Raw genomic sequence first — 45,230 nt, 5'->3', positions numbered from 1 at the left:
TTCAATGCACTCGGCACTGCCGAGATTGAACGCGTGGCCTGAACCCAACGGGGAAAGGGGCGCGTCTAGCCGCAGCCGGACTTCTGCAACAATGCCGGGCTGCACGCTCCGATCGGCCTTGCAGGGCAGGGGGGCCTCAGTGGGCAGGGGGGCAGGCGGTCTGGGCGCGGCGGCTCGTGCGCGCCTGCAGGCCGCGCGCGATGAGGATGCCGAGGCCCAGGGCTGCGACAAATGCCAGCGGCTCGGGGCGCAATGTGCCAAGTGCAGGCAGGGCAGCGCCGGGGCAAAAGCCCGCAATGCCCCAGCCGATGCCGAAGAGCGCCGATCCGGCAACCAGCTTCACGTCGATCCGCTTGGTATCGGGCAGCTGGAAGGTCGGCTCGAACCGGGGCTTGTTGCGGGCCAGAGCCAGGCGGTAGCCCGGAATTGCCACGGCCAGCGCGCCGCCCATGACGAAGGCAAGGCTCGGATCCCAGGTTCCGGCGAGGTCAAAGAAATTCAAAACTTTTGCCGGGTTGATCATGCCGGACACTGCAATGCCGGTGCCGAAGATCACCCCGACAATCAGGGCGGAAAGCAGGCGCATATCAGGCTCCGATCAGATGGCGGGTCATATAGACCGTGGCAAAGGCGGTGATCATGAAGCTGAGCGTTGCGGTGATCGAGCGGCGCGACAGCCGCGCATTGCCGCAGACCCCGTGCCCTGAGGTGCAGCCGCCGCCATAGCTGACGCCGATGCCGACCAGCAGACCCCCTGTGATGATCGCGGCCAGCGGGACCGGAACCTCCAGCGCCGGCCATGTGCCGCTGACGGCAAGGATCAGGCCCGGTGCCAGAACCATCCCTGAAAGCAAGGCGACCCGCAAAGACCAGTCACGGCGATCGCCGGTGCGCATCAGGCCCGACAGGATGCCTGTCGCGCCCAAGATACGTCCATGAAGCGCCATCAGCAGAACGGCAGCCAGCCCGATCAGCATGCCGCCCGCGAATGAGGTGAAAGGGGTGAACGGGGTCATTTTTTCATCGGACAGGTGGAAAGGCCGAACAGGCGGTAAGCCGGGCATCTGCCTGCGGCAGCAGTCAGGATCAGGATCACGGCGATGACCCACAGGACGGGGCCGAGCACCGGCCAACCTGCGCCCCAGGTCCAGGCGAGAAGGGCTGTGGCAAGACCGACAACGAGCCGGAGGATGCGATCGAAAGAGCCAAGGTTTCTACACATGCGGGCACCTCAGGAATGGTTTCCGCTGACGCATATCCCGGCCTGCGCGCCCGTGTCTGTGACTAGGTTACAGTTCGTCCTCCTGCGCCAGTTTTTCCAAGGCGGCCCGATCGCTCAGCCGCACCGCGCCGCGCGCCTGTTCGATCCAGCCGCGGCGCTGGAATTCGGATAAAGCGCGGCTGATCACCTCACGCGCAGAGCCCAGTTCGGTCGCGAGTTGCTGGTGCGTGGCGTGAACGGCGTCTCCTTCGGCCAGTGCCAGCAGGCGTGAGGCCAGCCGCAGATCGATGCGCTGAAAGGCGATGTCATCTATCAGTGCTAGCAGATCCGTCACCCGCCGCGACCAGGCCCGCATGACGAAGCCGCGGAACTCGGACGACAGCGCCATCATCTTGTCAAAGGTGGTGCGCGGAATGCCAATGGCCTGAATTGCGGTTTCCGCCACGCCTTCGGTCGCCAGGTCGTCATAGGCCACCATGCAGGCCGAGGTCAGCACGCAGCTTTCTCCAGCTCCGACGCGATACAGCACCACCTCGCGCCCTGTGTCAGAGATCTGCGTGACCCGGATCCGCCCCGAACGCAGCAAAAGCAGATGGTCAGCGGGCTGCCCCGGCCCGAAGATCCGGGTTCCGGCAGAAAATTCCAGCGCGCGGCTGCCCTGCAGAAGCCCGTCCCGCATCGGGGTAGGAAGCTGTGCCAATTCTTTGAAATGGACGGTCCAGTCTGGCATCGAAAGCTCCTGTCATGAAACCAGCATAGCGGGATCCTGATGAAATGGCAGGGCGTGCGATGAGAAGCGGCGTGTCGGGATCCGCTGCTTTGGCGAAGCACGATGCTGCGATGCTGGGGGCGCCCCGGCCATGGCCCGCGCTTTTTCCACGTTCACTCTTAGATATTGCGTGCGGACCGGCTGAACACCCGCACAGAAACTGATGATGGCTGCCTTTCGCCTTCTTCTGCGCCCCGATAAAAGGGGGAGGACGACCGCCGCACGGCCCCATTGCCAACCTGCCGCGATCTGCACGGGGCTGCGGTGCCGGCTTCAGGCCCCAAAATATCCTCGCCTCTCTCACCCCAGATATTCGATGAACAACTGGAAAAGCTCTGACTGGCTGCTGATGTTGAGGCGCTTGTAGATGTTGTAGCGGTGCAATTTGGCGGTCCCTTCGGTGATCTGCATATGGCTTGCAATCGACACATTGCTATGTCCCCGCAGGATCAGCCGCACCACGGTGTGCTGCGTTGGCGTCAAGCGATCTCCGAAGGCAGAACGAAACGCCGTTTCGCTATCGCTGTGCGATGGAAGAACGTTCTGGGACGCACGGTTTGCACCAAGGTGACGCCGCATCGAGGCCGCGATGATGGGGCTGGCAATCTGCAGGCCCCGGAACTCGGCCGCTGAAAACGGGCTCCCTCCTTTCCGGCGCATCAACGAATAGACGGCCGAGGCACCATCACCCAATGGTGCGATGAACCCGATCTCTTCGACCAATGTTCCTTCTTCTTCCGATATGCAGGGATGAACCTCGCGCGAGGATGCAAAATCCGACGCGAAAAACCCGTCCGGCGCGATTTCCCTCATGCGCCACAAGCCTTCCTTCACGCCAGATATGCAAGCGACATAGAAGGGGTCCAGCAAATAGCCCCCTTTCAGATATCGGCTCAGGGCATCCCTGCTGACCGCGGCGCTGTAGCCGTCATGTATGACCTCCGGGGTGTGATCATAGCGGTAGGCAAAGGCGCAACTCATGTCAAAGCTGGCCAGAAGCCGGCTCAGGTCATCCAGGCGCGCGCCATACCCGGCGGTGTCACAACTGGTGATCAGGGCGGCAACAGCTTCTGCTTCCTTGGGCGTCATCCGGTCATCCTGCCCCTGTATGACTTTCGTGATATGGTTCGGTGACATTTCTGCTGGCTAATGTCGTTCGTAACGAGAGCTTCGCATGACGAAGCCCCAGCCGACAACCAACGGATCGAGGCGGATACCCCGCCGAGGAGGAAAAATTGACCAGACGTCTGGAAGGACGGACCGCGCTGATTACAGGCGGCGCCGGTGGATGTGGCTTGGCCGCCTCCGAGCTTTTTGCCCGCGAAGGGGCGCGGGTCGGTATCGTCGACCTTCCTCGAAGCGAGGGGGCGACGGTTGCCGAGCGGCTGCGCGCCGAGGGCCATCAGGTGGTCTTTGCGCCTGCGGATGTGTCAGACGCGGCCCAGGTGGGGCGGGCGGTTGCGCATGTTCAGGATGCCTTCGGACCGATTACCGTCTTGATGAACCATGCCGGGATTCTGGCAGCCTTGCCCTTCCTCGAGACCAGCGAGGAGGAATGGGATCGCATCATGGCGGTCAACGTGAAAAGCATGTTCCTCGTCACCAAAGCGGTTCTGCCCGGCATGATCGCGGCGGGTGGCGGGTCCATCGTCAGCACCTCGTCAATCTCCGGCGTCGTCGGGACCCCGATGGAGGTGCTCTACTGCACCAGCAAGGGGGCATGTCACATGTTCGCCCGCGCCATCGCCGTCGAGTTTCGGGACCGCAACATCCGTTCCAACGCCATCTGTCCCGGCTTCATCGCCACGGCGCATGGCCTGCGCGAAATCGACCTGCTTCGCAAACACGGCGTCGATGTTTCGGAAAGCATGATTGCCGCCGCTCAGGGCCGTCTTTGCAGGCCGGAGGAAGTGGCGTCCGCGGCCCTGTTCCTTGCAAGTGACGAGGCAAGTTTCGTGAACGGTGCCCATCTCTTTGCTGACAACGCCTATACCGCAATCTGAAAAAAAGAAGACGACAACAGGGAAATCAGACATGACGACATCGTCGCACAACATGCATGTCAATGACTTCGGTATTGAACATGCCCATTGGCGCAATTGGGTTGGCAACCAGTCTTGCATAAGGGCCGCGCGGGGCGCACCACAAAGCGAGGACGAGCTATGCGCCATGATCGCGGATGCCACCGCGAAAGGCATGAATGTCCGGGTTGTAGGCTCGGGCCACAGCTTCACCCCGGTCGCGCTGACCAACGGGCTGCACCTGACCCTTTCAAAGATGAAGGGGGTCAAAAGCATTGATCACGCCAGGCGGCGGGTGACAGCCTCCGCCGGAACCACGATCAACGAACTGGTCAAGGTGCTGAAAGCCGAGGGGCTTTCGCTGATCAATCAGGGCGATATCGACAGTCAGGCCATTGCGGGTGCCTTCACGACCGGCACCCATGGCACGGGGGCCACGCTGCCGGTCCTGGCAGATTGCATCGTCGGGATGAAACTGGTTCAGCCCGATGGCTCGATCCTCACCGTCGATGAAACAACCCCCGATCTGCTGCTGGCCGGGCGTGTTTCGCTGGGGACACTTGGTGCCATCTCCGAGATGACATTGCAGGCCACCGATAGCTATCGCCTCAAGGAACGCATCTGGCGCGAAGATTTCGAATCCGCGATGGAGATGCATGACGAGCTTGCGGAAAAGCACAGGCATTTCAGCTTCTTCTGGTGCCCCTATGAAGAAAGCCGCCACTGCTATTGCCTGCCGGACACCTCGGCCACTTCAAAGACCGGCCGCACGACGGATGTCTGCGAGATGAAGGTGATGGACATCACTGACGAAGAGCCTTTCGAAGCCGAATTCGAGAAGGTCGCCTATAGCTCTGACGTTTATCCCATTGAATACATTGCCAACTTTCACGAACTGGAATATGCGGTGCCGCGGCAGCATGGAAAGGACGCCGTCCGCGCCGTCCGCAAGATCATGCTCGAACAGTTCCCGGATGCGATCTACCCCATCGAATATCGCTTCACCGCCGGGGACGAGGCCTGGATGAGCCCGTTCTACAAGCAGGATAGCGTTACCGTCTCGGTTTCGGGCGAACCCGGCAAGGACTATTGGGATTATCTGCGGGCCGTCGACAAGATCCTGCGCGGCTATGGCGCGCGTCCGCATTGGGGCAAGATGCACTTCCTGACGGGCGAGGATGTGGCGGCAATCTACCCGCGCGCCCATGATTTCCGTGCCCTGCGGCGCAAGCTCGACCCGCAGGGCTTCTATCTCAACGATCACCTCAGCCAGCTTTTCCGCTGAGCGCCCGGCCGGAATCGGGGCGCAGATCCCGACCGGCCCGATCCATCCAACCGGGAGAACCTTCATGGCGTTTGTTGGAACCTTCGTCATCTATATCATCATGGCCTGTGCGGTAATCGGAGCCATCGCCGCGATCATCGACAGCGAAAGCGCATTGGGCAAAGAGTTCACTGCGGGCCTGCATTCCATCGGCCACATCTTCATTCCGGTCGCCGGCATCATGGCGGCCATCCCCTTCCTTTTGGCGGCCATCAGCGCAACGCTTGGACCGATCTTTGCCGCGATGCACGCAGACCCCGCAATGGCTGCAACCTCGCTCGTGGCGGTGGACATGGGCGGCTATCAACTGGCTGCATCGCTGGCGCAATCGACGGAAGGCTGGATCATGGCCTCCGTGACCGGCTTCATGGCGGGTGCGACCATTATCTTCTCCATTCCTGTCGGCCTGGCCATGCTCGACAAGAAGGATCATCACTTCATGGCATTGGGCATCATGTGTGGGCTGCTGAGCATCCCTGTCGGCGTGCTTGCATCCTGCCTGTTGATGATGGGCATGGATGTCAGCGTTCGGCCTGATATCAATACCACGGGCGAGGCAACCCATCTGCTGACGCTGACCGTTCCGCAGATCCTTGCCAATCTTGCCCCGCTGGCGGTGTTCTGCGGTGTCCTCGCCATCTGCCTGTGGTTCCTGCCCGATCTGATGATCCGGCTGTTCCTGGGCTTTGGCAAACTGATGTATGCGGGGATCACCCTTGTGCTGGTCTTTTCCATCGTCGAGTATTTCACCGGCGCATTCAGCAAGATCTTCGGGGCCTGGGGCTTCGACCCGATCATCGCTGACGCTGCAGATCAGTTCCGCGCTCTTGAGATCGCGGGATATATCGGGATCATGCTCAGCGGCGCATTCCCCATGGTCTACCTCATGACAAGGTTCCTGGAAAAGCCCATGGCCATTCTGGGCGCGCGCCTTGGCCTTTCGCCCAAGGGCGCGACCGGCCTGCTGGCTGCATCGGCAAACATCCTTGCGATGTTCCGGCTGATCGGCGACATGCCCCCGCGCGACAAGGTGCTGGTGATTGCCTTTGCTGTTTGCGGTGCCTTCATGTTCGGGGATCACCTGGCCTTCTCGGCGAACTTTCAGCCAACCATCATCCTGCCGCTGCTGCTTGGAAAGCTGATCGGCGGGTTCTGCGGGCTTGCCTTCGCGGCGAAGCTTTCGACCGTGGGCTTGCGCGCCGCCGCGCGTTAAGCGCGGTCATCCGGTCGCGGGCCCCTGATCCACCTGATGCCGGGCCCGCATCCCTCGCAGACCTCTGGGGGTCAGGGCATCGGCGTCAGGTGGCGCGCAAGCTCTGCCGCCATCTGGGCCGCGACCTCGTGCAGCGTGGTGATGAACCGCTGCACCTGCGCCTGCCTTGTGCTGCGGGCGGGGTGCCAGAGCGCCAGGTGATACGGCACCGCGACCGACAGCCGCCGAAAGGCCACGGGCATCCCGAGATGGCTGGCGGCAGTAAGGGGGTTGATGATCGAAATCCCCACCCCTGCCGCGGCCATTGCGCAGACACTGGCGGCGGTCGTCGTCTCGGCCGCATAATCGCGGATGACATCCGCCTGATGGAACACCGCATCCAGCTTGTGGCGATAGGGGTCGTTCTGGCCGAAATAGATGAAGGGTTGCCCGGCGAAATCCTGTGGCGTCAGCCGCGCGCGCGCAGCCAGCGGATGCCCCTGAGGCAGCACACAGACCATATCGCCGACATAGACCGTCTGACCCGTGGCGCTTTCCCGCTGGAACAGGGTCTCGGCCAGAAACAGGTCAAAAACCTGCGTCGTCATCTCATGCCGCAGCGAGCTTTCCTCATGGGAATGGATCGAGAAAAGCACCGCCTCGCGCGTAGTCTCGAACCGTTGGATCACACGGGGAACAATCGATTCCGCATAGGCAGGAATGCTCGCGATGCGAAAGTTGGCGGCATTGTATGTCCGGATCGCCGAGGCCGCTCGGCCGATTTCATCCAGACCGACAAAAGACCGCAGCACCACCTCATGCAGCAACAACGCCTGCTCGGTAGGGGTCAGGCGTTTGCCAAAGCGCAGGAAAAGATCAAAGCCAAGACGGCTTTCGATCTCGCGGATTTCGCGGCTCAGGGTGGGTTGCGAACTGCCCAGTCTGGTCGCGGCCGCGGTGATGCTTTTGTTCACCATGACCGCGTTGAACACATCGATCTGGCGTTGGTTCAGTTTCATGGTGTCTCCTTTGCGCTTTGCATATCGAAATAGCATAAGAAAGGCTAGAAAAGCATTTCCTTCGCATATGGGTTTCTGGAACTTTGATTGAAATCCGCATCAGTCGAAGTATCCGCATGACCAAAACCAGCCCGGTTCCCTCCGCAGCCTGCACTGATCCTGCGGGCGAATGGTTTCAACGCCAGAACGGGACGCTTTGCGCCGATGGCGTGCCGCTGTCCCGGATCGCGGGCGCAATGGGCACACCGTTCTATGCCTATTCGGCGGCCGCATTGCAGGCGAATTATGCGGCTTTGACACAGGCCGTTGCGCCCTATGGGGTGAAGGTTTGTCTGGCGGTCAAGGCCAACAGCAATACCCATGTTCTGGCTGAATTCGCCCGGCTGGGCTGCGGCATGGATATTGTCTCGGGGGGCGAGATGACGCGGGCATTGGCCGCCGGGACCCCACCGGAGCGGATCATCTTTTCCGGCGTTGGCAAGACCGAGGCCGAGATCCGCGCCGCGCTGGAGGCAGGTCTGCATCAGATCAACGTCGAAAGCCCGGCGGAGCTGGAGGTCGTGGCCAAGGCGGCGCGGGATCTGGGGGTTCGGGCACCTGTGGCGCTGCGGGTCAATCCCGATGTCGATGCCAGGACCCATGCGAAAATCACCACCGGCCGCAAGGACAGCAAGTTCGGCATCGCGGCGTCCGAGGTGCCAGAGCTTTACGCCGCAGCTTCTGCAAGGCCTGAACTGCGCATGGTGGGTCTCGCGCTTCACATCGGTTCGCAGATCCTGGATCTGACACCCTTCCGCGAGGCCTGGGCGGCGATGGCCATCCTTGTGCGCGATTTGCGCGCGGCGGGCCTGTCGGTGACGCGGCTGGATCTGGGGGGCGGACTTGGGGTGGGCGATGCGCATCATCCCGGCCCCGATCTGGCGGAATACGCCCGCATCATCGGTGAAACCGTCGGTGGCATGGATCTGGACCTGAATGTTGAGCCAGGGCGCTGGCTTTGCGCACAGGCCGGGGTGCTTGTCACCCAGGTGTTGTATATCAAACCCGGCGAGGCGGCCGATTTCGCCGTTGTCGATGCGGCGATGAACGATCTGATGCGCCCCGCGCTTTATGAGGCGGTGCACCCTGTCGTTCCGCTGCACGAGCGGCGCGGTGCCCATGAACGGCCCTATCGTCTGGTCGGGCCGATCTGTGAAAGCTCGGATGATTTCGGGAAATATCCGCAACTTGGCACGCTGTTGCCGGGCGACCATCTCGCCTTTCTGCAGGCCGGTGCCTATGGCGCGGCGATGTCCTCAACCTATAACTCCCGCGATCTTGTTCCCGAAGTGCTGATTGATGCCGGGCAATTTCGGGTGATCCGCCGCAGGGCGGATGTGCAGGACGCGCTGCGGCTGGAAGCCGCCACGGAATGGCAGAAGGCGTAACCGTTCTATTGCAACCGACGGGGCAATGCGACCTGCCCCGTCCTTTACAAAAGCAAGTCGCAAGATGCCGTCTTTTCGGCTGACCGTCCAACAGACACCGAGGTGTAACGTGAACCAGAAAATGAAACTTCTTATCGCATCCGCGCTGACCAGTCTGGCAATGCTGTCCCCGGCGGTGGCCGAGAACATGCTGCGAGTCTCGTATTCCGAGGATCCGAAAACTGCCGACGGGCAGATGACCACGGATTCCTATACCCTGCCGCTGAACATCTTTGACCGGCTTGTGGAATCAGAGACCACTGCCCCCGGTGAATCCGCTCTTGTGCCGGGGCTGGCCGAGAAATGGGAAGTCTCCGAGGACGGGCTGACCTATACGTTCCATCTGCGGCAGGGCGTGAAATTCCATGACGGCGCGGTGCTGACTGCCGATGACGTGGTCTATACCTTTGACCGGATGCTGAATCCGGCGACCAAGGCGTTGAACACCGACATCCTGACCTTTATCGCTGGCGCGCAGGACCGGCTCGACGGCAAGGCTGACAGCGTGTCCGGGCTGAAGGCTCTGGACGATCAGACCGTGCAGATCACGCTGGCACAGCCCTATGCGGCTTTCCTTGCGTTGCTGGCAGCGCCAGGTGCCTCGATCTACAACCGTGCCTTTACCGAGGCTGCGGGCGACCAGTTCGGTCTGACGCCCGAGACCACCAATGGCACCGGCCCGTTCATCTTGCGCGACTATACGCTGAATGACAGCCAGATGCTGGAGGCGAACGAGGATTACTGGCGCGGTCGCGCCAAGGTCGACCGGCTGCTGATCCGCGTCGTGACCGATGCGGAAACCCTGCGGATGCTGTTTGAATCCGACGAGATCGACGTGTTCGATCTGGATTATGCGCCGACCCAGACGCCGTATTTCTATGGCAGCGATCAGTGGAAGGATCTGATCCGCTCCGGCCCGCGCGTCGGCATCTATTACTACAACATCAACCAGGCAAAGAAGCCCTTCGACGATCCGCGCGTCCGCAAGGCCTTCCAGATGGCGATCGACCGCCAGACCATTCTGGACAAGAACTTCTACGGCAAGGGCGCGCTGGAAAACGGCGTGATGCCGCGCGGTCTGACCTGTTATGCCGAAGCCGCGCCGATCGAATACAACCCCGCCAAGGCCAAGGAGCTGCTGGCCGAAGCAGGCTATCCTGATGGCGTCGAGATCAAGCTGCAACAGGCGGCCAACTGGTCGCCGCGCTGGTCCGACATGAACCAGATCATTCAGGCCCAGATCGCCGAGGCAGGGTTCAAGGCGCAGATTGTCACCACCGACGAGGCCGCCTTCATGGCCGCAAGGAAGGTGGGCGAGACGGACAATTATACCCAGGTCTGGTCGGCGGATTTCAACGATCCCGACAACTTCTTCTATACGTTCTTCTCTGAATCCGGCTCCAAGAGCCGCGCCTATAACAACAATGACCCCGAGGTCTTTGCCGATATCGAACGGGCGCGCGGCATGACCGATCAGGCGGAACGCTGCAAGCTGTATCAAGATCTGACCACCCGCATCGTCGATCAGGATGCGGCCTGGGTGCCACTGTTCAGCCTTGACCACAGCTATGTGGTGCAGCCGCGGGTCAAGAACTTTGTCGTGCCGTGGAACGGCTGGAGCGACATGAACTACTACAACGTCGAAGTCGAGTAACAAGTGCCAAGCCGGGAAGCCGCGCGGGTTGCGCGACTTCCCGGACCTGTTTCCTGCTTTGCCGCGGGCCCCCAGGCCTGCCTTCTGCCACGACCACCCGCAGCCTGCGGGCGCAGCCGAAAGAGCATTCCGCCGATGTTGATGTTTGCACTCAGACGGATTCTCGTCTCGATCCCGGTTCTGATCGGGATTACCCTGATCCTCTTCATCATGCTGAACGTCGTTCCGGGTGATCCCATCGCCCTGATGATGAAGGAGCATGGCAGCCCCGAAGTGATCGAGCGCGTGCGCGCGCAGATGCACCTGGATGATCCGCTGATCACGCGCTATCTGCGCTTCCTGTGGGACGCGCTGCATGGTGATCTGGGAACCTCGATCAAGCTGAACCGGCCGGTCACCGATCTGATCCTGAAGGCATTTCCCAATACATTGATGCTGGCGGTCTGTGCCGCGCTCGTATCCTGGCTGATCGGCATTCCGATTGGCATCCTGTCGGCGGTGCGGCGCGACACTTTCCTTGACCGCTTTTGCATGGGCTTTTCGCTTTTGGGCGTGTCGATGCCGATCTTCTGGTCGGCGTTGCTGCTGCAATACGTCTTCGCGATGAAGCTGAAACTTCTGCCGGTCTCGGGGTTCTACGGCTGGAGGTATATGGTGCTGCCGGCCCTGGTGCTGGGCTGGTCTTCCGCCGGCGTGATCTCGCGCCTGACCCGCTCAAGCCTGCTGGAAGTGATGCGGCTGGATTATATCCGCACCGCCCGCGCCAAGGGTCTGGGCGAAGCCGGCGTGATTACCCGCCATGCGTTGAAGAATGCCCTGATCCCGGTGGTGACGATCATGGCGATCCAGGTGGCGGGGCTGTTGTCCGGCGCGGTGATCACCGAGGCGATCTTTTCGATCCCGGGCGTGGGGCGCATCACCGTGAATGCAATTTCATCCCGTGACATGCCCTTGCTGCAAGGGGCCGTGCTGTTTGCCACGGTGCTGGTGATTCTGGGCAATCTTGTGGCGGATATTCTCTATTCGGTCCTGGACCCGCGCATCCGCGCACAGATGAAGAAAGAGGCGTGATGACCGATATGTCCGACATTGCCGCCCCCGAGGCGCTGGAGGAAGCCAGCTTTCTGCGTGACACGTTGCGCACATTTTCCCGGAATCGCATGGCGATGATCGGTCTGATCTTTGTCGTGACGCTGGTGCTTGCTGCGGCTTTTGCCCCCTGGATCAGCCCGCATGATCCCTACCGCGTGGCGCTGGATGAGCAACTTCTGCCCGCCTCGACCACCTATTGGCTGGGGACCGACAATTTTGGCCGTGACGTGTTGACGCGCATCCTTTACGGCGCGCGGATCTCGCTGGTGGTGGGGATCGTGCCCAGCCTGATCTCGCTGGCCATCGGCACGGTTCTGGGCATCCTCAGCGGCTATCTGGGCGGCAGGACCGATTTCGTGGTGATGCGGCTGGCCGATATGATGATCGCCTTTCCCTCGCTGCTATTGGCGATGGTGGTGATGTATACGCTGGGGGCCAACCTGCTGAATATCTTCTTCGCGCTGGCACTGGTCGGCTGGGCATCGGTTGCGCGGGTGGTGCGGGCGCAGACGCTGGCCCTGCGTGAAAAAGAGTTCATCGAGGCCGCACGGGCCAATGGCACCTCGCGTAGCCGGATCATGTTCGGCCATATCTTTCCCAATGTGATCCCAACCCTGATCGTGCTGTTCTCGCTGTCGATCCCCGAGGCGATCATGTGGGAATCCAGTCTCAGCTTTCTGGGGGTCGGCGTGCAACCGCCCGAGGCAAGCTGGGGTCTCCTGGTGGCCAAGGGCAAGGAATACATGTTCCAGGCCCCGGCTGTTGCCATCGCCCCGGGCGTTGCAATCCTGCTGACGGTGATGGCCTTCAATTTCATCGGCGACGGTCTGCGCGATGCGCTTGACCCTTCAATGAAGGATTGACGTCATGGCGGATTATGATCCCATCCTCTCTGTCCGCAATTTGCGCACCGAATTTTCGGGCGGTCGCGGCGATGTCCGGGTGCTGGACGACGTGTCGTTTGACGTGGGGCGTGGCAAGATCATCGGGCTGGTGGGCGAATCCGGCTCGGGCAAAAGCATGACGGCGCTGTCGCTGATGGGCCTGGTGCCAAAGCCGCAGGGACGGGTCAATGCCGGCTCCATCCTCTTGGACGGGACCGAGATCTCCAAGCTGGACGCCGCCGGGATGCGCCGCATCCGGGGCCGCGACATTGCGATGGTCTTTCAGGAACCGATGACCAGCCTCAATCCGGTTCGCCGCGTCTGGGAACAGGTGGGCGAACCTTTGGCGATCCACAAGGGGCTTGGCCGAAGCGCGATCCGCAAGCGCGTGCTGGAAATGTTCGAGATGGTCGGCATTCCTGAGCCCCAGACCCGGCTGGACGCCTATCCTCACCAATTGTCGGGCGGTCTGCGTCAGCGGGCAATGATCGCCATGGGCTTGATTTGCGAGCCGAAACTGCTGATCGCAGACGAGCCGACAACTGCGCTGGACGTGACGACCCAGGCACAGATCCTGCGGCTGATGCGCGATCTGCGCGACCGGGTCGGCACCTCCATCATCCTGATCACCCATGATCTGGGGATCATCGCCGAAATGTGCGACGAGGTGAATGTGATGTATGCGGGGCAGATGGTCGAACAGGCCAATGTGTTCGATCTGTTCGAGAACCCCTCGCACCCCTATACCCGTGGGCTGCTGGCCTCGATCCCGCGCGCGACCGAGGCGCGGGTGGCGCGACGAATGCCCTCGATCCCCGGAATGGTGCCCAATCTGGCGAAGCTGCCGCCCGGCTGCCGCTTTGCGCCCCGTTGCCGCGATGCGATGCCGACCTGTCAGCGCCCACCCGATCTGGAGACGGTGGGGACGGGCCATGTCGCGCGCTGCTGGCTTCACGCTGGGCAGACGGCTTTGCAATCGGAGGCGACGCGATGAAAGACACGATCCCCGCCGATATGCCCCCGGCCGAAGATATCGTGCTGTCCACCCAGAACCTGACCAAGCATTACCGGGTTGGCGGCGGCGGCTTCGGCAAATCCGCCCGCGTGGTGCGCGCCGTTGATGGCGTGACGCTGGATATCCGCGCCCGCGAAACCTTTGCGCTGGTGGGGGAATCCGGCTGTGGCAAGACCACACTGGGCCGCATCATGCTGCGCCTGCAGGAGCCCAGTTCGGGAACGATCAACTATCGCGGCACCGAACTGACGACGCAGGGCGAAGCAGAGATGCGGGCCTTGCGCAAAAAGCTGCAAATCGTGTTTCAGGATCCCTATGCCTCGCTGAACCCCCGGATGCGGGTCGAGGAAATCCTGGCTGAACCGCTGCGCAGCCATGGTTTCGGGACTGCTGCCGACATCCGCGACCGCTGTGCCGAATTGCTGGAGATGGTGGGCCTGCGCAAACAATATCTTCGCAACTACCCGCATCAATTCTCGGGTGGGCAGCGTCAGCGGATCGGCATTGCCCGCGCCCTTGCGAACAAGCCCGATTTCGTGGTTTGCGATGAAAGCGTTTCGGCGCTGGATGTGTCCATTCAGGCACAGGTCTTGAACCTTCTGATGGACTTGCAGGACCAGTTGCAACTGACCTATTTCTTCATCACCCATGATCTGGCCGTGGTGCGGCAGTTCGCCACTCGGGTCGGCGTGATGTTTCTGGGGCGATTGGTGGAGGTCGCGACGACCGAGGATCTGTTCGCGCAGCCCCTGCATCCCTATTCCATGCTGCTGATGTCGGCTGTGCCGCGTCCCGATCCGCGCCTGCGCGGTCAGGAACGCCCGATGATGCAAGGCGAGATCCCCAGCCCGATGAACCTGCCCTCGGGGTGTCGGTTCCACACGCGATGCCCCTTTGCGCGCGACATTTGCCGGATCGAGGATCCGGCCTTGCAGGACCGCGGTGGCCGTGCGGTTGCCTGCCACTTTCCGCTGGACGGCTGACGGAGGCGTTGATGGATCTGATTGTAACCCGGCAAGATCAAGGCTGGCAGGCGCGTTTTGGCGACAGGGTCTGGCAAGCCGGCGTCGGCCGCAGCGGCATTGCGGTGAAGCAGATCGAGGGCGATGGCGTAAGCCCGATTGGCTGTTGGCCGATCCGCCGCGTGCTGTATCGCGCCGACAAACTGGACGCGGCACCCGTTTCGGTGTTCCCGACCGCCGAAATCGCGGCCGATGACGGCTGGTGCGATGCGCCCAACCATCCAGATTACAACCGGCCAGTCAAACTCCCCTTCGCCGCCAGCCATGAGGAAATGTGGCGCAAGGATGATCTTTACGACATCGTGGTGGTGCTTGGGCAAAATGACGATCCGGTGATCCCCGGCGCGGGCAGCGCCGTGTTCCTGCACATTGCCAGCGCCGGATATGGCTCGACGGCAGGCTGTGCCACGCTCACGCGCGCGGATCTGCTCGAATTTCTGTCGCTGGCCCAGGCCGATACAAGGCTGTGCTTCCAGGCGTGACGCAAGACAAGATCCCCCGCGCCGCGCCTTTGATCGCGTTTGATCGTCTGCCCGCAGCGGATTGCAGTCCTGCCAGGGAGGCGGGCGTGGTCGGGGATGGCCGGGTGGACTTCCGCAATCTCATCGCGGGGGCCCGATGATGGCGACACGGCGGATGCCCTGCGGTTCCATCTGGCATGAGCTGCGCGCGCGACCGGGTCTGTTCCTTGGGGTAAAGGCACGGGCGACACGGGGGCCGTGGCGCAGCGTGTTAACAAGCCCTAAAGCCTGTTTGCGAAAAGGGGCGCTGACCATGTTGCACAGGGGCCCCCCGATGCAACGCTTCGCTTTGAAGGCTGGCAGCGCCTGCGCAGCCGCCGCAACGCCTGGCCTGCTTTCATAAGCCAGTCGGGGGCGCAGGCGTCACAAGTGGCGGCAGGCTGTGCCTTTGGTCGGGCCGCCCGGCGGGCATCATGCCCCGCGTTACAGATGCGGCCGATCGACCGATCGCCCCCCTCAATGCAGGCCGAGGCCGGTCAGCTTGTCGGGATTGCGGGTGATGAAGACACGGGTGATCCGGCCCTCCTCGATTTCCAGCGCGGTGGTCTGTAGTGCCCCGGCGATGCGGCAGACAAACCCCGGCAAGCCGTCGATCACGGTCACGTCCAGCAGTTCCATCCCGTCACCGAACTTGCGGGACAGGGCCGTGAACATGCGGATGATCGCGGGCTCGCCCTGGATCACGTTCAGGACCGCATTCACCTTGCCGCCACCATCGGCGTGCAGCGTGGCACCTTCCGCCAGCATCGTGCCAAGTGCCACCGCATCGCCCGTTTTGCAGGCGTCGAAGAACGCACGCGCCAGCGCCGCGCCGGTGTCGCGTGGCACGGCATAGCGCGGGCGGTCAATCTGGACATGCGCCCGCGCCCGCGCCGCCAGTTGCCGCGTGGCGGCGGGGGCGCGGTCAATGGTGCGGGCCACCTCCTCCAGCGGCTGGCCAAAGACGTCGTGCAACAGAAAGGCCGCGCGTTCCAGCGGCGATAGCCGTTCCAGCGCGACCATCAGGGACAGCGTCAGGTTATCGGGGCGCAGCGCATCGTCGGGTTCCTCGATCAGCGGTTCCGGTAACCAGGTGCCCGGATAGGTCTCGCGCCGGGCGCGGGCCGATTTCATCTGGTCCAGACACAGCCGCGAGACCACCCGGGTCAGCCAGGCCGCAGGTTCCGCGATCTGGCCGTGATCGCCGTTCTGCCAGCGCAGCCAGGCCTCCTGCACCATATCCTCAGCCTCGGCATGGCTGCCAAGCATCCGGTAAGCCAGACGCAGCAGCCGGGGCCGCTGCGCCTGAAACATCTCGACCGGGTCAGGCCGCATGGGGGCGTTCGGCCGGCAGATCCAGCCCATGCGCGACAGCAAAGGCAATCTGGGTCCGGTTCCACAGGTTGATGCCGCCAATGGCAAATGTCAGGAAGGCCAGCTCATCCGCGTTGAAGACAGCCGAGACCGCCTCCCAATCCGCATCGGTCGGATGGGCTGCGGCAACGGTGGTCAGGACCTCGGTCCAGGCCAGTGCCGCCCGCTCACGCGGCGTGAACAGCGTGCTGTCGCGCCAGCCCGCCACCATATGCAGGCGCAGATGGGTTTCGCCGTCTTTCAGCGCATCGGAGACATGCATCTGGATGCAGAAGGCGCAGCCGTTGATCTGGCTGGCCCGCAGCTTGATCAGATGCAGCAGCACATGGTCCAGTGGGCCTTTGCGCAATTCCGTCTCGAAGGTGACAAGGCCATTGAAGGCGCTGCCGATGCGTTTGAAATGATCGGTCATCCGAGGTGTCATCATGGGTCTCCTTTGGTGATCTGACACCAACATGACGAGGCAGCCCATGCCTTTGTGACATGGGTCGCGAATTTTTTCGAGTTCGGGTCTTGCCCATGTCCTTGGCATGGCCAGGCCAGATGATCTGGATCGAACTGCGGGCGATGTGCAGGGGATCGAACCGATCTGCGCGATGCTGCCGCCTCCGTGCCACCGTCTGTAAGCGCCTCGCCAAGCGTGGCGATCCGGCGACGCGGCCGGACCGAGGGACAAGTGCCGCGCGCTTCGGATCGAGATTCAGCGGCGGGCCGATCCGGGCTGGCAGGTCGATGCCGCGCGCAAGATCATGGAGCAGGCCCGGCACTGGCGGCATTGCGATGGCCCGATCCACGATCCCCCGGCTGATGGTGCGATAGGCCCGACATCCCGAGCCTGGCTATTGCGGAACGGGCGCGGCCCGTTCGCATCCAATGTGCGCACTCAAGGGGGGATCGCAGCGATGGCTTCGCGCGTCCGCTGCGCGATGCTGGACGCGATCGGATTGGATCGCCTGCTATGGATCATATCTGTCGATAGCGCGCGGCATGTTTCGTGACGTGGAAACGACGATGCCAGCCCGCTTTGGCCGGCATCGTCATCTTTAGACCAGCTCTCTTATTCGCTGCCGCCCCAGCGTGCCGGATAGCCCGGCAGGTTCTGACATCCGCACAGGCTGTAATGCAGCGGCGGCAGCTTCTCGTCGATATAGCCGTCACGGGTCTCCGCCGTGATGGCAGGCTGCGGCAGCACCCATTCCGGGCCAGGCACGGGTTTTCCGGCCAGAATATCCAGCGCGGCAAGGATCGGGGTGCGCCATTGATAGGTGGGATAGGAGGGCGCGATCGCGGTCAGGTTCTCATCGCGCCATTTGCGCAGGAAATCCTGCTGATCCTCACCAGAGATCACCGGATAGGGCAGGCCTGCATCCTCGAAAGCCTCCAGCGCCGCTGTCGCGGTGTCGCCTGCATCCATCCAGATCGCGTCGATCTGCACGCCACGGTTCAGGTAATCCTCGACCACGGCTTTGGTCTTGGCGCGGTCCGATCCGGTGAACTCCGACCCGACCACGTTGATCCCGGCCTCGTCAAAAATGGTCTTGGCTGCCGAATAGCGGGTTTCCAGCACATCAACGCCGGGCACGATGCGCAGCGCCAGCACATTCGCGCCTTTTTCCAGCTTGGACGCGATGAACTCGCCCGAGGAAATCCCGAACCCATATCCGCCGACAGGATGGATATAGGTCACCGGCGCGGTGGTATTAACGCCGCGGTCGAACACCACGACCGGCAGCTTTGCCGCCGCCGCCTCGACCGCCGGGGTCAGGGCCGCGGTGGTATTGGGCGACACGATCAGCACGTCGCATTTGCCGCCCGCGACCAGCGCCTCGATATCGGCGATCTGCTTTTCATCCTTGCCCTCGGCATCGACGACGATCAGTTCCTTGATCTTGTCGCCCTGCGCTTCGGCCTCGGCCTGGAAATTGTGCATCCCCACCACGCGCCAGGGGTTGAAGATCCCCGCATTCGAGAAGCAGATCGTGGCCGGGCCGTCTTTCTTCCATTTGGCGGTATCGACCATGCTGTCACCCAGATGCTGCGCCCAGGGCGCGCCCTCGGGGCCTTGCGGGGTCATCGAAAGCTGTTCGCGCTGTTTGGCAAATTCCGCCGGATCGTTGAAATCCTGCGCCATGGCGGCCCCGGCCAGACCGGACAGCGCGACGGTGGCGACAAGCATTACTTTCATCGACATGGTTTCTTTCCTCCTCGTTGAAACCTGTGGTGGTGGTCAGTTGCGGGCGCGGCTGCGCCAGGCGGTCAGGCCGACCGCAACAATCAGGATCAGTCCCTGGATGCTGTCGCGTAGCGCCTGTGGCAGCCCCAGAAGGTTCAGCAGGGTGAACAGCGCGAACAGGGACAGCGCGCCCCAGACCGCACACCAGATGGTGCCGCGCCCGCCCAACAGCATGGCCCCTCCGATCACGCAGGCGGCGATGGATTGCAGCTCCAGCCCCACGCCCGCATTGACCGAGACGCCCGAAAATCCGCCCAGAAGGATGCCCGCAGTCACCGCCGCCAGAGCCGAGATGACAAAGGCGGTGATCCGGGTGCGCCCGACGGGGATCCCTGCCAGTTCGGCCGCGCGGGGGTTGTCACCCACGGCCAGGGCGCGACGGCCATAGCCGATGCCATGCACCCCCCACCAAAGCAGCGCCAACACCGCGACCAGCACCAGAACCGCCATTGGCAGCGTGCCCACCAGCGCCACATCGCGCCATTGGAACCGACCGAGATTGCGGAAATTCTCGGGCAGATCGCCGCGCGCCGCGCCACCCGACCAGGCCAGCGCCAGACCGTTCAGCCACAGCATTGTGCCCAGCGTGGCGATGATCGACGGCACTTTCAGAAAGGCCACGACCAATCCGTTGAACAGTCCGATCCCCGCCCCCATCAGGTAAAGCAGCGCGATCACCGGCCAGGTAGCATCGGGATCGCCATTGGTCAGCAGCGCGGCTGCGGTGACGGTAAAGGTCACCACCGCCCCGACCGAAAGATCGAAGCCGCCGGTCAGGATCACATAAAGCTGTCCTGCAGCAAGGATCACCAGCGGTGCGGCCCGGCGCAGAAAGTTCATGAACAATCCGGGCTCAAGGTAGTTCGGCTGGATCAGCACGATCAGAGCATAAAGGCACAGGAACAGCAGCAACCCTGCATTGATGGCGATCCGGGCGGCACGGGGTTTCGACATCGCGTCGCTCATGCCACATGCCCCCGGCCGCGCACCGCATGGACCGCCACCGCCGCGATGATGACAAAGCCGCGCAGCACCTGTTTCAGAAAGGCGTCGATCCCCAGCATGTTGAAACTGGCATCCAGGCTGGCAAACAGGAACACGCCCGCCAAAGTGCCCGCGACACCCCCCTTGCCCCCGGCCAGAAGGGTGCCGCCGATCACGGTGACGGCGATGGATTCCAGATCATAGATGCCATCGCGGCCCAGCCAGGGCGTGCCCGATTGCACCCGCGCCGCCAGATACAGCCCGGCCAGCCCGGCGAACAGGCTGCAGATCACATGGGCGGTCAGGATAACACGCCCTGTGCGGATCCCCGCCAGCCGCGCGCCGTCGGGATTGCCGCCGACCGCAAAGATCCGCGCGCCCAGCACGGAACGGTTGAGAAGACCACCCATCGTCAGCGCCAGCCCGAACAGTGCCAGCACCGACCAGGGAATGCCGAACAGGCTGCCATAGGCAAGCTGTTGAAAGACGGGGGCGACGGCACCTCCTAGGCTGCCATAGCTGGCCGACAGCACCCCTTGCAGGATCAGCCCGGTGCCCAGTGTCGCGATCAGCGGGTTGATCCCGGCAAAGGCCACCAGCGCGCCATTGACCAGTCCGACCGCCAGGGCAAAGCCAAGGCACAGCGCAACCGCCGGCACAATCATCGCCGGATCGCCCCCCATCAGCCAGGAGGCCAGCACCGCCGTGCCGGAAATCACCGCCGCCACCGAGAGATCGATCGAGGCGACCAGGATCACGAAGGTCTGGCCGATGGCCACAAGCCCAAGCGCCACCATCCGTTGCAACAGCCCGGTTACCCCTTGCAGGGAAAACTGTGCGGTCTCGCCGGTGGCGATGGCGGTCACGGCAAAAATCGTGACCGAGATCAGCAACAGGACCATTGCCACGGAAAGCCTTGGCAGGGTGCGATCTGCCATCATACCGATACCCCCAGCGACAGTTGCATGATTTCTTCCTCACGGGGGTCGCGCGGCAATACGCCCGCAATGGTGCCGCGATGCATCACCAGCACGCGGTCGGAGATCCCGATCAGTTCGGGCAGATCCGAAGAGACAACGACAATGCCGCGCCCCTGATCGGCCACCTCGCGCATGGTCTGATAGATGGCGGCCTTGGCGGCGATGTCGATGCCGCGCGTCGGCTCCACGAACAAGAGCACCGCGGGATCCAGCGCCAGCCATCGAGCGATGATCGCCTTTTGCTGATTGCCACCCGACAGGGCACCAATTTCCTGCCCGAAATGTGCGGCGCGCACATCCATGCGTTTCAGCCCTGCATCCAGCATGGCGGGCGCAAAGACCCCGGCCGCAGGACGCGCCCAGGCGGGGCGCATCGCGCGCAGGGCAAGCGCGGCATTGTCGCGCACCGACTGGCGCAGAACCAGCCCCTCGCGCTTGCGGTCGGCGGGAAGATAGCCCAGGCCCGCCGCGATCATCCGGCGCGGATTGCCCAGCGGCATTGGGCGACCGGCCAGCCGGGCGGTGCCGCCCGCAGGCCGCAGATCCCCCGCCAGCAGCCGCGCCAGCTGGCCCTTTCCGGAATCCTCAAGGCCCGCCACGCCAAGAATTTCGCCCCGGCGCAACGTCAGGCTAATCTCGGGCAGACCCTCGGCCTGCACCGCGTCCAGCTCCAGCACCGTCTCGCCCGGCGCGGCGGTCGGGGCGGCGGGATAGAAATCCTTCAGGTCGCGCCCGACCATGGCCGAGACGATGGCCGGAATCGTGGCCTCGGCCTGGGGGCGGGTCCAGATCAGCCGGCCATCCTTCAGCACCGTCACCCGGTCGGCGATCGCCGCGACCTCGGGCATCCGGTGCGAGATATAGACCAGCGCCACGCCTTGCCCGCGCAAGATGCGGATCAGGTCCAGCAGCTGCCGCGCATCGCGGTCATCCAGCGCGGCTGTCGGTTCGTCCAGCACCAGAATCCGCGCATCCAGCAACAGGGCCTTGGCGATCTCGACCAATTGCTGCTGCGCGATGGACAGGCCCGCCACGCTGCGATCAGGATCGATCTGCGCCCCCACCCGGTCCAGCAGCACGCGGGCCCGGGCCCGCATCGCCCCCCGGTCCAGCAGCAGGCCCGCAAAGCCAGGGCGCACCAATTCATGCCCCATGAAGATATTCTCGGTCACCGACCGATGCGGCAAGAGGCTCAGCTCCTGGTGGATGATCGCAATTCCGGCCATCGCGGCCGCACGCGGATGGGCAAAGCGCATCGCTGCGCCGTCGATGCGGATTTCACCGGCATCGGGGCGGTAGCTGCCACCCAGCACCTTCATCAAGGTGGATTTGCCCGCGCCGTTCTCGCCGCAGATGGCATGGACTTCGCCCGGACGGCAATCAAAGCTGACATCATCCAGCGCCTTGACGCCCGGAAATGCCTTGCAGATACCGCGCATATCCAAAGCGGGGGTCATGTGGCCCCGCCTTCGCCAGCCCGCGCCCATTCGTGGCGGATGAAGGCCGCGCTCTCGGCAAACAGCGCATCCAGATCGTCAAAGAGATCGCGCCAGACCCGGGTGGCCCCGGCCAGTTCCGGCAAGGCGCGACCAAAGGCCTCGACCGTCAGCCAGCCGTCATAGCCGCAGCGGCGCAGCGCCTCGAAATGGGCCCGGAAAGGCACATGCCCGGTGCCCGGCACACCACGATCATTTTCCGAAACATGGAAATGGTTGATTTCGCGGTGATATCGCTCATAGGTCGCCGGGGCGTCCTTTTCCTCGATATTGGCGTGGAAGGTATCGAACATATAGCCGTAATTCGGGTGATCGACGGCACGCCAAATGCGCGAGGCCTCCTCCATGGTGGACATCATATAGCATTCGAAACGGTTCACCGCCTCGGCCGAGACCTTGATCCCGGCCTCGCCAGCATATTCAGCCAGCGCCCGCATCGCCGTAATGCAATGGGCGCGTTCTGCGTCGGTGGGGCCGGATCCGGTGAAAACCCCAACCGGCGAATGCAGCGGCCCGGCGATGATCTCGCCGCCCATGGCATGGGTGCAATCGACGATCCAGCGATGGTGGTCGCGCGCCCGCGCCCGCACCTCTGGATCGGGGCTGACGGGGTTTGCCGCAGCTGTCGCAACCGCAGCGGCCCCCGGTGTGATGCCCAGATCCGACAGGATGCGCCCGATCTCGCGATACTGCGCCAGCGTGCCGGAGAAGACCGGGATTTCAAGCGCGTCATAGCCAAGCGCCTTCAGACGCGCCAGCTGCGGCGCATGGGCTGGCGTAATCTCGGCCCCGATCACCAACAGGTTGAAGGCAAGCTTCATCGTCATCTCCTCTTCCCGGGATCAGGCTGACAGACTTGACAGCGGCTGGCTTGCACGGATTATCACTGGTAAAAATCTTAAGTCATATTTCTGCGGGGAGGCGGAAACGATGAACGAGATCACCCAATTCCCGGGCGGGCCTTCCTGCGAAAAGCGCCGACCCTCGGTGTTCCGTCAGCCCGATTCCATGATGTATGCCGACAATTGCCGCGAATTGCAGGCGGCGGCACGGCGCGGCGAATGCGACCTCCATGCCTGGACGCGGGGCAGCTATCCGGGCACAGGTCTGGGGGACCGGCTGCCTGGCATCTGCACTGTCGGTTTCTGGGATGCGCGGCACAGCCAGAACTGGGGCCTGGCGCGACATTGCAATGAAGGGTTCAAGATCGCTTGGCTGGCGCGGGGTCAGCTGGACCTGGTGGTGGATGACACCCAGCATGAATTGCGGCAGGGCCAGTTCATCGTGATCCGCCCCTGGCAGCAACACGCCATCGGGGCGCCGCATGTCGGGGCAAGCCGGCTGATCTGGATTCTGCTGGACGCCGGGCTGCGCCGCCCGTCGGAGCACTGGCACTGGCCCGACTGGATGGTGTTCTCCCAGACCGAGGCGCAGGCGCTTGGCCAGTTGCTGACCCAGAACATGCGGCCAGTCTGGGATGGCAATTCCGATCTGGCCAGAGGCTTTGACGCCTTGCCCCCAATCCTGACCAGCCGCAGCCCGGAAGAGGGCGAAAGCCGGCTGAAGCTGGCGATCAACGCCGTCATGCTGTCGTTGATCGAGCGAATGGCTGCGCAGGCCCCGGAACCGGATCCGCAACTCTCCACCTCGCAACATACGGTGGCGATTTTCCTGCGCCGCCTGCCTGATGCGCTGGCCGAGGACTGGACATTGGATGCCATGGCCGAGGAATGTGGCCTGTCGCGCACCCGTTTTGCCGATCTGTGTCGGCAGTTGACCAATCGCACCCCGCGCCAGTTTCTTCAGCATCTGCGGCTTGAACATGCGCGCGGCCTGCTATCAGGCGCGCAGCCTGCAAGCATCACCGACATCGCCTTTGCCTGCGGCTTCAACTCCAGCCAGTATTTTTCGAACGCCTATCGCAAACACTTCGGAGAGGCCCCCCGCAACACCGGGCAAGCCGCGGCGCTGTGATGGCAAGCGACGGCGGCTGGCAGCACCGAAATGGAATGCCGGGCCGTAGTTGATACCTGCGTGGTGCGACAAGCGACGGGCAGGTTTCACAAGACTGTCGTCCGCCATTCAATTTGGCGAACCTCCGCTTTGGCCTGGCCGTCGCGTGACCTATGCGGGCCCACCAGCCATTCAATGGCTCCCGCCCGCCTGACGCCCGCCTTTGCGCGATGAGATCGCTTGCCCGGTTTCGCAGACTGTCTATCATCGGCTGTCTGGGGTGCGACGCCCTTGAGGGTCCTGAGCATCGCCGCCCGTAGAAGGAGCACGTTCCGATGCTGCCGCAACAAAGCAAGGACATGACATTCCCGGGGCTGGTCCTGTCGCCGCTCTATGAGGATTGCATGTTGCGGTCGCGAGAGCGGCGCGAGACCTATGATGCGATCGCGGGAGAGCTGTGCGATTACGGGTTGCGCTGGCAGGGAGGGGAGGTCGATGCCCGCGCCTTTCGCTGCAAGACCGACAGTCTGGCGCTTTACTCCATGCGCTACGGCGATGAGGTCACGATCACGCCGGACGTCTACAAGGATTTCTTTCTGGTCCATCTGTGCCTGAAGGCAGGGATCGAAGTGGAAACCGATGGTATGATTACGGATGTGCCCGAAGGTTCGGTCTTCCTCAGCGCGCCGCGCCGCGCGATCCGCCTGCGCTGGCAAGAGGGCTGCGAGCAGTTGATCCTGCGCGTGCCCTACGCGGCGGCGGGGATGGAGGGCCGCAAGATGCAACGATCGGCCGCTCTGCTGCCGCGCGCCCTGTCACCCCTGCTGGTCAGCCAGTTGAACACGCTGATGGCCTTGTCACGGCAGGGTCCCGGTGATGCGGATTGGGCGGCACATGTGCAGACGGGGCTCGCCCGTTTTGTTGCGCAGCACCTGCTTCCCGGGGCTGCCGAGGCGGTCGGGATCGCTGGTGCCGATGCGCGCGACAGGTTGATCGGCTTTATCGGGGCGCATATGGCGCGTCCTGTCCAGCTGTCGGATCTGGCCCGGGCCGCAGGGTTGGGGCGGTCGCAGCTGAACGCGCTGACGCAATCTGCCTTTGGCTGCGCGCCGATGGTGCTGTTGCGCCGGATGCGGCTGCAGGCAGCGCATCGGGACCTGGAGGAGAATCCCGGACAGAATCTTACCCAACTGGCATTGCGCTATGGCTTTGACCATCAGGGACGCTTTTCCCAATACTATCGGGATGCCTACGGGGCGGTGCCGCGCCAGATGCGGACCGATCTGCGCCGGGGCGGCAGGGCCGCCGGTAAAAACGGATAGTCGCGCGCGTTTTGCCGGTATCTGCGGATATTTCAGTCTTCAAGCATCTCTCATGCTGATCCCAAATCCTGCGGCATGGCCTGCCTGCGGGACAGCGACAGGGAGATGCAAATGGCCCATGAAATGCCCGCGCGCAAAGCGCAATACGAGAACTTCATTGGCGGCGAATGGATCGCCCCGGCGGAAGGCAGATATTTTGAAGATCGCTCGCCCATCGATGGCAGCCTGATCGCGGAGTTTCCGCGCTCCACCGCTGCCGACGTGGATCTGGCGGTGGCGGCTGCATGGAAGGCGGCCCCGGCATGGGGCGCCATGTCACCGCAGCTGCGGTCGAACACGCTTCTCAAAATGGCCGACCGGATCGAGGCCAATGCCGCAGAGCTGGCGCTGGTCGAATGCTGGGGCAATGGCAAGCCGATCCGCGAATGCATCTATGTCGATCTGCCGAACACGGTGGATCAGATCCGCTATTTTGCCGCCGCGCTGCGCGCCGATAGCGGGGAATCCTCGGATATCGACGCGACGACGATCAATCTTGAGGTGCATGAACCTTACGGCGTTGTGGGCTGCATCATCCCGTGGAATGCTCCGCTGCTGATGGCCGCAATGAAACTGGGCCCCGCGCTGGCGGCGGGCAATGCTGTGATCCTGAAGCCTGCCGAGGATACGCCGTGGTCGATCACCCGTGTGGCAGAACTGGTGGCCGACCTGCTGCCGCCGGGTGTGCTGAACATCGTGCAGGGCTTCGGGGCCGAGGCCGGACATGCCCTGGTCATGCATCCCGGCGTGAAGAAGATCGCCTTCACCGGCGAGGCTTCGACCGGCAAGACCATCATGCGCAACGCCGCCGAGAACCTGACGCCGGTCACGCTGGAACTGGGCGGCAAGTCGCCCAATATCTTCATGCCCTCGATCATGGACAAGGATGATGACCTTCTGAACAAGGCCATCGAGGGATTCCTGATCTATCTTTACGATCAGGGTGAAGTCTGCGCCTCGCCGACCCGGGCGCTGGTGCATGAGGACATCTATGACGCCTTCATGGCGAAGGTGCGCGCACGGATCGCGCAGGTTGGTCTAGGTCACCCGCTGGACATGTCCACCGGCATGGGGGCGATGACCTCCAAGGCGCAATTCGACAAGGTGATGGGCTATCTGGAGATCGGCAGGGCCGAGGGGGCGAAGGTCGTCCATGGCGGGCAGGCTTACGCCGTGCCGGGCTGTGATGGCGGCTATTACATCCAGCCGACGATCCTTGAGGGCACCAATGACATGCGCACCTCGCGCGAGGAGATCTTTGGTCCGGTGACCACTGCAATCCGCTTCAAGGATGAGGCCGAGGCACTGGCCATCGCCAATGATACCGAGTTCGGCCTGACAGCAGGTGTCTGGAGCCGCGATTACCACGAGATCCAGCGCTTCGCCAAAGGCCTGCAAGCGGGCAAGATCTGGTGCAACTGCTATTACCTCTGGCCCGGCCATACCTCTTTCGGGGGCTATAAATCCTCGGGCTTTGGTCGCGAGATGCACAAGGTCGCGCTGAACAATTACCGCCACACCAAAAGCGTCGTGCATTCCTTCGGGACGCAGGCGTTTGGCTTCTTCTGATCGGGGGACAAGATGAAACAACTTTCCGAAGGCTTCCGGTCCGCGATGCTGGACAAACTGGATGCGGGCCTCCTGCGTGGCACCCTAAGCCGCCGCAAGTTCATCCAATGGTCGGTGGCGCTTGGTGTCTCGATGCATGCGGCCGCCGCGCTGGCCGATACGCTGGATGCGGCCCGCGCCAATCAGGACGCGCGGGCGAACAACCTGCCCGATCAATTCGATATCGTGATTTGCGGCGCGGGCACCTCTGGCTGCACGCTGGCGGGGCGGCTGGCCGAAGCGGGCCTTTCCGTCGCGCTGATCGAGGCCGGGGATTGGGACACCGCGCCCAGCATTCTCGATCCCGGCCAATGGTTCATGAACCTTGGCACCGAGCGTGACTGGGGCGATATCGCCGTGCCGACCGCCAGCGTGAACGGGCGCGCCATCGCCTCGCATATGGGTCATGCGGTGGGGGGCGGATCATCGATCAATGCGACGATCTGGGTGCGCCCGCCGCGCGCCGATTTCGATGGCTGGGCCGAGATCGCGGGCGATGCGGGGTGGGGCTATGACGCCGCGCTGAAAATCTTCCGCGAAAGGATCGAGAACTGGCAGGGGGCCGACAGCCCGTATCGCGGCAAGGGCGGCAAGGTCTGGGTGCAGGAGGCGGCGAACCCGCCCGCCATCGCGCCCGCCTTGCTGGACGCGGCCCGGAACCTTGGCCTGCCTGCGATGACCGACCTGAATGGCGAACGTGAGGAAGGCATCGGCGGTTTTGCCCTGATGAACCAGATCATCCGCGACAGACGCCGGGTGAATATGGCGCAGGCCTATCTTTACCCGGTGATCGACCGCCCCAATATCACCGTGCTGGTCAAGACGCAGGTGACGGGGCTGGTGATCGAGGGTGGCAAGGTGGTTGGCGTCAAGGCGCGGCGCAACGGGGACGAGATCACCCTGCGTGCCGCGCGCGAAGTCGTGCTGTCGGCAGGGGCCATCCGCACGCCGCAAATCCTGATGCTGTCCGGGATCGGTGACCGCGATCATCTGGCCGAACACGGGATCGCCGCGACCCAGCACGCGCCCGAGGTGGGGGCCAATTTCCATGACCATATCCTGCATGGTGGCTGTATCTGGGAAAGCCCCGAGCCGGTAGCGATTGCCAATTCTGCCGCCAATGCCTCGGGGTTCTGGAAATCCGATCCGGGTCTGGACCGGCCCGATATGAACATCGTGCAGATCGAATTGCCCTATGCCTCGGACGTCATCGGCAAGGAATATGCACCACCCGGTCAGGCCTGGGCGCTGTGTGCCGGGCTGGTCGATCCCAAAAGCCGCGGTACGGTGCGGCTGGCATCAAAGGACCCAATGGCCAAGCCGGTGGTCACAGCGAATTTCCTGTCCGACCCGCAGGATGTGAAATCCCAGATGGCCGCCATCGACCTTTGCCGTCAGCTTGGCAATGACGCGGCCTTTGCCCCCTATCGCACGCGCGAAGTGGTTCCTGGCCGTGATCTGGATCCCGCCGCCAAGGCCGAGTTCGTGAAGAATGGTGCCACGACCTTCTTCCATCAGGTCGGCACCGCCCGGATGGGCAAGGACGATGCCGCCGTGGTGGGGGCCGATCTGAAGGTGAAGGGGATCGAGGGGCTGCGCATCGTCGATGGGTCGATCATGCCGCGCATTGTCACCTGTGCCACGATGGCGACCTGCGTCCTGATCGGAGAGCGGGGGGCGGATCTGATCCTTGGGTAAAACGCAGGGCGGCACCGTGGAAGGTGCCGCCCGGCATTTTTCCGACCCATGACGCAGCAGGTTGCCTGAACCTCCGGCGTGGCTGAATGAAGGCACGATGCAGACATCGACGGGCTGGAAGGACCGCGCCGGCAGCGCAGCCGCCGATCAGCCGCTGGCAGCACGTCGACCGACCTTGTTCTGGGTGACTCGGGCGATTTTTCATCCTGTGCGCCGCGCAGCCATCGCAACCTCTCAGGCGGCGACCGACGCAGCCAAGAAACGTGCGGTCAACGGCCAAGTTGACTTGCGCAGGATGCCGCAAGTTGTTGCCATTTCGTGGCGAACAGGATGGGCCAAACATGCGTCAAAATCCTGGCCGATGATAGGCCCGCCGCGTCTGCCCCGCGCATATAAACCGCCCCCAGCGGCCTGCGCGGGGCACATCATGCACCATGCGCCGCATCTTGCGCAGATGATTTCCGCGAACTGCAGAAGCTGGCCTGAGAAGGTGCAGCCCCTTCAACCAGTGGAACGGCCTTTCGGATGATCCGGCGGGTCAATTCGCGGCCTTCGCGACCCGTCAGGAAACGGCGGGCTGTCTGAGGGGGCACCGCGATCGCGCGCGGCGCAAGCTCGGGGACGATCGCGAATATTTCCTGACGGGCTTGAGCGCCAAGAGATTTCAACGCCTCCTTGCCGGTAAAAAGTGACTCTGTCTGTGCCCCGTTCGACCAGATGACTTCTAGCGGTCGAACAGGAAGTGACAGTATTCCACCGCCTTCAGATCTTCGGCCACGTCAATGCCCGGCGCGCCGATCAGGTGTTGGCTGCAACCAGGCCCGTCTTTTCTCCCGCAACGGCGCGCAGCTCACCCGAAAGGCATAGGTCACGCCATTTCGGGTCACGACAACGCTCAGGAAGATGACTTCATCAAAGTTGATCTCGCCATTGGCCGAAATGTTGCTGTCGCGGATTTCGATCCTGACCCAGTCTGTCGCAAGGAATGGGTTGTTACCGACGAGGACTGTGCGCCCGCGACCCTCCCACGCTGGTGTCGCTGACGGAGTTGAAGAAGGCGACCTTGTCGCCTGCAAAATACAGGAATGCCATAGCACGTCACTCGATACGAAAAGGTCGATCGCCGATTCCGATCAGGGATCTTAGGCTGATAGGGGGTTTTGTAACACAATATCAGACACTTATGTGATACTGCCTAGTGGAAGACCTTCTGCTTCAGAATGTGGTCTTTTGCGGGTTGGATGGCTATTTCGCTCATGCGGCGGCCTGTGCCTGCGGTGCCAGGGCTGCCTTGCGCAAGCACCGCGATCCGGCAGGCCCGGTCCCTCGCGTTCATTTCGCAACCGGCCATCACCCCTGAATGCGGTCGGGCTGATGGCCGGGCTATGAATGCGCTATTCTTGTCGGATGCCGTCCTCATGGCGCAACCGGCTGCCATGCATCAGGCCCGCCGCAGCCAGCCGCGGATAGGCGGCGGCGGCCAGCACGGAATTGACCCGATGCAGGTCGCGCAGGATATCGAGGAACAGCTTTGCAGCGGCGCTGTTTGCTGATCCCTGCGACAGATCCGTCGCGACGATGTGATCTTCCAGCGCGCGGAACGCATCCTTGCGGCTGGCCAGCGCCTTGGCCACCTCCAGATCATCCGAGCACAGCGCGGCAGGCATCACCCGCAGCGTATCCAGCACGAGGGCGCGCAGTTCGGTCAGACGGGCTTGTTGAGTGGGATCAAGGCGGCAACTGCGCCGAACCTTGGCCCGCGCCCGATCTCCCAGGTTGCGTCGGATGATATTGCCCGCATGTTCGAGACTGCCGGCATAATGCAGGATCATCCGGGCACGACGCGCCTCTTCGCCGGTCTGGCCTTCGGCGCTCAATCCCCCAAGATAGCGGTTCAGCGCCTTCAGATGTGCGGCAAGCTGATCGTCCAGCACTGTCAGCTCGCGCAGGGTTTCCAGCTTGCCGCTGTCCAGCACATCCAATGCCCGATCGGTCATGCGCGATACCATCTCGGCCATGCGGGCTGTCTCCAGCCCCGCATTGGTCAGGGCCATATGCGGGGTCCGGGTTGCCGAAGGCACCAGATAACGCGGGGTAATCGGTTCTTGGTCCTGCGGGGCGGTATCCGCCACCAGCCATGCCACGATCCGCAACACATGATGCGACAGCGGAAGAAAGATCGCAGCCGCGGCAAGATTGAACCCCAGATGCATCTGCGCCACCGCCGTGGCCGGGGTCAGATGCAGCAGGTCCAGCCCGCGCAGCAGCGGTGTCATGGCCAGCAGCGCCAACAAGGCCAACCCGCCCCGGCACAGCAGGTTTGCAACCGGCAATTGTCGCGCGGCAGCGGGTTGCCCCATCGTTGCCGAAAGCGCGGGCAGGCCGCCTCCGAAATTCAGCCCCAGCACGAAAGGCAGCGCCTGCTCCGGCGCAAGGCTGCCATTCATCACAAAGGTGGTCAGCAGCAACACCACGGCCAGAGACGAATGGCAGATCCATGTCAGGATGGCCCCGGCCAGAAAAGCCAGCATTGGCTCTGCCGCCAAAGCGTTCAGCACCTCGTGAAACAGCGTCGCCTCGCGCAAAGGCGCGGTGGCACCGACCACCAGCTTCAGCGCGAACAGCATGAGACCAAGGCCGATCAGCATACGCCCCAGGTTGCGTGGCCGGAACTCGGCCGAACGACCAAAGGTCAGATAGCCCGCAAAGATCAGCACCGGCGCCAACATCGCAGCGACGGAGGAACCAGAGGCGAGAACCGCAGCCGTGGCAGCCGATCCGACATCGGCCCCCAGCAGCACCGCCAGCCCCGTCGCCGGGGCCAGCACGCCGCCTGCCGCCAGACTGGCCACGATCAGCGTTGTCGCGGTCGCGCTGCCAAGCACCGCAGTCACGCCCAGCCCGCCGCCAAAGGCCGCAATGCGGTTCGACAGCCGCCGCTCCAGCCAACCGCGCAGCCGTTCTCCCCAGCCACGCTCCATCCCGGTGCGGACCATGCGCACCCCCCAGAGCAACAAGGCCACGCCCCCAAGCAGATCGAGGATCACAAAGGTGCCGGTCATGGCGAATTCCTTTAATCCGCGACGGAAAGATCGGGAACGACGGCACCGATATTATAGCCCTCCAGCTGCGCCTCGGCGAACTGGCCGGGCACAAAACTGAGGATGGTTCCAGTGCCGGGCGTCACCGGGATGACCCGTGCCGGCGGCATCTGCAAAAAGGCATCCAGTGCCGCGCGGATCACACCGCCATGCACCACCGCCAGCAAATCGCCTTCGCCCGCGCCCAGCCAGTGCCGCAGGCCCCCCGCCACGCGATCGCGGAACACCGCCCAAGGCTCGCTTCCTTCGGGCGTATAGGTTCCGGCCCGCCAGGCATGATACAGTTCGGCATGGGCGGCGATCAGGTCGGGCTTGGTGCGCCCGGTCCAGCTGCCCATGTCCCATTCGCGCAGGCGCGGATCACTGGGGCAGTCGCCATGACCGATCAGCGCCGCCGTCTGCCGGGTGCGCCCCAGATCCGACGACACCACCCGCGCCGGCTTCAGGGCCCGCACAAAGGCACCGAACCGGCGGGCCTGCTCGATCCCGCGTTCGGACAGGTCGGAGTTATCCTGCCCCTGCAGACGGGATTCCGCATTCCAGGTGGTTTCGCCATGGCGCATCAGGATAAGGCGCATCATTCGATCCTTTCGCCGGTGGTGGCAAAGACGGCGTCAGGCGCGCCGGAAAGTGCAAATTCGATCGGGTCACCCGGACGGGTATCGGGGAAGTGGTCGACAATGGCAGAGAGGCGCAGCGCGCCCGCGGCGGCCGTCACCATCACCCGGCCTGCCATTGGTGCCGCCTCGGAAAACTCGGCCAGCAGCACCGGACGGTCGGGCGCGCGGCCCATGGTGATCTGCTCGGCGCGATAGAACAGCTGCACCGCGTCGCGGCCCTGTGCCAATGCGGCAGGGGCCAGCGGAACGCCTGCATGAAACAGCATGTCACCCTGTCGGGTCGCAGGCAGCAGGTTGCCCGGCGGTGTGCCAAGGAAGGTTGCGACAAAGGTGGTCGCCGGGCGCTCCAGCAGGGCGCGCGGCGGCCCGAACTGTTCCACCCGACCCTGGTTCATCACCGCCACATGGGTGGCCATGGTCATTGCTTCCACCTGGTCATGGGTGACATAGACCGAGGTGGCGCCGGTGGCGCGATGGATGCGCATCAGTTCGCTGCGCATCTCGATCCGCAGCTTGGCGTCAAGGTTCGATAGCGGCTCGTCGAACAGCAGGATCGCGGGCTTCGGGGCCAGTGTGCGGGCGATGGCCACCCGTTGCTGTTGCCCGCCCGAGATTTCCGCCGGGTAGCGATCCCGCAGGGCCGAGATGCCGAGCATCTTCAGCACCTCGTCGATCCGCGCCTCGCGGGCCGCATTGTCCCAGTTCGCTACTTTCAGCGGCCAGCCGATATTGCCCGCCACGGTCATATGCGGCCAGAGCGCATAGGACTGGAACACCAGCCCGGCATTGCGTTCCCTGGGGTCGGCCACGACGCCCCCCGCCCCGGACGACACGGTCTTGCCCATGAAGGCAATCTCGCCGCGCGTCGGCTCATCCAGCCCTGCCAACATCCGCAGCAGGGTGGATTTGCCACAGCCGGAGGGGCCGACGAGCACCAGAAAAGACCCCGGTGGCACCGACAAGGACAGGTCGGGAATGGCGGTGAAATCGCCGAAGCGTTTCACCAGGTTGGAGATGCGGATGGCATCCTTTGCTTCGGTCTGAACAGAAGCCATATTGGTCACTCCTTCCATTTCTGCACCCGTGCCTGAAGGGCCTGCGCGATCAGCGAGGCAGCCAGACAGATCACAAGGATCAGAACGGTGATGGCATTGGCGAATTGCATGAACCCCTCGGCGGCGTAACGATAGGCGACCATCGACAGGACCGGAGAGGTGGCGCTGAACAAGAGAACGACCAGCGACAGATCGCGGACCATCTTGACGAAGACCAGGATCGCCCCGGCCAGCAGGCCCCTGATCGCCAGCGGAAAAATGATCGCCCACATGCGCCGCAGGGGCCCGGCCCCGGTCAACCGCGCGCTTTCCTCCAGATCGGTGGCGATCTGGCCCAGAACGGAGCGCCCGGCCTGCACGGCATAGGGCAGGTTATGGGCGGCGGCAGCGATCACCAGCAGCGTGAAGGTGCCGTAAAGTGAGGGCAATGGCCCGAATGGGGCACCGAACAGTGCGATATAGGCGGCGGCAAATGCAATGGAGGGGATCAGCAGCGGCAGGAAAGCCAGTTGCGACAGGATATTGGCCAGAACCGTGCCCTTGTTGCGGGTGATGGTATGGGCCAATGCAAGCCCCAGCACCATCGAGATCAGCGCAACCACCAGCCCCAGCTTCAGCGTGTTGAACAGGGCCTCGATCAGCACGGGGTTGCGGAAGATCCCCGCCGTGCCCTGGGCGATCTGCCCACCACCTTCGCCGATCCAGAAATGCAGTGTCCAGTTCGAGAACAGTGCGCCGCTTTGCGGTGCAAGGCTCGAGGCTATCAGCACGACCACCGGCACGACGGTTGTCACGATTGCAAGGCCAAAGCCCGCGACAAACAGGGGCCAGCGCCATTTGCCCAAGGTAAAGCGACGCGTGCGCCCGCCCTTGCCGGTCACGGTGACAAAGGCCCGCCGCCCCGAGACCAGCCGGTCGGAAAGGAACAGGAACACGCCCGAGACGGCGATCAGCAGAAGGGCCAGCACGAAGCCGCGCTCGGCCTGGCCGATCTCGATCATGCCAAACAGGCGGGTCGACAGCGTCTGCATCCGCACCGGAAGACCCAGAAGCGCAGGGGCCGCGAAATTCGCCACCGCCCCAGCCAATGTGAGCGACGCGGCGGAAACCAGTGCGGGCGTCACCACCGGCAGGACGATGCCAAAGAAGATGCGCGGACGGCGCGCGCCTGTCATCTGGGCCGCCTCGACCAGATCGGCCCCGACCGAGGACAGGGCAGCGGCAATGATCGTGAAGGCCAACGAATAGTAATGCGCGATCAGCACGATCAGCACCGGCACGATGCCCCAGGCCAGCCAGTCGGGAATGATGAAACCATTGGCCTCGAAGAAGCCCGAGGATCCACCCATGCGGCTGTTGCGAAACAGCGTGCCCCAGGCCAAGGCGGCGGCAAAGCTGGGGATCATGAAGGGCAGGGTATGCATGACGCCCAGGATGCGGCGGCCCGGCACATCGGTCATCACCACCAGCCAGGCAGTAAAGCCCCCAAGCAACAGGCACCCAGCCGAGACGCCCAGCCCAAGGATCAGCGTATTCATCAGCGGTCGCCACCACAGATTCAGCGACATCGGGCTGGCGAGGATCGCGCTCCAGGCTTCAAGCCCGGACGGGGTCAGCGTGGCAAGCAGGATGCGCAAAAGCGGGGCCAACACCAGCACGCCGACGATCAGGATCATCAGCAGCGGCACCAGCCCGCGTGTATTCAATCGCCTGCGCCCGGATGGCGCGGCGGTGTCTGACAGGGGCATTGCGAAAATCTCCAGCGCTCAGGGCATGGTGCCGGGCGCAGCATCAGCGGCCACGCCCGGGCAATCTGTCACTGCAGGGTGATGATCAGATCGGCGATACGGGCGCGATGTTCGGCGACAGCTTCGGTATTGATGGTCCAGGCATTCAGCCCCTCCAGCGGCACCGAATCCGGGTCATCGGCAATGGTGGTGCGGGTGGCATAATCGCCCGGCACATTGAAGGGCGCAAAGGCCGGGCCGCCATCGGCGCTGTCATCACCGAACATGAAGTCGATGAGCAGCCGCGCCGCCGCGGGGCTGGGTGCCTTGTCGGCCACCGCCAGAACGGCCGGGAAGAGGATGCCGTTCGCCGGTTCGACGTCATTGGCGACCTGCAGGGCCCAGCCTTCTTCCTCATTGTCGCGGCGATCGGAATAGGTGCCGAAGGCCACCGGCGGATTGGTGGCGTCTTTGGTGCCCACGGCCTTGTTCAGATCGTCGCTGTTCGAGACCAGCACCAGATCGTTCAGGAAAAGGTTGCGGATGAACTGCTCCCCCGCACCATTCAGGTCGCTGTCCACAGCAATATCGCCACCGAATTGCGCCTTGTAGGCGGCGGCCATCTCCTCGGGATGCAGGGCGATCTCGGTCAGCAGATCCAGCAGTTCTCCGCGTTGGGTCGGATCCACCATCATCACCCGGCCAGACCATTCCGGCAGGGTCAACTGCCACAGATTGGTGATCGGGCTGCCATCGGGATAGGCCTGTTCATTATACATCAGCACCTTGGTCGAGAGGCGGTGCACCAGAAGCGGTGCCTTGAAGCCGTCATCGATCTGGGCGGCGACCCGGGGCGGCACATAAGTATGGACCCGGCCTTCAGCCAGAAGATCGCGCAGAACAATCGGCGCGTCGGCGATGTAAAGCACATCGACCGCATGGACCCCGGCCTGCTGTTCGGCCACGACCCGCGCGATCTGCTTGGCCGAGCTGAGATCCAGCCCGATCAGATCGACCCCGGGATATGCCGCCTCGAACGCCTTCTCGACGCGGGCGATCCGGCTTGACAGCGAAAAGACGGTCACCGTCTTTTCCTCTTTCGCCTTTTCATAAAGTTCGGCTGCAGACATGGTATCCAGATCCTGCGCCACAGCCATGACAGGGACGCAGGCCGCCGCAAGAAGTGCGGCCTTCAAGGTCTTGAACATGCTCTCTCCTCCCAGAGATGATCGCGGTTATGCGAAGCGGTCGAACAGGCCTGCCAGCTCCTCCAGCTTGGCGACAACCTGCAGTTCATGCCGACCAGCAATGGTCAGCAGAATGGCGTTGACGATGGTCATGGGAACGATTGGGGTCTGGAATTCCGTGCCCGACCGTCCCCTTGACGCGGCCAGAAGATGCCCTGCCGGTGGTGTCATGGTCGGCCCCGCCAGATCCGAGATCAGCAGCGTGGCCGCCCCCACCTGCGCGGCATGACCCATGACTGCCGCGTAGTCGGTCGGTTGCTTGCGGAAGGCCAGCACCAGCACCAGATCCCCGGCACCAAGCCCGGTCAGCCGCTCCGCGATGTCGCGCCCGCGCCCGGTCAGCATGACGGTGGTCATACCGAACCGATCCAGCCGTCGCTGCAGGAAAGCCGAAACGGCGGTGGCGTGGCCTTGCGCAAAGATAAAGACCTTGCGCGCCGCCACAATCATATCGGAAGCCGTATCGACATCGCGCTGGTCGATGCTGCGGGCAAGTTGCTCCAACGCGGCCAGTTCGCTTTGCACGAGATCGACCAGATAGCTGCCATCCGCCACCTTGGCGACCGACCGGCGCATCCGCGCGGCGGCATCCTGGCCTTCCATCACCTCACGCTGCAATTGCGCCCGCAGTTCGGGATAGCCGCTGAAGCCAAGTTTCTGTGCCAAGCGCGTGGCCGTCGTCTCATGCACCTGCGCCCGTTCCGCCAGTTGGGCTGCGGATAGGAACACCGCCTCGCCCTGCTGCCCCAGCAACACCTCTATGATGCGGCGATCCGAGGCGGTCAGGCGTTCGGATGTATCCTGAATGCGCGTCAGCAACGTCATCGCCGGGTCTCCCTTTTCATGTATACAGCATTCCGCAGGAAATCCTGCAAGTCAACACATTGCTGCAGGATTATCAGGATTCCTGACCGGGGGCCGCATATTCACCTCAGTGGCGGGGCCTTGCACAAAGGGCTACCAGCTTACCCAATGTGGCTATGAAGCGAAACGCATCACGCGACAGCATCATAGGCTGAGAGCCGTCCGGCAAAGCCACCTCCGAAGGGTGGATCGCCCCGAAGAGGCGCTTGCACACTGGCCGATATGTGCGATGTCATGTAGTAGCGTCGATATACGCAGCCAGCACGCTTTGCAGCCAATCGGCGAACACCGTCAGGCGTCGTATGCTGCGGGGTTGGCCGGGAAAGAGCAGCGTCATCGGCAATGATTCCGCGCGGTGACCAGGCATGACCTCGACAAGATCGCCTGACGTGATGTGATGCGCCACATCATAGGCCGGGATCTGGATCATCCCCATCCCGGCCAAAGCGCAGGCGATATAGCCTTCGGCACTATTGGCACTGACACGCCATGGCACCGAAAAGCTCTGCGGCCGGTCACCGTCTTGCCATTCCCAATCGGCGATCCGCCCGGTTGAGGGTGAGGCGTAGGCCACCTGCCAATGGTGCTCCAGATCCGCGGGGACAAGCGGGATGCCGTATTGGGCCAGATAGGCCGGACTTGCCACATTGATCTGGCGCAGGTCGCCGAACCGCCGCGCCCGCAGCCCCGACGCGGGCAGGGGGCCCACGCGCAGGGCCATGTCGACCCGTTCGCCGATCAGATCCACGGCACGGTCGGTCATGCCCAGTTCGATCCGCAGCCCCGGCCAGCGGGCCAGAAATGCGGGCAGGGCCGGGGTAACGATCAGCCGCCCGATCCGCCCCGGCAGATCGACGCGGATCCGCCCCTCGATCCGGCGCGAGGCCGTGCGAAACATGCCCTCGATCTCTTCGCTTTCTGCCAGAAAGGCGAGGCAGCGTTCGTGAAAATCGGTGCCTTCATCCGTAGGTGTCACCATCCTGGTGGTGCGGTTCAACAGCCGCACCCCCAGCCGTGCCTCCAGATCGGCGATGGCGGTGGAGACGGTGGAGCGTGGCATCTGCAGCAGATCCGCGGCGCGGGTAAAGCTGCGGCTTTCGATGACGCGGACGAAAATCCGGTAATGCTCGATCCGGTCCATTGTTCGAATCCTGCGACAAGTGAAATCAGAGGCTAAGGATTTATGTATCCCGCCTGCAAGCTATCTTCTGCCTGTCTTATGTATGCAGGAGTGATGTTCATGGTTGCGCGAACATTGAAGGACAAGACGGTTCTGATCGCAGGTGGCGGCAAGAACCTTGGGGCGTTGATCGCCAAGGATTTTGCGGCGCAGGGCGCAAAGGCCATCGTGATCCACTACAACAGCGATGCGACTGCGGCCTCGGCGGCGGAAACCGTCGCGGCGGTGCAGGCGCTTGGTGCCAAGGCTGTGGCGATTCAGGCGGACCTTTCGACCGCAGGCGCGGTGGAGAAGCTGTTTGCGGATACGATTGCGGCCGTGGGCCGCCCGGATATCGCGGTGAACACCGTTGGCATGGTGCTGAAAAAGCCGATGCTGGAGATTACCGAAGCCGAATATGACGCGATGAGCAATGCCAACGCGAAATCGGCCTTCTTCTTCCTGAAAGAAGCGGGCAAGGCGGTGCAGGACAATGGCGTGATCACCACGCTGGTTACCTCGCTTCTGGGGGCCTACACCCCCTTCTATTCCAGCTATGCCGGAACCAAGGCCCCGGTGGAGCACTTCACCCGCGCCGCATCCAAGGAGTTCGGGGATCGCGGGATTTCGGTGACGGCCATCGGGCCGGGGCCGATGGATACCTCGTTCTTCTATGGGCAAGAGGCTCCCGAGGCGCAGGCCTATCACAAACAGGCTGCTGCCCTTTCGGCCTTCTCGAAAACCGGGCTCACCGATATCGAGGATATCGTGCCGTGGATCCGCTTCCTCGTGACCGAGGGCTGGTGGATGACCGGCCAGACCATTCTGGTCAATGGTGGCTATACCACCAAGTGACCGGAGCGGCCCGGCTGTCCCCAGCAGCCGGGCCTTCTGCCTTTCAGGTCTTTGCAACACCGAGTGTATTTTCATGTCCGATCCCGTTCTTCCGCCGATCCTTGACCGCTTCGTCTCCGCCGTGAATGCCGGTGACACGCCGGGCTTTCTGGCCTGTTTCACCGCCGACGGGGTGGTGGATGACTGGGGCCGTGCCTTTCACGGCCATGACGGCATCCGCCGCTGGTCAGATGGCGAGTTCATCGGGGCAAAAGGCACCCTGACCGTGGAAAGCCTGTCCACCAAAGGCGGCGTCGAGGTGATGAAGGCCAATTGGGCCAGCCGAGTCTTCACCGGCGACAGCACCTTCCGCTTTCGTCTCCGCGACGGGCTGATCGTCGAGATGAAGATCTCGGAGTGATGCGATACACAGGAGCAGCGTATTTTTCCCGCAGGTGCCATGTGTGGACATCCCCGGCTTCTGTGGCGAGCGCTTCGTCCAGTATCTGTGCCTTACGCTAGAAGGCGATGGGCATTGAAAGCCGAGTGCTGAATGTCGCGTGATGCGGTTATGGAGCCCGTCAATACACGGGCGACAGCACGTTCGGCCTGCTGGCGGGATTGCCATGCGACAGCCCCTTTCAGTTCCGACTTGATGGTCTTGAGAACGTTTCGGCCATCGCGCTATTGACGCAGGCCCCGCGCGCGCTCATCGAGATCAGGATGCTGATGTGTCAACTTTTCGGGCAGGTTGCGGTGCGCCCCTGTGAGGGTCTTCTGTGATCCATTCCGGATCGCCGCGCGTATTCCCAAGGTTGATCTGCAGCGGAGCGCCAGAACCATGGGACAAGTCGTCTTTCTCTATGCGGTGACGTCGTCGGTTTTCCTGGTTTTTGACAGTCTGGGCATTCGCTATCTGATCCGCCCTATCTTCGAGACCCATATCGGGCACCTGCTGGCCGCGCCGCTCAGGCTGGGGGCTGCGGTCGCGTTTTACCTGCTCTATGTTGCGGGGGTGATGGTCTTCGTTTCATGGCCGGCCCTGAAGTCGGGCGCGCCGTTACAGGCGCTGCTGTTGGGGGCGCTTTTGGGGGCGATGTGCTATGGCACCTATGAAATGACGAATTACGCGACGCTTGCCGATTGGTCGTGGCAGCAGGTGGTGGTCGACGGGCTTTGGGGCACCTTCCTGACCGGCTTTGCGGCTTGGGCCGGGGTGGCCGCGGTCAGCGGCCGTCTGGTTTGACGCCAAGGCGCCGGGTCAGGCGCAGCGAAAGGGCATAGGGCAAGGCGCGCAGCGCCTTGATCGCCCAGGTAAAGCGTTTGGGAAAGTGCAGCTCGAAGGCGCGGCCTTGCAGCCCCCGTATCACCGCTTCGGCGGCGTCGTCGGGGGTGATGATCGCGGGCATGGTGAAGTCGTTCTTCGCTGTCAATCGGGTTGCCACAAAGCCGGGGCAGACCAGCCGCACATCGACGCGCGGGGCCAACTCGATCCGCAGGGATTCCGCCAGATTGTTCACCGCCGCCTTGGTCGCACTATAGGGCTGGCCGCCGGGCAGGCCGAAATACCCGGCGACCGAGCCGAACAGTACCAATTGCCCGCCATCGCGCAGCAGGGGCGGGGCAAGGCGTGCGACCTCGAAACTGCCCAGCAGGTTCACAGCGACCAGTCGCGCGGTGGTTTCGGGATCCATGTCTTCGACCCGGCTCGGATCATAAAGCGCCGCGGTGCAGATCACCGCATCCAGACTGCCGGGGCCAATCGTCGCCGCAGCCTGCGCCAATGATCCCGCCGTGGCCAGATCCACAGGCAGCACCTGTGCCGCCGCGCCGCAACGCGCGGCAAGGTCGTCGAGGGCGGCCTTGTTCCGGGCGGAAAGGATCAACTGCGCGCCCGCTTGCGCAAGGGCCCGGGCCAGCGCGGCGCCGATCCCTTCACTGGCCCCGATGATCCAGACAGTCGTGCCAGCAAAGCCCATGGTGTCAGATCCGGAACAGCGGCTGCAACAGGCGCGGGATCATGGCGCGGAATCGCAGGGGGGCATCGGTGGCGGCCAGACAGATGCATGGGCCTTCGGGGCCTGCGACTGGCTGATGATCGATATCGTCATGCGCGGTCTCGACATCGCCGGGGCCGAAGCGGCCCGCGCTGTCAGAAAAGCTGCCCTGCAACACCAGCGTCAGCTCCAGCCCGCCATGGCTGTGTTCGGGCACTGCGCGGCCCGGCGGAATATACAGCAGCCGCAGCGACCCTTCGCTATCGGCCGACAGGATGTGCTGACGGATGCCACCCCCCAACATGCGCCAGCCGGGCGGACGCCCGCCAAGTGCCTGCATGACCGGGGCGGGAAAGATGCCCGAAGCGGCAATGGGCACCGAGGGGGGCGGTGCCCGATCCAGCGCTGCCAGCAGCCGGTCTTGCGCGCCAGCGCGCATCGCCGCCGGGGCGATCCGGTCCAGCAGCGCGCCACCGATCATCTCGGCGGCCTCGGATCGCGCGCGGCAGGCATCGCAAAGCGACAGATGGGCGGCCACGACCACAGCGAAAGCATGGGGAAGATTGCCGGTGACATAGGCATCCAGCAGCGCGTCGGGAAGGTGATGGGTAATGGCGGTCATGGCTGCCTCAACTCGTTCAGGTCGCGCCGCAAGCGTTCCAGGCCCAGCCTGATCCGCGATTTGATGGTGCCAAGGGGCAGGCCGGTCATCTCGCTGATCCGGCTATGGGGCAGATCCTCGAAATAGGCCTGTTCCAGAACGCGGGCCTGATCGGGCGACATCGCGCCAAGCGCGCGGCGCAACAACGCGGCCTCTTGCCCAAGGGCCATGATCTGCGCCGCGTCGGGTTCCGCGCCTTCGGGTTCCACCAGTAGATCGGGTTCCGGCGGTGCCTTGCGGCGGGCGAGGTCGATGTGGCGGTTGCGGGCAATGCGATAGATCCAGGCGCTGGCCTCTGCCCGGTGTGGATCGAATTGTGCGGCCTTGTGCCAGACCGCGAGCATGACATCCTGCACCACATCCTCGGCGCTGCCGTCGCGCAGACCACCGCGCAGCAGCATTGCCTTGAGACGCGGGGCAAAGTGTTCAAACAACAACAGAAAGGCTGCGCGGTCGCGCTGGTCGCGCACAGCCAGCAACCACAGTGTAGGATCGCTCCGGGTGGCGTCGGTCTGGTTCACCGTATCGGCTTGCAAAAGCCCGCTCTCCCCTGCTGTCATCCGGGCCCGATGGCACGGCGCTGTTGCGACCGTATCCGACACCCCCACCGCGCCCGCAAGGGGCGGCGCGATCACATCGGGGCTGTTGCGGTCATTTTGCACCATGGCATGAATACGCCCGTTTGTTTCAAACAGATCACCCCGGCAGAAAGATATCTTTCCGGTGATCCGGCAGCCGCATGGTGGCGTAATCCAACACGGACGGATATGAAGGAGACGGCTTTGCCCTTTGATCTCACGCATGGCGCACCGCAAAAGATCGCCATCATCGGCGGCGGGATTTCTGGCCTTTCAGCCGCCTGGCTGCTGTCGGGGCATCATCAGGTCACCGTGTTCGAGGCATCGCCCCGCCTTGGTGGCCATGCCCGCACCGTTTTGGCCGGGCGGCGCGGCGATGTCGCGGTCGATACCGGGTTCATCGTCTTCAATTACGCCAATTATCCGCATCTGACGGCGCTGTTCCGCGATCTGGATGTGCCGGTGCAACGCAGCGACATGAGCTTTGGCGTCTAGCTGGATCATGGCCGGATCGAGTTCGCGCTGCGGTCGGTGGGCGCGCTGTTTGCGCAGCGCAGCAACCTGTTGCGGCCGGGGTTCCACCGCATGATCCGTGATATTCTGCGCTTCAATGCCAAGGGGGCGGCTGCGGCAGAGGGGCGGGCAGACCTGACCATCGCCGGGCTGCTGGCAGAAATGGGTCTGGGCGCGCGGTTTCGGGACCATTATCTCTATCCGATCTGCGGCGCGATCTGGTCGACCCCCGCGCAGGATATAGGCGCCTTTCCGGCGGCAACCTTGCTGCGGTTTCTGGGCAATCACGCGCTGATGTCGCGTCAGGGCCAGCACCAATGGTGGACAGTGACCGGCGGCAGCCAGGCCTATGTCAGCCGCCTTGCCAATGCGCTGACCGCACGCGGCGTGGCGCTGCGCCCGGGCACGCCGGTCCGGCAGGTGATGCGCAGCGGCGGCACGGTGACGGTGCAGAGCGATGGCGCGCAAGACCGCTTTGATCAGGTGATCCTGGCCTGTCACGCCGATCAGGCGCTGGCCCTTCTGGGCGACCCCTCTGCCGAAGAACGCGCGGCCCTTGCTGCGGTGCGGTTTCAGGACAACCATGCGGTGCTTCATGCCGATCCGCGCGTGATGCCGCGCCGCCGCGCCTGCTGGAGCTCATGGGTTTACCGGGCCGATACGGCGCAGCCTGCGCACGCAGGCGGCGTCGGGGTCACCTACTGGATGAACCGTCTGCAATCCCTGCCGCAAGATTACCCGCTTTTCGTCAGCCTGAACCCCGGCACGGCGATCAACCCGGGCCTGATCTATGATGAGACCACCTTTCGCCATCCGGTTTTCGATCAGGCGGCGATTGAGGCACAAGACCGGATCAGGACGATGCAGGGGGCAAGGCAGACCTGGTTTGCCGGTGCCTGGTTGCGCAACGGCTTTCACGAAGATGGCTTTGCCAGTGCCGCGCGCATCGCCCGCCACCTGCTGCCGGCAAAGGTCTAGGCGATGGCAGGGGGACTTGCCGCAATTCTGGCCGCCGGCGGGGTGCTGCATCTGCCCGCAGATGTGACCCATGCCCGGCGCGGCGCGGTGCGCCATGCTTTCCGCTACGGAGTCGATTATCTGCTGCTGGCCCCCGAAACCGTGCGCCCGCGCGGGCTTTTCCGTCTGGGAAGGTTCGGGTTGTTCAGCTTTTGCGCCACAGATCACGGTGGCCCCCGCAAGGCGGGCAACGGTGCCGCATGGGCCTGGGATGTGCTGGCGCGGGCGGGGCTTGCGCGCGCATCCGACATGACCATGGCGCTGATGGCGCAGCCGCGCTTTCTGGGCTTCTGGTTCAATCCTGTCAGCTTCTGGATGGTGTTGCGCGGGACCGATCTGCTGGCGGTGATTGCCGAGGTGAACAACACCTTTGGCCAGCGTCATTCCTATATCTGCCATCACCCCGATTTCGCCCCGATCGCACCGGACGACCGGCTGCATACGGCGAAGGTCTTTCATGTCTCGCCCTTTCAGGATGTCGCGGGTGACTATGCGTTTCGCTTCGATGTCGCTGCGACCGATATCGCTGTGCTGATCCGCCAGACCCATGGTGAAGAGGGGCTGGTTGCCACGCTGCGATCCCGGCCGCGCCCTTTGCGCCAACACGCGCTGATCGCCGCCGCCCTGCGCCGTCCCGGCGGGGCGTTGCGCATTGTCGCCCTGATCTACTGGCAGGCGCTGCGCCTGCGTCTCAAGGGCGTCGCCTATCGCCCGCTGCCCCCCAAACCCGCCAAGGATACCAGCCGATGAGCCTGCTGCAGACCCGTTTTCTCGCCTCGCTCGAAGGCATCCAGCATGGACGGCTGCACCTGACCACACCCGAAGGGCATCGTCACAACTTCGGATCCGACGGCCCCGAGGCCGTGATCCAGATCATCGACTGGGCGCTGCTGACGGCCTTGGCGCGGCGTGGCGATGTAGGTTTTGGCGAAAGCCATGTGGCGGGCCATTGGGACAGCCCCGATCTTGAAGCCCTTCTCAGCCTTGCCA

45 protein-coding genes (1 of these 45 cut by a window edge) are annotated in these 45,230 nt (G+C 63.4%); 22 read left to right on the top strand and 23 right to left on the bottom strand.

What is annotated here, in order from left to right; genetic code table 11:
• Positions 1–136: 136 nt before the first annotated feature.
• From GBJ34_RS14120 to GBJ34_RS14100, 5 genes are all read right to left on the bottom strand, one after another.
• Positions 137–586, bottom strand: a complete 450-nt coding sequence (locus GBJ34_RS14120) for a DUF6691 family protein (protein ID WP_151719848.1) — start codon at positions 584–586, stop codon at positions 137–139.
• A gap of 1 nt (position 587) precedes the next feature.
• Positions 588–1,016: a YeeE/YedE family protein gene (locus tag GBJ34_RS14115; protein ID WP_151719847.1), complete on the bottom strand. Its 429-nt coding sequence runs from the start codon at positions 1,014–1,016 to the stop codon at positions 588–590.
• Positions 1,013–1,222, bottom strand: a complete 210-nt coding sequence (locus GBJ34_RS14110) for a YgaP family membrane protein (protein ID WP_151719846.1) — start codon at positions 1,220–1,222, stop codon at positions 1,013–1,015. The genes GBJ34_RS14115 and GBJ34_RS14110 overlap by 4 nt, the downstream gene beginning before the upstream one ends.
• A gap of 67 nt (positions 1,223–1,289) precedes the next feature.
• Positions 1,290–1,952, bottom strand: coding sequence for a Crp/Fnr family transcriptional regulator (locus tag GBJ34_RS14105; RefSeq protein ID WP_151719845.1), 663 nt, complete (start codon positions 1,950–1,952; stop codon positions 1,290–1,292).
• A gap of 339 nt (positions 1,953–2,291) precedes the next feature.
• On the bottom strand, positions 2,292–3,080 hold the full coding sequence (locus tag GBJ34_RS14100) for a helix-turn-helix transcriptional regulator (protein ID WP_151719844.1): 789 nt from the start codon (positions 3,078–3,080) through the stop codon (positions 2,292–2,294).
• A gap of 146 nt (positions 3,081–3,226) precedes the next feature.
• Between GBJ34_RS14100 and GBJ34_RS14095 the strand changes: the two genes are divergently transcribed.
• From GBJ34_RS14095 to eutH, 3 genes are all read left to right on the top strand, one after another.
• Positions 3,227–3,994, top strand: coding sequence for an SDR family NAD(P)-dependent oxidoreductase (locus tag GBJ34_RS14095; RefSeq protein ID WP_151719843.1), 768 nt, complete (start codon positions 3,227–3,229; stop codon positions 3,992–3,994).
• A gap of 31 nt (positions 3,995–4,025) precedes the next feature.
• Positions 4,026–5,297: a D-arabinono-1,4-lactone oxidase gene (locus tag GBJ34_RS14090; RefSeq protein WP_151719842.1), complete on the top strand. Its 1,272-nt coding sequence runs from the start codon at positions 4,026–4,028 to the stop codon at positions 5,295–5,297.
• A gap of 64 nt (positions 5,298–5,361) precedes the next feature.
• Entirely contained in the window at positions 5,362–6,549 is a 1,188-nt protein-coding gene (gene eutH, locus GBJ34_RS14085) for an ethanolamine utilization protein EutH (protein WP_151719841.1), read from the top strand.
• 71 nt (positions 6,550–6,620) lie between these two features.
• Here eutH and GBJ34_RS14080 read toward each other — a convergent pair whose 3' ends face one another.
• Positions 6,621–7,547: a LysR substrate-binding domain-containing protein gene (locus tag GBJ34_RS14080; protein WP_151719840.1), complete on the bottom strand. Its 927-nt coding sequence runs from the start codon at positions 7,545–7,547 to the stop codon at positions 6,621–6,623.
• A 116-nt stretch (positions 7,548–7,663) separates the two neighbouring features.
• On the opposite strand from GBJ34_RS14080, the gene lysA reads away from it, so the two are divergent.
• The 7 genes from lysA (at position 7,664) to GBJ34_RS14045 (ending at position 15,162) form a co-directional block, all read left to right on the top strand.
• Entirely contained in the window at positions 7,664–8,974 is a 1,311-nt protein-coding gene (lysA, locus tag GBJ34_RS14075) for a diaminopimelate decarboxylase (RefSeq protein ID WP_151719839.1), read from the top strand.
• Positions 8,975–9,095: 121 nt separating this feature from the next.
• Positions 9,096–10,667: an ABC transporter substrate-binding protein gene (locus GBJ34_RS14070; RefSeq protein ID WP_226341184.1), complete on the top strand. Its 1,572-nt coding sequence runs from the start codon at positions 9,096–9,098 to the stop codon at positions 10,665–10,667.
• Positions 10,668–10,802: 135 nt separating this feature from the next.
• Positions 10,803–11,738 carry an ABC transporter permease gene (locus GBJ34_RS14065; RefSeq protein WP_151719837.1) on the top strand — a complete coding sequence of 312 codons (936 nt, stop codon included), beginning with the start codon at positions 10,803–10,805 and terminating at the stop codon, positions 11,736–11,738.
• Complete coding sequence (locus tag GBJ34_RS14060; RefSeq protein ID WP_151719836.1) at positions 11,738–12,622, top strand: ABC transporter permease; 885 nt, start codon at positions 11,738–11,740, stop codon at positions 12,620–12,622. The genes GBJ34_RS14065 and GBJ34_RS14060 overlap by 1 nt, the downstream gene beginning before the upstream one ends.
• Positions 12,623–12,626: 4 nt before the next feature.
• A complete protein-coding gene (locus GBJ34_RS14055; RefSeq protein WP_151719835.1) occupies positions 12,627–13,637 on the top strand; it encodes an ABC transporter ATP-binding protein in 1,011 nt (336 codons plus the stop codon).
• On the top strand, positions 13,634–14,641 hold the full coding sequence (locus tag GBJ34_RS14050) for an ABC transporter ATP-binding protein (protein ID WP_151719834.1): 1,008 nt from the start codon (positions 13,634–13,636) through the stop codon (positions 14,639–14,641). Before GBJ34_RS14055 ends, GBJ34_RS14050 begins: the two co-directional genes overlap by 4 nt.
• 11 nt (positions 14,642–14,652) lie before the next feature.
• Positions 14,653–15,162: a L,D-transpeptidase family protein gene (locus tag GBJ34_RS14045; protein ID WP_151719833.1), complete on the top strand. Its 510-nt coding sequence runs from the start codon at positions 14,653–14,655 to the stop codon at positions 15,160–15,162.
• Between the two features lie 495 nt (positions 15,163–15,657).
• On the opposite strand, the gene GBJ34_RS14040 is transcribed toward GBJ34_RS14045, so the two are convergent.
• The 7 genes from GBJ34_RS14040 to GBJ34_RS14010 form a co-directional block, all read right to left on the bottom strand.
• A complete protein-coding gene (locus GBJ34_RS14040; protein ID WP_151719832.1) occupies positions 15,658–16,515 on the bottom strand; it encodes a sigma-70 family RNA polymerase sigma factor in 858 nt (285 codons plus the stop codon).
• Positions 16,505–16,966, bottom strand: a complete 462-nt coding sequence (locus tag GBJ34_RS14035; protein ID WP_226341183.1) for a carboxymuconolactone decarboxylase family protein — start codon at positions 16,964–16,966, stop codon at positions 16,505–16,507. Before GBJ34_RS14035 ends, GBJ34_RS14040 begins: the two co-directional genes overlap by 11 nt.
• A gap of 645 nt (positions 16,967–17,611) precedes the next feature.
• Positions 17,612–18,745 (bottom strand): substrate-binding domain-containing protein, encoded by a 1,134-nt coding sequence (locus GBJ34_RS14030; protein WP_226341182.1) that lies wholly within the window; start codon positions 18,743–18,745, stop codon positions 17,612–17,614.
• Positions 18,746–18,781: 36 nt separating this feature from the next.
• Positions 18,782–19,741, bottom strand: a complete 960-nt coding sequence (locus GBJ34_RS14025; protein ID WP_226341181.1) for an ABC transporter permease — start codon at positions 19,739–19,741, stop codon at positions 18,782–18,784.
• 8 nt (positions 19,742–19,749) lie between these two features.
• The gene (locus GBJ34_RS14020; RefSeq protein WP_151719829.1) at positions 19,750–20,712 is read right to left on the bottom strand and encodes an ABC transporter permease; all 963 of its coding nucleotides are present in this window, start codon (positions 20,710–20,712) and stop codon (positions 19,750–19,752) included.
• Positions 20,709–22,208 (bottom strand): sugar ABC transporter ATP-binding protein, encoded by a 1,500-nt coding sequence (locus tag GBJ34_RS14015; RefSeq protein ID WP_151719828.1) that lies wholly within the window; start codon positions 22,206–22,208, stop codon positions 20,709–20,711. The genes GBJ34_RS14020 and GBJ34_RS14015 overlap by 4 nt, the downstream gene beginning before the upstream one ends.
• Positions 22,205–23,074, bottom strand: coding sequence for a sugar phosphate isomerase/epimerase family protein (locus GBJ34_RS14010; RefSeq protein ID WP_151719827.1), 870 nt, complete (start codon positions 23,072–23,074; stop codon positions 22,205–22,207). The genes GBJ34_RS14015 and GBJ34_RS14010 overlap by 4 nt, the downstream gene beginning before the upstream one ends.
• Positions 23,075–23,177: 103 nt before the next feature.
• On the opposite strand from GBJ34_RS14010, the gene GBJ34_RS14005 reads away from it, so the two are divergent.
• From GBJ34_RS14005 to GBJ34_RS20590, 5 genes are all read left to right on the top strand, one after another.
• A complete protein-coding gene (locus GBJ34_RS14005; protein ID WP_151719826.1) occupies positions 23,178–24,221 on the top strand; it encodes a helix-turn-helix transcriptional regulator in 1,044 nt (347 codons plus the stop codon).
• Between the two features lie 314 nt (positions 24,222–24,535).
• Complete coding sequence (locus GBJ34_RS14000) at positions 24,536–25,522, top strand: AraC family transcriptional regulator (protein WP_151719825.1); 987 nt, start codon at positions 24,536–24,538, stop codon at positions 25,520–25,522.
• Between the two features lie 111 nt (positions 25,523–25,633).
• Positions 25,634–27,130 (top strand): aldehyde dehydrogenase family protein, encoded by a 1,497-nt coding sequence (locus GBJ34_RS13995; protein ID WP_151719824.1) that lies wholly within the window; start codon positions 25,634–25,636, stop codon positions 27,128–27,130.
• Positions 27,131–27,142: 12 nt separating this feature from the next.
• The gene (locus GBJ34_RS13990) at positions 27,143–28,867 is read left to right on the top strand and encodes a GMC family oxidoreductase (protein ID WP_151719823.1); all 1,725 of its coding nucleotides are present in this window, start codon (positions 27,143–27,145) and stop codon (positions 28,865–28,867) included.
• A gap of 97 nt (positions 28,868–28,964) precedes the next feature.
• Complete coding sequence (locus tag GBJ34_RS20590) at positions 28,965–29,396, top strand: hypothetical protein (RefSeq protein WP_192931225.1); 432 nt, start codon at positions 28,965–28,967, stop codon at positions 29,394–29,396.
• Between the two features lie 865 nt (positions 29,397–30,261).
• On the opposite strand, the gene GBJ34_RS13985 is transcribed toward GBJ34_RS20590, so the two are convergent.
• From GBJ34_RS13985 to GBJ34_RS13955, 7 genes are all read right to left on the bottom strand, one after another.
• Positions 30,262–31,929 (bottom strand): Na/Pi cotransporter family protein, encoded by a 1,668-nt coding sequence (locus GBJ34_RS13985; RefSeq protein WP_151719822.1) that lies wholly within the window; start codon positions 31,927–31,929, stop codon positions 30,262–30,264.
• Between the two features lie 11 nt (positions 31,930–31,940).
• On the bottom strand, positions 31,941–32,546 hold the full coding sequence (locus tag GBJ34_RS13980; protein WP_151719821.1) for a histidine phosphatase family protein: 606 nt from the start codon (positions 32,544–32,546) through the stop codon (positions 31,941–31,943).
• Entirely contained in the window at positions 32,546–33,643 is a 1,098-nt protein-coding gene (locus tag GBJ34_RS13975) for an ABC transporter ATP-binding protein (RefSeq protein ID WP_151719820.1), read from the bottom strand. The genes GBJ34_RS13980 and GBJ34_RS13975 overlap by 1 nt, the downstream gene beginning before the upstream one ends.
• A gap of 5 nt (positions 33,644–33,648) precedes the next feature.
• Positions 33,649–35,391 (bottom strand): ABC transporter permease, encoded by a 1,743-nt coding sequence (locus GBJ34_RS13970; protein ID WP_151719819.1) that lies wholly within the window; start codon positions 35,389–35,391, stop codon positions 33,649–33,651.
• Between the two features lie 68 nt (positions 35,392–35,459).
• Positions 35,460–36,578 (bottom strand): ABC transporter substrate-binding protein, encoded by a 1,119-nt coding sequence (locus GBJ34_RS13965; protein WP_151719818.1) that lies wholly within the window; start codon positions 36,576–36,578, stop codon positions 35,460–35,462.
• Between the two features lie 27 nt (positions 36,579–36,605).
• Positions 36,606–37,442, bottom strand: coding sequence for a MurR/RpiR family transcriptional regulator (locus tag GBJ34_RS13960; protein ID WP_151719817.1), 837 nt, complete (start codon positions 37,440–37,442; stop codon positions 36,606–36,608).
• 271 nt (positions 37,443–37,713) lie between these two features.
• Positions 37,714–38,622: a LysR family transcriptional regulator gene (locus tag GBJ34_RS13955; protein ID WP_151719816.1), complete on the bottom strand. Its 909-nt coding sequence runs from the start codon at positions 38,620–38,622 to the stop codon at positions 37,714–37,716.
• Positions 38,623–38,721: 99 nt separating this feature from the next.
• Here GBJ34_RS13955 and GBJ34_RS13950 point away from each other — a divergent pair, with 99 nt between their 5' ends.
• From GBJ34_RS13950 to GBJ34_RS13940, 3 genes are all read left to right on the top strand, one after another.
• Positions 38,722–39,495, top strand: a complete 774-nt coding sequence (locus tag GBJ34_RS13950) for an SDR family oxidoreductase (protein ID WP_151719815.1) — start codon at positions 38,722–38,724, stop codon at positions 39,493–39,495.
• 73 nt (positions 39,496–39,568) lie between these two features.
• Positions 39,569–39,895 carry a nuclear transport factor 2 family protein gene (locus tag GBJ34_RS13945; RefSeq protein WP_192931224.1) on the top strand — a complete coding sequence of 109 codons (327 nt, stop codon included), beginning with the start codon at positions 39,569–39,571 and terminating at the stop codon, positions 39,893–39,895.
• A gap of 420 nt (positions 39,896–40,315) precedes the next feature.
• Entirely contained in the window at positions 40,316–40,720 is a 405-nt protein-coding gene (locus GBJ34_RS13940; protein ID WP_151719813.1) for a DUF2177 family protein, read from the top strand.
• On the opposite strand, the gene GBJ34_RS13935 is transcribed toward GBJ34_RS13940, so the two are convergent.
• Genes GBJ34_RS13935 through GBJ34_RS13925 form a run of 3 tightly spaced genes read right to left on the bottom strand, consistent with a single transcriptional unit; the run spans position 40,701 to position 42,692 of the window.
• Positions 40,701–41,453: an SDR family NAD(P)-dependent oxidoreductase gene (locus GBJ34_RS13935; RefSeq protein WP_151719812.1), complete on the bottom strand. Its 753-nt coding sequence runs from the start codon at positions 41,451–41,453 to the stop codon at positions 40,701–40,703. The two genes, GBJ34_RS13940 and GBJ34_RS13935, sit on opposite strands and share 20 nt — an antisense overlap.
• A 4-nt stretch (positions 41,454–41,457) precedes the next feature.
• On the bottom strand, positions 41,458–42,093 hold the full coding sequence (locus GBJ34_RS13930) for a ChrR family anti-sigma-E factor (RefSeq protein WP_151719811.1): 636 nt from the start codon (positions 42,091–42,093) through the stop codon (positions 41,458–41,460).
• Positions 42,090–42,692, bottom strand: coding sequence for a sigma-70 family RNA polymerase sigma factor (locus GBJ34_RS13925; protein ID WP_151719810.1), 603 nt, complete (start codon positions 42,690–42,692; stop codon positions 42,090–42,092). Before GBJ34_RS13925 ends, GBJ34_RS13930 begins: the two co-directional genes overlap by 4 nt.
• A 222-nt stretch (positions 42,693–42,914) precedes the next feature.
• Between GBJ34_RS13925 and GBJ34_RS21230 the strand changes: the two genes are divergently transcribed.
• The 4 genes from GBJ34_RS21230 to GBJ34_RS13910 all read left to right on the top strand — a co-directional run.
• Positions 42,915–43,205 carry an FAD-dependent oxidoreductase gene (locus GBJ34_RS21230; RefSeq protein ID WP_404811430.1) on the top strand — a complete coding sequence of 97 codons (291 nt, stop codon included), beginning with the start codon at positions 42,915–42,917 and terminating at the stop codon, positions 43,203–43,205.
• Between the two features lie 90 nt (positions 43,206–43,295).
• Positions 43,296–44,201, top strand: coding sequence for an NAD(P)/FAD-dependent oxidoreductase (locus tag GBJ34_RS13920; RefSeq protein WP_404811429.1), 906 nt, complete (start codon positions 43,296–43,298; stop codon positions 44,199–44,201).
• 3 nt (positions 44,202–44,204) lie between these two features.
• The gene (locus GBJ34_RS13915; protein ID WP_151719809.1) at positions 44,205–44,990 is read left to right on the top strand and encodes a DUF1365 domain-containing protein; all 786 of its coding nucleotides are present in this window, start codon (positions 44,205–44,207) and stop codon (positions 44,988–44,990) included.
• Positions 44,987–45,230: the start of an SAM-dependent methyltransferase gene (locus GBJ34_RS13910; protein ID WP_151719808.1), read on the top strand. It continues 917 nt past the right edge of the window; only the first 244 of its 1,161 coding nucleotides appear in the window; its start codon is at positions 44,987–44,989; its stop codon lies off the right edge, out of view. Before GBJ34_RS13915 ends, GBJ34_RS13910 begins: the two co-directional genes overlap by 4 nt.

Source organism: Gemmobacter serpentinus (assembly GCF_008973825.1).
GTDB classification, from domain to species: Bacteria; Pseudomonadota; Alphaproteobacteria; order Rhodobacterales; family Rhodobacteraceae; genus Gemmobacter; species Gemmobacter serpentinus.
Note: the sequence above shows the minus strand (reverse complement) of the source record. Positions and strands in the feature narration are given on the sequence as shown.

Coding starts and splice junctions, on each gene's coding strand:
- GBJ34_RS14120 (WP_151719848.1), bottom strand. CDS start 586: ATGCGCCTGCTTTCCGCCCTGATTGTCGGGGTGATCTTCGGCACCGGC.
- GBJ34_RS14115 (WP_151719847.1), bottom strand. CDS start 1,016: ATGACCCCGTTCACCCCTTTCACCTCATTCGCGGGCGGCATGCTGATC.
- GBJ34_RS14110 (WP_151719846.1), bottom strand. CDS start 1,222: ATGTGTAGAAACCTTGGCTCTTTCGATCGCATCCTCCGGCTCGTTGTC.
- GBJ34_RS14105 (WP_151719845.1), bottom strand. CDS start 1,952: ATGCCAGACTGGACCGTCCATTTCAAAGAATTGGCACAGCTTCCTACC.
- GBJ34_RS14100 (WP_151719844.1), bottom strand. CDS start 3,080: ATGACGCCCAAGGAAGCAGAAGCTGTTGCCGCCCTGATCACCAGTTGT.
- GBJ34_RS14090 (WP_151719842.1), top strand. CDS start 4,026: ATGACGACATCGTCGCACAACATGCATGTCAATGACTTCGGTATTGAA.
- eutH (WP_151719841.1), top strand. CDS start 5,362: ATGGCGTTTGTTGGAACCTTCGTCATCTATATCATCATGGCCTGTGCG.
- GBJ34_RS14080 (WP_151719840.1), bottom strand. CDS start 7,547: ATGAAACTGAACCAACGCCAGATCGATGTGTTCAACGCGGTCATGGTG.
- lysA (WP_151719839.1), top strand. CDS start 7,664: ATGACCAAAACCAGCCCGGTTCCCTCCGCAGCCTGCACTGATCCTGCG.
- GBJ34_RS14070 (WP_226341184.1), top strand. CDS start 9,096: ATGAAACTTCTTATCGCATCCGCGCTGACCAGTCTGGCAATGCTGTCC.
- GBJ34_RS14065 (WP_151719837.1), top strand. CDS start 10,803: ATGTTGATGTTTGCACTCAGACGGATTCTCGTCTCGATCCCGGTTCTG.
- GBJ34_RS14060 (WP_151719836.1), top strand. CDS start 11,738: ATGACCGATATGTCCGACATTGCCGCCCCCGAGGCGCTGGAGGAAGCC.
- GBJ34_RS14055 (WP_151719835.1), top strand. CDS start 12,627: ATGGCGGATTATGATCCCATCCTCTCTGTCCGCAATTTGCGCACCGAA.
- GBJ34_RS14050 (WP_151719834.1), top strand. CDS start 13,634: ATGAAAGACACGATCCCCGCCGATATGCCCCCGGCCGAAGATATCGTG.
- GBJ34_RS14045 (WP_151719833.1), top strand. CDS start 14,653: ATGGATCTGATTGTAACCCGGCAAGATCAAGGCTGGCAGGCGCGTTTT.
- GBJ34_RS14040 (WP_151719832.1), bottom strand. CDS start 16,515: ATGCGGCCTGACCCGGTCGAGATGTTTCAGGCGCAGCGGCCCCGGCTG.
- GBJ34_RS14035 (WP_226341183.1), bottom strand. CDS start 16,966: ATGACCGATCATTTCAAACGCATCGGCAGCGCCTTCAATGGCCTTGTC.
- GBJ34_RS14030 (WP_226341182.1), bottom strand. CDS start 18,745: ATGTCGATGAAAGTAATGCTTGTCGCCACCGTCGCGCTGTCCGGTCTG.
- GBJ34_RS14025 (WP_226341181.1), bottom strand. CDS start 19,741: ATGTCGAAACCCCGTGCCGCCCGGATCGCCATCAATGCAGGGTTGCTG.
- GBJ34_RS14020 (WP_151719829.1), bottom strand. CDS start 20,712: ATGATGGCAGATCGCACCCTGCCAAGGCTTTCCGTGGCAATGGTCCTG.
- GBJ34_RS14015 (WP_151719828.1), bottom strand. CDS start 22,208: ATGACCCCCGCTTTGGATATGCGCGGTATCTGCAAGGCATTTCCGGGC.
- GBJ34_RS14010 (WP_151719827.1), bottom strand. CDS start 23,074: ATGACGATGAAGCTTGCCTTCAACCTGTTGGTGATCGGGGCCGAGATT.
- GBJ34_RS14005 (WP_151719826.1), top strand. CDS start 23,178: ATGAACGAGATCACCCAATTCCCGGGCGGGCCTTCCTGCGAAAAGCGC.
- GBJ34_RS14000 (WP_151719825.1), top strand. CDS start 24,536: ATGCTGCCGCAACAAAGCAAGGACATGACATTCCCGGGGCTGGTCCTG.
- GBJ34_RS13995 (WP_151719824.1), top strand. CDS start 25,634: ATGGCCCATGAAATGCCCGCGCGCAAAGCGCAATACGAGAACTTCATT.
- GBJ34_RS13990 (WP_151719823.1), top strand. CDS start 27,143: ATGAAACAACTTTCCGAAGGCTTCCGGTCCGCGATGCTGGACAAACTG.
- GBJ34_RS20590 (WP_192931225.1), top strand. CDS start 28,965: ATGCAGACATCGACGGGCTGGAAGGACCGCGCCGGCAGCGCAGCCGCC.
- GBJ34_RS13985 (WP_151719822.1), bottom strand. CDS start 31,929: ATGACCGGCACCTTTGTGATCCTCGATCTGCTTGGGGGCGTGGCCTTG.
- GBJ34_RS13980 (WP_151719821.1), bottom strand. CDS start 32,546: ATGCGCCTTATCCTGATGCGCCATGGCGAAACCACCTGGAATGCGGAA.
- GBJ34_RS13975 (WP_151719820.1), bottom strand. CDS start 33,643: ATGGCTTCTGTTCAGACCGAAGCAAAGGATGCCATCCGCATCTCCAAC.
- GBJ34_RS13970 (WP_151719819.1), bottom strand. CDS start 35,391: ATGCCCCTGTCAGACACCGCCGCGCCATCCGGGCGCAGGCGATTGAAT.
- GBJ34_RS13965 (WP_151719818.1), bottom strand. CDS start 36,578: ATGTTCAAGACCTTGAAGGCCGCACTTCTTGCGGCGGCCTGCGTCCCT.
- GBJ34_RS13960 (WP_151719817.1), bottom strand. CDS start 37,442: ATGACGTTGCTGACGCGCATTCAGGATACATCCGAACGCCTGACCGCC.
- GBJ34_RS13955 (WP_151719816.1), bottom strand. CDS start 38,622: ATGGACCGGATCGAGCATTACCGGATTTTCGTCCGCGTCATCGAAAGC.
- GBJ34_RS13950 (WP_151719815.1), top strand. CDS start 38,722: ATGGTTGCGCGAACATTGAAGGACAAGACGGTTCTGATCGCAGGTGGC.
- GBJ34_RS13945 (WP_192931224.1), top strand. CDS start 39,569: ATGTCCGATCCCGTTCTTCCGCCGATCCTTGACCGCTTCGTCTCCGCC.
- GBJ34_RS13940 (WP_151719813.1), top strand. CDS start 40,316: ATGGGACAAGTCGTCTTTCTCTATGCGGTGACGTCGTCGGTTTTCCTG.
- GBJ34_RS13935 (WP_151719812.1), bottom strand. CDS start 41,453: ATGGGCTTTGCTGGCACGACTGTCTGGATCATCGGGGCCAGTGAAGGG.
- GBJ34_RS13930 (WP_151719811.1), bottom strand. CDS start 42,093: ATGACCGCCATTACCCATCACCTTCCCGACGCGCTGCTGGATGCCTAT.
- GBJ34_RS13925 (WP_151719810.1), bottom strand. CDS start 42,692: ATGACAGCAGGGGAGAGCGGGCTTTTGCAAGCCGATACGGTGAACCAG.
- GBJ34_RS13920 (WP_404811429.1), top strand. CDS start 43,296: ATGATCCGTGATATTCTGCGCTTCAATGCCAAGGGGGCGGCTGCGGCA.
- GBJ34_RS13915 (WP_151719809.1), top strand. CDS start 44,205: ATGGCAGGGGGACTTGCCGCAATTCTGGCCGCCGGCGGGGTGCTGCAT.